Source organism: Moritella viscosa, assembly GCF_900120065.1.
In the GTDB taxonomy this organism is placed as follows: domain Bacteria; phylum Pseudomonadota; class Gammaproteobacteria; order Enterobacterales; family Moritellaceae; genus Moritella; species Moritella viscosa.
In genome coordinates this window covers 115,344-164,083 of the sequence record NZ_FPLG01000015.1, presented here as the reverse complement: position 1 = coordinate 164,083, position 48,740 = coordinate 115,344, and the positions used below count along the sequence as shown (strand labels likewise).

At 40.7% G+C, this 48,740-nt stretch carries 38 protein-coding genes, 1 other RNA gene and 1 pseudogene; 12 read left to right on the top strand and 28 right to left on the bottom strand.

The features are described from left to right. Window positions 1-342 precede the first annotated feature (342 nt). The 11 genes from BT797_RS02890 to BT797_RS02845 form a co-directional block, all read right to left on the bottom strand. Window positions 343-618 (bottom strand): hypothetical protein, encoded by a 276-nt coding sequence (locus BT797_RS02890; protein WP_075471024.1) that lies wholly within the window; start codon window positions 616-618, stop codon window positions 343-345. A 420-nt stretch (window positions 619-1,038) separates the two neighbouring features. Next, complete coding sequence (locus BT797_RS02885) at window positions 1,039-1,572, bottom strand: hypothetical protein (RefSeq protein WP_075471023.1); 534 nt, start codon at window positions 1,570-1,572, stop codon at window positions 1,039-1,041. A gap of 88 nt (window positions 1,573-1,660) precedes the next feature. Next, window positions 1,661-1,792 (bottom strand): hypothetical protein, encoded by a 132-nt coding sequence (locus BT797_RS24495; protein WP_280173700.1) that lies wholly within the window; start codon window positions 1,790-1,792, stop codon window positions 1,661-1,663. Between the two features lie 577 nt (window positions 1,793-2,369). Next, window positions 2,370-5,276 (bottom strand): aminomethyl-transferring glycine dehydrogenase, encoded by a 2,907-nt coding sequence (gene gcvP / locus BT797_RS02880; RefSeq protein ID WP_075471022.1) that lies wholly within the window; start codon window positions 5,274-5,276, stop codon window positions 2,370-2,372. A 139-nt stretch (window positions 5,277-5,415) separates the two neighbouring features. Further along, window positions 5,416-5,802: a glycine cleavage system protein GcvH gene (gene gcvH, locus BT797_RS02875; RefSeq protein WP_075471021.1), complete on the bottom strand. Its 387-nt coding sequence runs from the start codon at window positions 5,800-5,802 to the stop codon at window positions 5,416-5,418. A gap of 167 nt (window positions 5,803-5,969) precedes the next feature. After that, window positions 5,970-7,064 (bottom strand): glycine cleavage system aminomethyltransferase GcvT, encoded by a 1,095-nt coding sequence (gene gcvT, locus BT797_RS02870; protein WP_075471020.1) that lies wholly within the window; start codon window positions 7,062-7,064, stop codon window positions 5,970-5,972. A 451-nt stretch (window positions 7,065-7,515) separates the two neighbouring features. Further along, a complete protein-coding gene (locus BT797_RS02865) occupies window positions 7,516-8,733 on the bottom strand; it encodes an FAD-dependent 2-octaprenylphenol hydroxylase (protein ID WP_045109267.1) in 1,218 nt (405 codons plus the stop codon). A gap of 22 nt (window positions 8,734-8,755) precedes the next feature. Then, window positions 8,756-9,961, bottom strand: coding sequence for a 2-octaprenyl-6-methoxyphenyl hydroxylase (gene ubiH / locus BT797_RS02860; protein WP_075471019.1), 1,206 nt, complete (start codon window positions 9,959-9,961; stop codon window positions 8,756-8,758). A gap of 109 nt (window positions 9,962-10,070) precedes the next feature. Next, window positions 10,071-10,838, bottom strand: a complete 768-nt coding sequence (locus BT797_RS02855; protein WP_045109265.1) for a tetratricopeptide repeat protein — start codon at window positions 10,836-10,838, stop codon at window positions 10,071-10,073. Window positions 10,839-11,001: 163 nt separating this feature from the next. Continuing rightward, window positions 11,002-11,568: a UPF0149 family protein gene (locus tag BT797_RS02850; RefSeq protein ID WP_045109264.1), complete on the bottom strand. Its 567-nt coding sequence runs from the start codon at window positions 11,566-11,568 to the stop codon at window positions 11,002-11,004. A 144-nt stretch (window positions 11,569-11,712) separates the two neighbouring features. After that, a complete protein-coding gene (locus tag BT797_RS02845; RefSeq protein ID WP_045109263.1) occupies window positions 11,713-12,615 on the bottom strand; it encodes a LysR family transcriptional regulator in 903 nt (300 codons plus the stop codon). Window positions 12,616-12,783: 168 nt separating this feature from the next. Between BT797_RS02845 and BT797_RS02840 the strand changes: the two genes are divergently transcribed. From BT797_RS02840 to serA, 7 genes are all read left to right on the top strand, one after another. After that, window positions 12,784-13,665 (top strand): DMT family transporter, encoded by an 882-nt coding sequence (locus BT797_RS02840; protein WP_045109262.1) that lies wholly within the window; start codon window positions 12,784-12,786, stop codon window positions 13,663-13,665. A 55-nt stretch (window positions 13,666-13,720) separates the two neighbouring features. Continuing rightward, window positions 13,721-14,962 (top strand): MFS transporter, encoded by a 1,242-nt coding sequence (locus BT797_RS02835; RefSeq protein ID WP_045109261.1) that lies wholly within the window; start codon window positions 13,721-13,723, stop codon window positions 14,960-14,962. Window positions 14,963-15,307: 345 nt separating this feature from the next. Further along, a complete protein-coding gene (gene zapA / locus BT797_RS02830; protein ID WP_045109260.1) occupies window positions 15,308-15,628 on the top strand; it encodes a cell division protein ZapA in 321 nt (106 codons plus the stop codon). Window positions 15,629-15,632: 4 nt separating this feature from the next. Continuing rightward, a non-coding RNA gene (ssrS, locus tag BT797_RS02825) (6S RNA) lies at window positions 15,633-15,817 on the top strand. 70 nt (window positions 15,818-15,887) lie between these two features. Beyond that, entirely contained in the window at window positions 15,888-16,505 is a 618-nt protein-coding gene (locus BT797_RS02820) for a 5-formyltetrahydrofolate cyclo-ligase (protein ID WP_045109259.1), read from the top strand. Between the two features lie 98 nt (window positions 16,506-16,603). Beyond that, the gene (rpiA, locus tag BT797_RS02815) at window positions 16,604-17,260 is read left to right on the top strand and encodes a ribose-5-phosphate isomerase RpiA (RefSeq protein WP_045109258.1); all 657 of its coding nucleotides are present in this window, start codon (window positions 16,604-16,606) and stop codon (window positions 17,258-17,260) included. A 299-nt stretch (window positions 17,261-17,559) separates the two neighbouring features. Beyond that, the gene (serA, locus tag BT797_RS02810) at window positions 17,560-18,789 is read left to right on the top strand and encodes a phosphoglycerate dehydrogenase (protein ID WP_075471018.1); all 1,230 of its coding nucleotides are present in this window, start codon (window positions 17,560-17,562) and stop codon (window positions 18,787-18,789) included. Between the two features lie 85 nt (window positions 18,790-18,874). Here the strand turns inward: serA and BT797_RS02805 are convergent, their stop codons facing one another. Beyond that, complete coding sequence (locus BT797_RS02805) at window positions 18,875-19,771, bottom strand: LysR family transcriptional regulator (RefSeq protein ID WP_045109256.1); 897 nt, start codon at window positions 19,769-19,771, stop codon at window positions 18,875-18,877. Between the two features lie 89 nt (window positions 19,772-19,860). Between BT797_RS02805 and BT797_RS02800 the strand changes: the two genes are divergently transcribed. After that, a complete protein-coding gene (locus BT797_RS02800; protein ID WP_420271273.1) occupies window positions 19,861-20,988 on the top strand; it encodes an alkene reductase in 1,128 nt (375 codons plus the stop codon). A gap of 77 nt (window positions 20,989-21,065) precedes the next feature. Here BT797_RS02800 and BT797_RS02795 read toward each other — a convergent pair whose 3' ends face one another. The 8 genes from BT797_RS02795 to thrA all read right to left on the bottom strand — a co-directional run bounded on the left by BT797_RS02795 (window position 21,066) and on the right by thrA (window position 32,525). Then, the gene (locus BT797_RS02795; protein ID WP_075471016.1) at window positions 21,066-22,580 is read right to left on the bottom strand and encodes a Na+/H+ antiporter NhaC family protein; all 1,515 of its coding nucleotides are present in this window, start codon (window positions 22,578-22,580) and stop codon (window positions 21,066-21,068) included. A gap of 384 nt (window positions 22,581-22,964) precedes the next feature. Next, the gene (gene fbaA / locus BT797_RS02790) at window positions 22,965-24,041 is read right to left on the bottom strand and encodes a class II fructose-bisphosphate aldolase (protein ID WP_045109253.1); all 1,077 of its coding nucleotides are present in this window, start codon (window positions 24,039-24,041) and stop codon (window positions 22,965-22,967) included. Between the two features lie 146 nt (window positions 24,042-24,187). Then, window positions 24,188-25,354 (bottom strand): phosphoglycerate kinase, encoded by a 1,167-nt coding sequence (locus BT797_RS02785; RefSeq protein WP_075471015.1) that lies wholly within the window; start codon window positions 25,352-25,354, stop codon window positions 24,188-24,190. 34 nt (window positions 25,355-25,388) lie between these two features. Then, a complete protein-coding gene (gene epd / locus BT797_RS02780) occupies window positions 25,389-26,417 on the bottom strand; it encodes an erythrose-4-phosphate dehydrogenase (protein WP_045109251.1) in 1,029 nt (342 codons plus the stop codon). Window positions 26,418-26,609: 192 nt separating this feature from the next. Further along, entirely contained in the window at window positions 26,610-27,476 is an 867-nt protein-coding gene (gene tesB / locus BT797_RS02775) for an acyl-CoA thioesterase II (protein ID WP_045109250.1), read from the bottom strand. Between the two features lie 228 nt (window positions 27,477-27,704). Beyond that, window positions 27,705-28,979, bottom strand: coding sequence for a threonine synthase (gene thrC, locus BT797_RS02770; RefSeq protein ID WP_075471014.1), 1,275 nt, complete (start codon window positions 28,977-28,979; stop codon window positions 27,705-27,707). A 127-nt stretch (window positions 28,980-29,106) separates the two neighbouring features. Next, complete coding sequence (gene thrB / locus BT797_RS02765) at window positions 29,107-30,063, bottom strand: homoserine kinase (RefSeq protein WP_075471013.1); 957 nt, start codon at window positions 30,061-30,063, stop codon at window positions 29,107-29,109. 2 nt (window positions 30,064-30,065) lie between these two features. Then, window positions 30,066-32,525 carry a bifunctional aspartate kinase/homoserine dehydrogenase I gene (gene thrA / locus BT797_RS02760; RefSeq protein ID WP_075471012.1) on the bottom strand — a complete coding sequence of 820 codons (2,460 nt, stop codon included), beginning with the start codon at window positions 32,523-32,525 and terminating at the stop codon, window positions 30,066-30,068. A 330-nt stretch (window positions 32,526-32,855) separates the two neighbouring features. Between thrA and aceK the strand changes: the two genes are divergently transcribed. Continuing rightward, the gene (gene aceK / locus BT797_RS02755) at window positions 32,856-34,580 is read left to right on the top strand and encodes a bifunctional isocitrate dehydrogenase kinase/phosphatase (protein ID WP_045109247.1); all 1,725 of its coding nucleotides are present in this window, start codon (window positions 32,856-32,858) and stop codon (window positions 34,578-34,580) included. A gap of 82 nt (window positions 34,581-34,662) precedes the next feature. Here the strand turns inward: aceK and BT797_RS02750 are convergent, their stop codons facing one another. Then, on the bottom strand, window positions 34,663-35,142 hold the full coding sequence (locus BT797_RS02750) for a putative 4-hydroxy-4-methyl-2-oxoglutarate aldolase (RefSeq protein ID WP_045109246.1): 480 nt from the start codon (window positions 35,140-35,142) through the stop codon (window positions 34,663-34,665). Between the two features lie 837 nt (window positions 35,143-35,979). Here BT797_RS02750 and arcA point away from each other — a divergent pair. Further along, the gene (gene arcA, locus BT797_RS02745) at window positions 35,980-36,696 is read left to right on the top strand and encodes a two-component system response regulator ArcA (protein WP_045109245.1); all 717 of its coding nucleotides are present in this window, start codon (window positions 35,980-35,982) and stop codon (window positions 36,694-36,696) included. 96 nt (window positions 36,697-36,792) lie between these two features. Here arcA and BT797_RS02740 read toward each other — a convergent pair whose 3' ends face one another. Next, entirely contained in the window at window positions 36,793-37,674 is an 882-nt protein-coding gene (locus BT797_RS02740; RefSeq protein WP_045109244.1) for a chemotaxis protein, read from the bottom strand. A gap of 187 nt (window positions 37,675-37,861) precedes the next feature. After that, window positions 37,862-41,755 (bottom strand): phosphoribosylformylglycinamidine synthase, encoded by a 3,894-nt coding sequence (purL, locus tag BT797_RS02735; RefSeq protein WP_075471011.1) that lies wholly within the window; start codon window positions 41,753-41,755, stop codon window positions 37,862-37,864. A 255-nt stretch (window positions 41,756-42,010) separates the two neighbouring features. Between purL and mltF the strand changes: the two genes are divergently transcribed. After that, on the top strand, window positions 42,011-43,510 hold the full coding sequence (mltF, locus tag BT797_RS02730; protein ID WP_244534102.1) for a membrane-bound lytic murein transglycosylase MltF: 1,500 nt from the start codon (window positions 42,011-42,013) through the stop codon (window positions 43,508-43,510). 136 nt (window positions 43,511-43,646) lie between these two features. After that, the gene (locus BT797_RS23750) at window positions 43,647-43,802 is read left to right on the top strand and encodes a hypothetical protein (protein WP_170860703.1); all 156 of its coding nucleotides are present in this window, start codon (window positions 43,647-43,649) and stop codon (window positions 43,800-43,802) included. Here BT797_RS23750 and tadA read toward each other — a convergent pair. From tadA to BT797_RS02705, 5 genes and pseudogenes are all read right to left on the bottom strand, one after another. Further along, on the bottom strand, window positions 43,799-44,371 hold the full coding sequence (gene tadA, locus BT797_RS02725) for a tRNA adenosine(34) deaminase TadA (RefSeq protein WP_075471010.1): 573 nt from the start codon (window positions 44,369-44,371) through the stop codon (window positions 43,799-43,801). The genes BT797_RS23750 and tadA overlap by 4 nt on opposite strands. Before the next feature lie 118 nt (window positions 44,372-44,489). Beyond that, the gene (locus BT797_RS02720; protein WP_052678245.1) at window positions 44,490-44,723 is read right to left on the bottom strand and encodes a hypothetical protein; all 234 of its coding nucleotides are present in this window, start codon (window positions 44,721-44,723) and stop codon (window positions 44,490-44,492) included. 191 nt (window positions 44,724-44,914) lie between these two features. Beyond that, window positions 44,915-45,530 (bottom strand): annotated as a pseudogene (locus BT797_RS02715) (alcohol dehydrogenase catalytic domain-containing protein); the annotation flags it as partial. Window positions 45,531-45,682: 152 nt separating this feature from the next. Continuing rightward, window positions 45,683-47,371 carry an NAD-dependent malic enzyme gene (locus BT797_RS02710; protein ID WP_045109242.1) on the bottom strand — a complete coding sequence of 563 codons (1,689 nt, stop codon included), beginning with the start codon at window positions 47,369-47,371 and terminating at the stop codon, window positions 45,683-45,685. A gap of 185 nt (window positions 47,372-47,556) precedes the next feature. Then, window positions 47,557-48,411: a sigma-70 family RNA polymerase sigma factor gene (locus tag BT797_RS02705; RefSeq protein ID WP_045109241.1), complete on the bottom strand. Its 855-nt coding sequence runs from the start codon at window positions 48,409-48,411 to the stop codon at window positions 47,557-47,559. Window positions 48,412-48,740: the final 329 nt, after the last annotated feature.

Sequence of the window (48,740 nt, the reverse complement as noted above, 5' to 3'; positions counted from 1 at the left end):
TTTCTATCGGGGACCTACATGACCACTGCGCATAACGAATTTTATGTAAAACGACCTAAACTTTACCGATTAGAGCCCTATTTAACATATAGTATCTAACACGCATAAACCAAAAGCATACTCACTTAAGAACTGCAATCAAGAGGTTATTTATGTACATTAACTTAGCTATAACTTACTTAAAATGATGGGGTAATTTTGCACTAAATTGGGGAATCGATATTTCAGCTAAAATAACCCTGAAACATCATACTTATTAAGTAATGTCCCCAAATCTCTTCACTCTAGTCAATAACGACTAATAAAATACCGATTATGAGAAAGTTTACAGTCCTGTTATATTTAATCTCTAAACTTCTTAAACTCTTTTGATAATTTACTCATGGATTTAGTTTCTTTTATAAAAGTTACTTTCACGCCATGCTTACCACTTGAAACACTCTTTATTTTCCTACGAACCTCATCAGGCATAGCCTTAATATTTCTTACATAATATGACTTTCCGACCAATTTCAAAACACCCTGTTCAACTAACCCGTCAAGGTCAATTGGCTTTGATAATGCAAAAGAGTTATTTGCCAGAATTTTACATATTTCGTTTAATTCTTCATCATTCATACTTAATGCCCTTATTTTTTAAACATAATTTTTTATAGCAGGAAGTTTCGATTTCCAAACCGCCCCCTAGTCAGTAACCGCTAATCAAATGAAAATATACATTTATTCTGAATCAGAGCCTCACTAAAATAGTGCAAAATAATGTTGATGCCACACTTAAAAAATTAAATATTAAACATTAAACATTAAACATTAAACATTAAACATTAAACATTAAACATTAAACATTAAACATTAAACATTAAAAATCATAGCCTTACAGGGGTTTTAATCGTGTACGGTTTTAGCTGTGTATTAGAGTTATTATATTCAACAGGCCTATTAAGGGCGATTTTAATATAGAACACCTGCTTAATCAGAAAAATAGCTGGCTATAATTCCGGAGCATAACCAACTGTTCTTGTTTCATCTAAAGCTTTTTTAATTTTTACTGATTAATAAATTTGAAAATAACACCTTCGCAACATCTCTACCAAAATCTTCAATATTTTCAGGCCCCCTATAAGGGTACTCTTTATTCGACTGTTCCTTCAAATAGGCATGAAGAGCAACAGCACTATCATGAGCAATGCCGAAAAAAGGAACTACTGGATGTTGATAATTAGGATCGAAATGAACTACCCATTTATTCCTAAAATCAATAATTTCCTCATGATATTCAGAGAATTCTTGTTTTGTTTTCCCTATTGATTTAAAGAGATAAGTTCGAAAATGTTCATGGTCCTTTACTACATGTTTCCAATGACACTCTTCATTATAAGATCCAAATATTTTGCACCAGTTTATTACGGTGTCATATAAGAGCACATTATTTAAATGTGTGAATGGGTTTAAATCTTTATAAGAACGGTCTAGCTCAGCACACTTATCTTCAATAACTAAAAATGAATAATATGATCGAAAAAAGGCATTTAACCATTCAAATCTACTTTGTATTTCATTGAATTTTGACAAACATGACTCCTTAAAACTAACGCCGTCTCCACTGAGGCTGAAAAGCCAAAGTGCAGCGGCGTTTTTTTAGTCCCTTTGACTGGGCTTGTTAATCACCTTTCTTGTGTTTATGAGGCTTAAGTGATGGCGTATTCCCAGGAGTGTTTTTATTATCCCGTTGACGTCTATCTGGCTTTCCAGTTGATTCAGCAATTCTTTTTGGACCTGGTTTAATTCCCATAGTTTTCTCCTTTTGTCATGCTACCTAATTTTAAGTTTTAAATGCTAAGGCAGCGAATAGCACTTAATATTTGTATAACAAGGCGTCTCGATGGCTTAAACCTATTAACCGTAGTAAATAACCAAATAAAAATAAGATAAATATCAATCTGAAATTTAAATATATTTTGGAAATATTCATTCCTACGCTTTCTTTTTCAAGTCTTCTAAATCATTAAAAGTAGAGGCTATACACCTGATTCTATTTAAATATTAATTTAATACAAGAAGATGCTTTCCCTTTGTAAGTGATCCTTGATTAAGCTCAACAATATACAAATAACACACTATAAAATCATAACTGCTAATTAAAAACGGCGGCAGAGTGGCTGCGTTAAATAGACAAAATAAGTAGCTTGATGGATGATAATGACAGGTTATGAAACCAATAGCTGTACATAAACACAGTAACAAACTGGACTTCAACTCCCCCGCCCCTAAAGCTGTTTTCACCGGCCATAAAAAAGCGAGTCCTACTCTCGCAGGACTCGCTCTTATCACTTCATGTATTTAATGCTGTTACACGTTACACACCAAAATTAATCGTTATACGATTCAACTGGTGGGCATGAGCAAAATAAGTTACGGTCGCCATACACATCATCGATACGGTTTACAGTCGGCCAGAACTTGTCTTTCTTCACGTAAGGTGCAGGGTAAACTGCAGTTTCACGGTCATAAGCACGGTCCCAGTTAGCGTCAACAATATCGGCTAGTGTGTGTGGTGCGTGATGTAGTGGGCTTTGTTCTGCAGTCCACTCACCCGATTCAACTTTGGCAATTTCAGCACGGATGCTGGTCATTGCTTCGATGAAGCGATCTAATTCAGCTTTAGATTCTGATTCAGTCGGCTCAATCATTAGCGTACCCGCAACTGGGAAGCTCATTGTTGGCGAATGGAAACCATAATCCATTAAACGTTTAGCAACATCAGACTCGGTAATACCTGTTGTTTCTTTAAGTGGGCGTAAATCAACAATGCACTCGTGCGCTACGCGATCATTACGGCCTTTATAAAGCACTGGGAACAGTGGGTCTAAGTTTTGAGCCAGATAGTTAGCGTTTAAGATAGCTGTCTGTGTAGAGCGTTTCAGACCTGCTGTACCTAACATATTGATGTACATCCACGTAATCGGCAAGATGCTTGCGCTACCGAACTGTGCAGCAGATACCGCACCGTTGTTACGGCTTTCTTTACCTGTGTCAGCAACCGCGTGACCAGCAACAAATGGGGCAAGATGCGCTTTAACGCCGATTGGACCCATACCTGGACCACCGCCACCATGTGGGATAGCGAATGTTTTGTGTAAGTTAAGGTGAGAAACATCAGAACCCATAGAGCCCGGTGATGTTAATGCTACCTGTGCGTTCATGTTCGCGCCGTCCATATAAACTTGGCCGCCGTTGTCATGAATGATGCCACAGATTTCTTTAATCGTTTCTTCATATACACCGTGTGTCGATGGGTACGTGATCATGATGCAAGAAAGGTTGTCTTTTAGCTCTTCCGCTTTTTCACGTAAGTCTGCAACGTCAACGTTACCGTTTACGTCACACTTAGTAACGACAACTTTCAGACCCGCCATTTGCGCTGATGCAGGGTTAGTACCGTGCGCAGAGCTAGGGATCAGACAGATGTTACGATGTGATTCGCCACGTGACTCATGGTATTTGTGAATAGCTAATAGACCTGCGTATTCACCTTGAGCACCCGAGTTAGGCTGCATACAAATTGAATCGTAACCTGTGATGCTTACTAACCAGTCTTCTAACAGGTCAATCATCACTTTATAACCAACCGCTTGATCTGCTGGGCAGAACGGGTGCATGTTGCTGAATTCAGGCCATGTTACTGGGATCATCTCGGCAACTGCATTCAGTTTCATGGTACAAGAACCTAATGAAATCATTGAATGGTTAAGCGCCAAATCTTTATTTTCCAGTGATTTAATATAACGCAGCATTTCTGTTTCAGAATGGTGCGTATTAAATACTGGGTGTGTTAGGAATGCTGATTCACGCTCAAGTTCAGCTGGGATAGACGTGCTACCAGTTGCTGCTAGTTCAGCTTCTAGTGCATCAACCGAGATACCATGGTCATCGCCCAATAGTACGTCGAATAATGTTGCTAAGTCTGCTTGCGTGATTGTTTCATCTAAGCTGATACCAACTTGATGTTCAGCGTCAAGACGGAAGTTAATACCCGCTGCTAATGCACGAGTAACCACTTTCTCTTTATTATCTAACTGGTCGTTGTCTAACTGTACTGTGATTGTATCGAACCAGGTATTGTTAGTCAGGCTTAAACCGCCTTTAACAAGACCAGCTGCTAATAAATCAGTGAAACGGTGTACACGCTTAGCAATATCTTTAAGGCCTTCTGGACCGTGATACGTTGCGTAGAAGCCTGCCATGTTCGCAAGTAGTACCTGTGCAGTACAAATGTTTGAGTTGGCTTTTTCGCGGCGGATATGTTGCTCGCGCGTTTGCATCGCCATACGCAGTGCAGGTTTACCATGAGTGTCTTTAGAAACACCAATGATACGACCCGGCATAGAACGCTTATGTTTGTCACATGTTGCGAAGAATGCAGCGTGTGGACCACCATAACCCATAGGAACACCAAAGCGTTGTGAACTACCAAACGCCATGTCAGCACCTAACTCAGCAGGTGACTTAACGCGTGTCAGTGCAAGTAGATCTGACCCCACTGCAACAACACCTTTCTTAGCTTGGATAGCTGCAATAATATCGCTGATGTCAGTTACATCGCCATTTGTACCTGGGTACTGTAGTACCGCACCAAACAAGTCATGCTCAGGCGCAGTTTCTGCAGGACCTTGAATAACAGTGAAACCGAAGTGCTCCGCACGTTCGATCATCACGTCAGCGACTTGTGGGTGTACGCTGTCGGCAATAAAGAAGTTATCACATTTTTTATTTTTAGAAACACGCTTACACATTGCCATTGCTTCAGCGGCGGCAGTTGCTTCGTCAAGCAAAGATGCGCTTGCTAAATCCATGCCTGTTAGGTCACAAGTCATGGTTTGGAAGTTAAGAAGTGCTTCTAAACGACCTTGTGCAATCTCTGGTTGGTAAGGCGTATATGCCGTGTACCAGCCTGGATTTTCGAATACGTTACGTAAGATAACATTCGGCACATTAGTACCGTAATAGCCCATACCAATGTAGCTTTTATTTACTGTGTTCTTTGCTGCGATGGCTTTTAATTCTTGCAGTGCTGCAACTTCAGATAACTGATGACCAGCAACAATATCTTCTGCCAATAAGATCGAGCTTGGTACTGTTTGTTGAATAAGGTCTTCTAAAGAGTCTGCGCCAACTTTCGTTAACATGTCTTTAGTTTCTGTTTCGCAAGGACCTATGTGGCGACGGGCGAAATTATCAATCTGCTCTAACTGGGCAAGTGGGGTATGGGTTTTCATGCAATTCCCTGTATTTATACTTTTAACAAATAACAAAATTAAATTAGTGTTTAACAAACTTAAATTAGTACTTTTAAAAATAGCAATTTGCGTTTTAACACTAAAAAAAACCCCGAGGCTAGCTCAGGGTTTCAACAAATTAGTCTTCGATTGACTCAGCATAACCGGCAGCGTCTAACAGCGCTTCGAGTTCACTTTCATCAGAAGCTTTAACTCGGAACAACCAGCCTTCGCCGAATGCATCTGAGTTAACTAACTCTGGAGAATCTTCTAATTCTTCATTGATTGCGACAATTTCACCACTGATTGGTGCGTAGATATCTGATGCGGCTTTAACAGACTCGCCTACTGCGCAATCTTCGCCAGCTTCAACTTCATCGCCAACATCGGGTAAATCAATGAATACCATGTCACCAAGAAGGCCTTGAGCATGGTCTGAAATACCGACAGTATAAGTACCGTCACCTTCGTTACGAACCCATTCGTGTGAAGGTGCAAATTTTAATTCAGCTGGGATATTACTCATTGTTGAAACTTCCTTTTGTCTTTTACTTAAATGATTATGTTTTTATTTGGTAACGCTGTAGACACTGAATTGCGATTATTTATAAGCAGAATTATGACTATTCTTTCGAAATAAAAATCTGCAACTCAGCTGACGTCATACAATTTTCAGTTAAATCAAACGTAGCACTAAACTAGTTTTTTACCATTACGAACAAACGCTGGTTTAGTTACTGCAACTGTAACAAGCTTTTTACGCATTTCAACTTCAGCCGTTTCACCGATTGATGCTGGAACACGTGCAAATGCAATACTAAAACCAAGTGTTGGTGAGAAGCTACCACTGGTGATAACGCCTTCACATGCTTCGCCTGCTGCGTTAGTGAATACGACTTTTTGACCAGTACGTAATACACCTTTCGCTTCAAGTACTAAACCAACAAGTTTGTCAGTGCCTTCTGCTTTTTGAGCAGTTAGCGCTGCGCGACCGATAAAGTCACGTTCTTGTGGTTCCCAAGCAATCGTCCAGCCCATGTTAGCGGCTAGCGGTGATACAGTTTCATCCATATCTAAACCATAAAGGTTCATACCAGCTTCTAAACGTAGTGTGTCACGTGCGCCTAGACCAGCTGGTTGAACCCCTGCGTCCACAAGTTTCTGCCATAAATCGCAAGCTTCATCTTGTGGTACGACAATCTCATAGCCTGCTTCACCGGTATAACCCGTTGTAGCAATAAACAAACTACCCGCTTGTACACCAAAGAATGGCTTCATGCCTTCAACTGCAGCGTTTTGCTCAGCAGTAAATACAGTAGCGGCTTTTTCTTTGGCTTTCGGGCCCTGTACTGCAATCATAGACAGTTCAGGTAATTCAGTAACAGCTACAGAAAACTCTGCAGCTTGTTTGTTGATCCATGCTAAATCTTTAACACGAGTCGCTGAATTCACCACTAAACGGTAGTATTCATCATTGAAGAAGTAAACGATAAGGTCATCAATAACCCCACCATCTTGTTGTAACATTCCGGTATATAGAGCTTTACCAGAAACAGTTAATTTTGCCACGTCATTGGCAAGTAAATAACGTAAGAACGACTTAGCGTCGGCGCCTTTGATATCAACGATGGTCATGTGTGACACATCGAACATACCCGCATCTTCGCGTACAGCATTATGTTCAGCAATCTGGGAACCGTAATTGATTGGCATATCCCAACCATGAAAGTCCACCATTTTTGCCCCTGCTTCTACGTGCTTCGGGAACAGTACTGTTTGTTGAGCCATTCTATAATTCCTTTAATTGACAGTTATTAATCAAGACTTTGGGATCAAGTAAAATTGCTTTCTTGCTTTTATATTAAAGCGTCATGTAAAACCTATTACATGATAATTATTCGATTATACCCTTAGAAAGCATCTGTTAAAATTATTTAAGGGATAGAAAATCTAATGCTTAATCAAATGATAATGCACGCAAGGCTAACACTTTAATAGAGTAAAAAGTTATTACAGGATGGCAATGACGTCATAGATCACAAAAAAACTAACCAAGGCAGCTTGTTTTACCAAGTTCTAGCTATATTGACAATTATTAAACTGTTAGAATATGGAGTAGCAGCAGCCTTGGCATTAGCATAACTAATGAAAACAGGGTGTTTACATTAGTTATACTCATCGTTAACATCATAGTGCAAGGTTGATTAATTGCACTATTTAACGATTATGCCTGATTTACTTAGGAAGTACTGTTTAATTTAGCCAGCTCAGGTAACTCACCGTCCAACCCCATGGCACGTTTAATGAAGGTTTGCTTTAGCCCAGGTAATGTATTAGATAAAGTTAAGCCAATATCACGGAAAATACGCTTCGCTGGATGACCACCACTAAATAAACGCTTTAACCCTTCCATACTTGAGATCATCACCGCAGCTTCGGCTTTACGCCAGCGTTCGAATTTACGCAAGTTAGCATGAGTACCGAGATCTTTATTGGCATGGTGATTTTCTAATACACATTGCGCCAGACTTGCTGCATCTAACAAACCAAGGTTAACACCCTGCCCTGCTAATGGATGAATGGTATGAGCAGCGTCACCAATTAATGCGACTCGGTCAGCTGCAAAACTACGGGCATAACGCATTTTAAGTGGGAATGCCTGACGTTGACCTTCAACTTTACATAGCCCTAAACGGCCATCAAACGCCACGGTCAGTTGTTTATTGAATTCGGTTTCGTCCATTGCCAACAATTCTGTGGCACGCTCTGGCGGTAGTGACCAAACGATCGAACACAGATCCGGTTGCCATAACGGTAAAAACGCTAACGGTCCTTCTGGATTAAAGATCTGACGGGCGCAAGCTTGATGCGGTTCAACAGTGCGAATATTGGCAACGATAGCATGGTGATTATAATCCCATGTCGTCAGCGGAATATTCACTTGTGCACGCGTCCATGAGTTGGCACCATCGGCACCCACAATCAGCTTCGCGTATACAGGTTCTTGATCTTCTAAGGTTAACCAAGCTGCATCATTAGCACGACTTAATTTACGAATTCGAGTACCCGTTAATAAGGTAATGTTGCTGGCTTTTTCAATTTGCTCTAGCAGTGCTAATTGTATCACTTTGTTTTCAACTAAATGACCTAAGGTATCTGTCATTAGCGCATCACCGTCAAAATCGATCTGGCCAAAGCCGTTACGATCCCAGACTTGCATGGCGTTATACGCTTGATGCCGGCGACTTTCGATACCCGCCCATGCATCTAAATTTTGTAATATGTTTTGGCTTGCGCGGCTTAGCGCACTGACGCGTAATTCAGGAGATTCACCTAATTCGCGCTCAAGTTCATTACCTTCGATAACCACAACCTTAAGGGTGGTTTCCTTCAATGCTGCAGCAAAAGCAAGACCAACCATGCCACCGCCAACAACCGCAATATCATAAGATTGCATATAACATCCTAATCCTAATCTTTTAAAATAACTTGAACGCACCAAGTGCTTGACGTGCTAATGCGCGTTTATATTCTGGTTTATAACCCATGGTATGCAGGGCTAAATTACGACCTGCCACCAGCGGCCCATAATTATTAGCAAACAAGGTCGCTAATGAGGTTGTCATCCAGATCGTCTTTTGATGATCGCCTTGACGCTTGTGCCAGTAACCTTTGGTTACGGCTTGATCGCCCACGTCTTGATCGGCTAAAAATGCTTGTTCTATTTGATGATGTAACACAGCAACGTCACGTAACCCAAGGTTATAACCTTGACCCGCAATCGGGTGTAATGCATGTGCTGCGTTACCAACCACGATACTACGATGTTGGGTTGGCTCTAGCGCTTCAGTTAATAACAACGGGTATGAAAAACGTTGACCAGTTTTAGTAAACTTGCCTAAGCGATAGCCAAAACGCTGCTGTAAACGTAATAAAAATGCATCATCACTCAATGCCATTATCGCATCTACTTCGTCACTGCGCACTGACCAGACTAACGAACTGCGTTGTTCTGTCATAGGTAATAGTGCCAACGGTCCGGTGTCAGTAAAACGTTCGTAAGCTTTACCTTCATGAGGTTTACTCAGACTCACATTAGCAATAATCGCAGTTTGCTCAAAATCGGTCACTTCAACTGGCACATTGGTTAATTGACGAACCATTGAATTGTTACCATCGGCACCGACTAATAACTTACAGCGTATTTTCTGGCCGTCATCGAGGGTAAGAGCGGTATGACCTACTTGACGGTCAAGGCCAACTAACTGATTTGGACAATACCAATTGATGTTCTTAATCTCGGCAAGATCTTGTTGGAATATATGCCCTGCTGTTTGCAGTTCAATCACTTGCCCTAATGCAGGTAAATTGTATTCACTGTGATCAATGCGGGTGATCCCCCAGTGACCTCGATCAGACACATGAATGTGTTTAATCGCCGTGGCGGTCGGTGCGATCTTATCCCACAAGTTGAACTGGGTTAAGATCTTCTGTGAACCGTAAGATAATGCAATCACACGCGCATCAAACCCGGGATGATTACAGGTCGTTGGTGGATTAGCATCAATTAAGGCTATCGATAATTGACGGCCATCTTCGCGTTTTATTTGGCTTACGGCGTGTGCAAGTGTCGCACCGACCATACCGGCACCAACAATTGCAATATCATATTCAACCACTGACATTTTGATCCTAACAAGTTATTGAAATTAAAAAACGATAACACTATACAAAAGCCAACGACGACCAACAACACGAATGATAAAACTTAACTCTTTATGACAGCATTAGCAGCTATCCTTCGAATCTGGTTTCTATTGGTAAATAAGCTAAAAAGCCTTGTTGTAAGTGATCAAACTGCGCTTTGCCCACCAGTATTTCGGTTGAGTTTAACGCTTGTGTCATCTCTGGTTCTGCGGCGATCGCTTCTTCGACACCGGCTTTAGCCGCTAATAATGTCCACGCGTACGCCTTTAATTTATCGGGTTCAACACCTTCACCGCGATAATACATGACCGCAATGTTCTGCCATGCTTGGGTATAGCCTTGTTCAGCGGCTTTTTGATACCAATCAAATGCGGCGATATGATCTTTAAAACAACCCGAACCCTGATCCAGCATACTGGCCAAATTATATTGCGCTTGTACCAAGCCTAATTTTGCGGCTTGCTCAAAATAACTGAACGCCAGCACTGCATTCGGCTTACCCAGCTGGCCTTGTAATTGTAGCAATGCCAAATTAAACAGCGACTCAGGGTGCTGACAATCTGCAGCACGTTGATAACAGCTTACCGCTTGACGCAAATAAGTTTGTTGACCATCACCTTGTTCATATTGCAACGCCAATAAATACAAAGCTGTCACCACACCTTCATCGGCTTGTGCACGACAAAATTCAAACGCTTGTTGTGGATCCGTATAGGCATAATAAGTTTGACTAAACTGGGTATTACGTTGCGCATGCTGTTCGCGAGTAAAAGCCGCTTCTGGCCAAACGATAGACGCTGTAGAGGCGCTCGACTTACTACCTAACTTGGCTGTTAATTTGTTTATTAAAGACATAAAACATTCCTTGTCCTATCTATTTAGCTACAACGACAAACGGTAGCTAGCCTCGTTATAACCTTTGTTATAACAAATATCCTTTTAGGGTCGCTTGCGATAAATCATCTTTTGAATAGATAACGGGATAAACCATGCCGTTATCTATTCACGTATAGCAATATTAATGTAGCACAGGCGCTGCGTTAGTATCGCCGTCACTTAATTCGTTAAAACAATAATTTGCGCCCATACGTACGTATTCTACGATCTCATAAAATGCTTCTTCAGCTTCGTTGCTATCGTCTCCGCCATCAACGTCTAATTGCGCAATACTCGCAAAGTCAGCAATCAGTTCTTTCACGTCATCGCTGGCTTTTGTTGATGTTGAATGCACCATACCAAAACCACCAAGGAAACCTTGAAGCCATTCAGCTAATGCTTCCATGCGTGTTTCTAATGGTTGATCCATATCTGGGATCAACAATTCAAAACCTAACGTCATGTCTTTTAATGCTGCTGCACTAGCGTTATAAACCTCAGTTAATACTGGCTCCAGTGAATCTGGAATACCGAGGCCTTCGTTGATTAACTCATCAAACGGTGCTAACCATGCTTTGTTGTCTAGCTTGATGCCACCACATAACAAACCACAAATCACACCGTGCACATCGGCAGGGTTCACTAATAAATCACTTTGTTGTAGCTGCGCGTTTACGTCAGCAAAAAGAGGAAGTTTAACTTTATCCATGCGAGGACCTTACCAATAGATTAATGTATTTAGAATAATGAGGGCTATATTAACCCAGATCAAGACCATAACCAAACGAATGCCTCTCTCGCATTGCCCAGTCCTTAACCACTTTTAACCTACTGCAACTGCGTAATCTTAGTTCTACTGTTCTTGATCATAGCATTGCAGTTCTAGCCAGCGGCCTAGTTTCAAAATATCAGTTTGTTTCGCCCGCGATTTTTTATACACAAAATAGAAGTTATCACCAGTAAGAATATCGTGCATGGGGATCCGTACAAGATTATGTAGCCGGTCCTGATCATTCATTAAGTAGTGATTAAGCAAGGTAATCCCTTGGTCATAACGTGCAGCCTCCGCCGCCATTAACATATGACTAAAATAGTTCATTTTAGCCTCTGCAGGCAGGGTAAAACCACCTAATTCACACCAACGCTGCCAGTCTTCGCCGTGTTCATCATCGGGATATACTGATTGCACCGACAACAATGGATATTGCCACAAGGCTTCAGGTAAGGGTTGATCTTGGATCTGTTGCCATAGTTTTTTACCACACACCGGATACAAACGCTCAGCATATAAAAACTGACTGACAAAATTACGCTTCGGTGGGTTCACGGTAATAAAACAATCAGCCACTTGATCACTACAATCAGGCTCATCTGCCACCATATTTAATGACAGCTCAATCTCGGGATATTGCTGGCGTAAGTTATCTAACCTTGGGATCAACCACTTTACCGCCAACGAGCTGTATAAGGCTAACCGGATCTTACCTGACTTACCTTCTCGGATCTGTTGACTGGCAGTAGAGATATTCGCCAATGATTGACTGACTTCTTCGTAATAACGCTCCCCCATATCAGTCAATGACAAGGTCCGTCCTTTACGGTTAAACATCGACTCACCGAGGTACTCTTCTAACAGACGTACCTGATGACTGACCGCGCTTTGAGTAATATTAAGTTGATCGGCCGCTTTGGAAAAACTGTTAAAACGGGCTACCGCTTCAAAACATTGTAACGCACGTAACGGGGGAAGTTTCACTATTAGCTGAGCTCATACTAAAAATATATTTATCATTATACTTCATCTCAGGTTTTGGAATATGCTAGCTACATCACACTTTTATCTTTCAACTAACCAGCCATGTTTGCTGCTTATGTTGCTATTTATGCTTTTTATTACTTTATATTTGTATAGTTGGAATTCACCATGCCTAAAATGTCTGTCGGTTTAGCAATGACCTTGCTCATTATTGGTAACATTGTTGCCGTTTTTTCTGATGCCTTAATTAAGACGTTATCAGAAGATACGGCCGTGTATCAATTTGTGTTTTTCCGACAACTGACAGCCGTACTGCTACTTATCCCATTTTGTTTAAAAAGCAGCAGAGAGAGTCTAATTGATGGGCTTAAGTGGCATGCTGTACGTGGTCATATTTGGTTGCTTGGTGCGATCTTTATGGTTTACGCCATCAGTGCAATGCCATTAGCCACCGCAAATGCGATCTTTTATGCCGCGCCACTAATCATGTTGCCAATGGCGATGTTATGGTTTCAAGAAAAATTATCCATGCATTCTATTGCTGCGGCTGTTTTGGGCTTTATTGGTGTGTTAATTGTTATCCGCCCAACAGAAATTGATTGGGCTGCAACAGCGGCAATCGTGGTGGCATTTACCCTCGCAGCAAATAATTTATTGATCCGTAAACTACCAAAACATCAGACTGTGTTTCAAACCCTGTTACTGACTAATTTAGTGGGGATGCCAGCATCATTAGGATTAGCTGTATGGGAAGGCAAACCGTGGGATTTTACCCCATTACTAACGGCTGCAGGTTCCACCTCATTTATCCTTATCTACGCAGGTTTTTGTGTAGTGGCTTATCGTTCTGGCGATGCAAGCAAAATTGCCAGTGCCGAATACAGTGGTTTAATCGGAGCAGTAGTTGTAGGCCTAATCTGGTTTGATGAAATTCCAGATATCGGTATGGCGATTGGGACAGCCTTTATTATTTTACCTTTATTGTGGCTAGCAAAAGTCGAAGCGAAAAATAAACGCTTAGAAAAACAACCAGAATCTCAATGTACATAATACCAATCAACATAAATAGATGATCATATAGAGAATAATTTAAGGAGGACTTAAAATGTCACACAATAAGGCACACCAGATTACTCATCCAGCTCTGATTATTGTCGGTATTTTACTTATTGCCAGTAACCTTCGAGGCCCAATAACAGGTATTGGACCAATTTTAACATATATCTCTGACAACCTTTCTCTATCTGCTACACAAGCAGGCATGCTTACTACATTACCTCTACTTGCTTTTGCTATTTTTTCACCTCTGTCATCTGTATTAGCACGCAAGATTGGACTTGAACAATCGCTCATGTTTGCATTACTCGCCATCACTATCGGTATTTTTATTCGCTCTGTCGGATCAATATACTCCCTATACTTAGGCACTTGTATCATAGGTATAGGTATTGCAATTGGGAACGTACTTTTACCCAGCTTGCTAAAACGTGATTTTCCCAGCAAAGTTCCCACATTGACCGCTATTTATGTATTAATGATGGGCATTGGTGCAACCCTCACTGCTAGTACCACGATTCCAATGTTTAACCTAGCCCATACACTTAATATTACACTGATTCCAAATTGGGCATTCGCATTAGGGACCACACTCATTCTACCCATTATCACCATGCTAATTTGGCTACCACAAATTAGCCTTCACACAAGACCGACTTCGGACATACCCGAAATCGATAGTCATAGTTATGTGTGGCAATCTGTCGCGGCTTGGCAAGTCTCTGGATTCTTGGCACTAAATTCATTTATTATGTACACCTTTATTGCTTGGTTACCGAGTATTTTGACTGATAATGGTTACTCAGAACACCAAGCAGGCTACATTCACGGTATCTTACAACTTGCATCAGCAGCACCAGCTATCGTATTAATTCCACTAATGGCAAAAGTAAAAGATAAACGGACACTTAGCTTAATGATGACAGTACTGGCATTCATTGGTATTACAGGATTATTCATGGTACCGGAACATGCTGCAATCTGTGCAACATTACTTGGTTTTAGCTGCGGGGGTGGTTTTATTCTTGGATTGTCCTTTATCAGTCTACGAACTAACACCCCACATCAAGCGGCTGCATTGTCGGGGATGGCACAATGTATTGGTTATCTATTTGCAGCAACTGGGCCAGTTATTTTTGGTTCACTGCATGAAGCAACGAGTAGTTGGGATATGCCATTAATCATCACCGCAGGAATGAGTATTATATGGGCATGCTTGGCATTACTGGCCGGTAAATCAGAGATCATCTCTCAACCATCAGGCAATCACATAGTAAGTCTCAGTGAATAGCTTGACCTTTTAATTTAATATCCACTATAGTTAATTATTTACGACCGCAACACAATGCTGTGATAGCGGTCAAATTACCGCGTAAATTAGAGTAAAATAGTTAACTGCCTTGTCCACTTTTGACCTCTAAATCCCCGTATTTTATAGCGATTAATTCAAACCAATACATAAAACCAAGACTAAGCTGTTGGATTTATGGGCAACTTGATTAATCTCGATCCGGAACTTAAAATTTCAATCCGATAACCTCTTGCAATGCTTACTATTGCGAGATATAGTCAGTTCAGACGTATCAGCCAAGGCGCTTGATATAGCCCTTGTAGCCAGATAACTTAGAGTATAGCCATGAGTATAACTGCGGTTGACATTGCAATTTTGGGTCGCCACTTTAAAGTTGGTAGTCCGAGTGAAGAAGTAGATGAACTTCATAAAACAGCGGCAGTACTTAATAATAAGTTAGAAGAGATACAAGCGAAGACGAATATCAAAAATTTAGAGCATTTAGCTGTAATGGCTGCATTAAATTTTTGTCATGAACTTCGCCAAGAACGTCTGAAAACGACAGAATATACAAATACCGTAGATGATCGCATTCAACTGTTACAAGACACAATTGAACGCGCATTAATCGACAACAACGTTGATGATACACCGTCTGCAGTATAACCAAATAACCCTGGGGTGATTGGTATGCGGGTTATGTCCCTGAGCCGATAATCACACTTTATAGGCTTTCATTCCTGTTGCCATTGTGCAAGCTCAGCTCGTACTGAGAAGCCTGACGCAGCAGCTTGAATAGCCAACCTGAACCTTCTGGTTCAGGACTAAACCTTGTAGCCGCACCCTGGGGCCCTTTTCTTGTGTTAACAGCAATCTATTACCGAAACTATCCATTACCGATTTTAACCAGTATGGAATCTTGTTTATGTCTGATTTAACGCCACCGATTGCCACCACCCGAACTGAAATAAGACAACAAATACGCCAGCGCCGTCAGCAGCTTTCAACGCAGCAACAACAACAAGCCGGTACTGATCTACTTACTCAGTTTTGTCAGCACCCACATATTCAACACGCTCAGCATATTGCGATCTATTTACATAATGATGGTGAACTCGATACCCAAGCCGTGATCAACTGGTGTTGGCAACAAGGAAAACAGGTATACATCCCTATTTTACATCCGTTTAGCCACAAACAATTACTATTTACACAACTAACTGCTAGTACCCCATTAATCCAAAATAAATACGGCATTCACGAACCCCAGCTGGATGTCAGCCAAGTGATTCCTTATCTCGATTTAGATCTGGTGTGTAGTCCGTTAGTGGCTTTTGATCTAGCAGGTAACCGTTTGGGCATGGGCGGCGGTTATTACGACCGTACTTTTTCTCAACATCAGTTTGTACGTCAAGGCCAGAAACCTCCCTACGTATTGGGTTTAGCACACGATTGCCAACAACATGACAATTTACCTATCGCCCCTTGGGATATGCCAATTAAAGAAATCATTACACCTTCAAGAACCTTAGTGTTTTCTTAATCGTACGTCATTGGCATATTAGGGGAATTTAAGTATATAATCAGAGCGCAATACAAGTCGAACACAGTATCAAGCCACTCAATCATAATGGATATAACATGACTCAAGATGAATTAAAGAAAGCAGCAGGCTGGGCAGCATTAGAATATGTTGAAAAGGATAGCATCGTTGGTGTAGGTACCGGTTCAACCGTTAATCATTTTATTGATGCATTAGGTACTATTCGCGAAGACATTAAAGGGGCAGTTTCAAGTTCTATTGCCTCAACTCAGCGCTTAGAAGCACTGGGTATTGAAGTATTAGATCTAAACTCTGTCGCGCAACTTGATATTTATGTTGATGGTGCAGACGAAATTGATAGCAATAACAACATGATCAAAGGCGGTGGCGCTGCGCTAACACGTGAAAAGATCGTTGCTGCAGTAGCAAAAACATTCGTATGTATTATTGATGATACCAAAAATGTTGATGTGCTCGGCGACTTCCCACTGCCTGTTGAAGTTATCCCAATGGCGCGCTCTTACGTGGGACGTGAATTAGTGAAACTCGGCGGAGATCCAGTTTACCGTGAAGGTGTTGTGACTGATAACGGCAATATTATTCTGGATGTATATAATATGCAGATCACTGATCCGAAAGCATTAGAACTGGCAATCAATGGTTTAGTGGGCGTAGTAACAAATGGTCTATTCGCAGCTCGTGGCGCAGATGTTGTGCTAGCTGGTACGCAAGATGGCGTTAAAGTAACTAAATAATAATATGAAGCTGGTGTTACCTAACAACACCAGTTTATCTCCCCCCCCTGAAAAAACAAACCACATTATATAAGTATAACAATTAGTTATATTAAACTTTATTTTAAAAAAAAACATTTTCATAGTTCCTAAAGTATTTTTCTAAGCAAATCAAACAGCCATAAATCATAAATTAACTATTTTCTTTGATTTTCGTCACAAACATTCACTAATGAAATAAAACCTGTTACTTTAGCAATTAGTTCGATTTACAAAACAAAATTAGTGCGATTTGCGAAATATGTGATAAAGGAATTTACATGACCAACCTCTCTCTTCAGAAAGATAAGATCAAGATATTGCTTCTTGAAGGACTACATCAAAGTGCAGTCGATACGTTCACCAATGCTGGTTACACGAATATCGAATCGATTAAGACAGCATTAAGTGAAGAAGAACTGTGTGAAAAAATTAAAGATGTCCATTTTGTTGGTATTCGCTCCCGTACACATTTAAATGCAAACGTCATTGCTGCTGCAGAAAAATTAGTTGGTATTGGTTGTTTTTGTATTGGCACTAATCAGGTTGATCTTGCTGCGGCTCAAAAAGCGGCGATCCCTGTTTTTAACGCCCCATTCTCGAACACCCGTAGTGTGGCAGAATTAGTACTTGGCGAGATCCTGTTATTATTACGCGGTATCCCAGAGAAGAATGCCAAAGCACACCGTGGCGAATGGCAGAAATCAGCATCAGGCTCTTACGAAGCACGTGGCAAGCAACTGGGTATTATTGGTTATGGCCATATTGGTATTCAATTAAGTATTTTGGCCGAAAACTTAGGTCTACGTGTGAAGTATTATGACGTAGAAACCAAGCTTTCGCTGGGTAATGCCGAGCAGATAATGAGCATGGAAGACTTATTAGCGACGTCTGACATTATCTCGTTACACGTACCAGAAACACCACAAACGAAATTGATGATGGGCGAAGCTGAATTTGCACAAATGAAAGATGGTGCAATCTTCATTAATGCTTCACGCGGTACTGTGGTTGATATTGATGCACTTGCATCAGCATTAGCAAGCAAAAAAATTGCTGGCGCAGCGATCGATGTATTCCCTACCGAACCAGCATCAAATAACGATGAATTTATCTCACCGTTACGTGAATTTGATAATGTGATCCTAACACCACACGTGGGTGGTAGTACGCAGGAAGCACAAGAAAATATCGGTTATGAAGTGGCTGGTAAACTGACTAAATATTCGGATAATGGTTCAACACTGTCTGCAGTTAACTTCCCTGAAGTATCATTACCGACACATGGTGGTTCAAGCCGCCTGATGCACATTCACCATAACCAACCGGGTATCTTAAACCAGATCACCCAAGCATTTGCTGAAGAAGGTGTGAACATTTCCGGTCAATACCTACAAACTGCAGGCGATATTGGTTATGTGGTTATTGATGTTGAAAGTGACCATGCTGAACGTGGTTTAACAAAACTTAAATCAATTAGCGGTACTATCCGTTCGCGTTTATTACGCTAGATAGACCCCGCTTAACCTTCCCCTTGAAAAAGGGGGGGATTAAAAAAGCCTGTCACTTCATTACGCTGACAGGCTTTTTTTTGGGTTATTTTTGTGGATATAGCTCACCCAGTAAACCCGTGATCCATTGATGAGTCTGAGTTTGGCTTGAACGTTGATGCCATGCAGCCACCACCTCGAAACTGGGTAATGGCTCGGGTAATGCAATCTCAACTAATTTGTCATTGGGTAACATACGTGAGGGTAAAAATGCCAACACCCCCATCGCTTCAATACAATCTGGGGCTGCCGAAAAACTGGGTAGTGACATAATAATATTACGCTGAAAACCCTTTGCCGCGAACCATTCGTCAGCAGATCCTTTTAGACTTGCCCGTGAAGGTGAAATAACCAATTGTGGCGCTGCTGCAATCTCTTTTAAACTCAGTCCCTGATATTCACTCGCCACAGCCTTAGCGGCAACACAAACATGACGCTCTTCATACAGTAGCATCGAAGGACAAGTGATCGGGATAAATGCAGGAAAGGTCAACGCTAAATCAATCTCGCCAGTGGCCATTAACTGCGTTAAATTGTCCGATTCAAAGCGGCGAATGATTATTTTTAAATGCGGAGCCTGCTGCCTAATTTGCACTAATAAAGAAGGTAAAATAACGCGCATCGCATAATCTGAGGCACTGATTTTATATACCCCATTTAATCGTTGCGGGTCGAACTCTGCTAATTCAGTTAATTCACCAATGGCCATTAAAATCTGCTGGATCTTGGGTGATAACTCCTGTGCTTTTGGAGTTGGTATAACACCGTGACTGCCACGAATAAAGAGACGATCTTGGAATATATCCCGCAGTTTTTTCAGTTGCTCACTGACCGCTTGCTGAGTGATACCGAGCTTAGCGGCAGCTTTCGTTAAGCTATGTAACTGTAATAATGCAGCAAGCACCCTTAATTGTTTTATTTCCAGCTTACTGATATCAGCCATATTTGTTTCTCATACATACTTCACTTGATTTTCATTGTACCTAAGCGGCGATATAGTTCAACTCATTAGCCACTCACGAGATAAAGACCATGATGAAAAATGACGTATTATTCACGCCGACCAAATTAGGCTCACACATTTTAAAAAACCGTATTGTAATGCCACCATTAACACGTTCGCGCAGTACACAGCCGGACAATATCCCGAATGAATTAATGGCTAAGTATTACACTCAGCGCGCTTCCGCGGGGTTTATGATCACCGAAGGTACTCAGATAGAACCTCGTGGTCAAGGTTACGCATGGACACCAGGGATCTACTCTGATGCACAGGTTGAAGGTTGGAAAAAAGTAACCAAATCAGTGCATGATGCAGGCGGTATTATCTTTGCTCAGCTGTGGCACGTAGGCCGCGTTTCACATACAAGTTTACAACCCGATGGCGCAGCTCCCGTCGCACCATCTGCCATTCTAGCGGATACCGTGAAAGTATTTATTGAGACTGCACCAGGTGAAGGTGCATTGGCAGACCCAAGTATGCCACGTGAGCTATCAACCGCAGAAGTAAAAGAACTTGTCACCCTGTATGCGCAAGCTGCGAATAATGCCATGAAAGCAGGTTTTGATGGTGTTGAATTACATTGTGCTAACGGTTATTTAGTAAATCAATTTATCTCAGAACACAGTAATCAACGGTCCGACGAGTACGGTGGTAGTTTAGAAAACCGTTTACGCTTCTTAAAAGAAATCACTCAGGCAGTAGCCGATGAAGTTGGGAAAGAAAATGTCGGCGTTCGATTTGCACCACTGTTTGCAACCACTGACGATGTACGCGTTTATCTAGGTTTAGTTGAAGATAATCCACATGAGACATATATTGAAGCAGTTAAAACAATCGAAAATATCGGGATTGGTTACCTGTCATTAGCAGAAGCAGATTGGGATAATGCACCTGATTTACCTGATGCTTTCTATCAAAATGTACGTGAGACTTTCTCTGGCACTATCATGTATGCGGGTAAATACTCGGTAGAAAAAGCCAAGCATATTCTTAATTTAGGCTACGGTGATATATTTGGTTTTGGTCGTCCGTTTATTGCCAATCCAGATTTGCCCGCTCGTATTAAGAATAATTGGGCATTCAATGACGTTGATCCTGCAACGATGTACGGTGGTACAGAAGTGGGCTACGCGGATTACACTGAATACTTAGGTTAATCAGAGTTCCTGAAATAAGTTGACACTTATTTTATCTAAAACGCCCGGTGTATCACATCGGGTGCTTTAGAAAGAACTTAAGTTTGGCTTAGCTGCTCGATAACATCTTGCTGATGTTGATGCCATTGCGATAACAAATACATCGAACAAATTTGCAGTACTAGCGCACCAGGTAATACCAACACTGTTTCGAAGATACCAGCTATAACAAAGCTCACTAATGCGATAGCGCCGTTTAACAACGCATACGGTAATTGTGTACGGAAATGCTCAAACTGATCACAACCAGCCCCAGTTGATGACAGAATGGTTGTCTCAGAAACTGGTGAGCAATGGTCACCAAACAAACCACCAGATAATACCGCGCCAATACTGATATATAACGGCGCATCAATTGCTACCGCAGTCGGGATCACTAGCGGCATCATGATCGCAAATGTCCCCCACGATGAACCCGTTGCAAACGAAATAATAGCCGCTAATAAAAAGGTAACGGCAGGAAGTAGCCAACTAGGAAAACCACCCAAAGCCTGCTCTGCAATATATGCCGCTGTGCCTAAATCTTTACCAATGCCACTCAATGCCCACGCTAAGACAAGAATAATGGCAACTTGCATCATATTACCCATACCTTTTAAATATACGGCAATACCATCTGTTAAATTACGCACGCCGTATACAGCCATTAAGATTAGTAATGTGATCGCAGCAAAAAAGTACGAACTTGATAACGCAGCACGGAATGCAGAACCCGATACTTTTTCAAATGGGAAACCTAATGGACCTAGCATGCTAATCAAGACAACCGCCATGACTAATAGCGGAGCCCATACAAATGAAGGCTTAGCATTTTTATGGGTAAAGGCTTCCAATGTATCTTGGCTTTTCCCTGTAAATAAGCCTTTTTTGGCTTGTGCTTCCGCTTCTGCCATTGGGCCAAAATCAAGATTTTTAATCGCCACTAATGGCACAATGAAAATAGCTAAAAATGCATAGAACTGAAATGGAATGGCGTTAATAAATGCTTGCCAATCAGAAGTCTCTAACGAGAGAGCCGTGAATTCCTTTTGGATCAGCCCCATGATATACACCCCCCATCCGATAAATGGGATCAGAATAGCCACGGGCGATGACGTTGAATCAATAATGAATGCTAATTTTTGACGCGACAGTTTTAATTTATCAAACATAGGACGAAACACAGGACCAACAATAAGCGGCGTCCCCAGATCAGAGAAAAAGATAAAAATACCACCGAACCAAGCAGAGAGCTGTGCTTTACACTTTGTACTGATCCAGTGCGTGACCTTTTGAGCAAAAGCTTGCCCACCACCCGACTGCTCCATCAAGGCAACAAAACCACCGATGAAAACTAATAGCACTAACACACCGGCATTATAGCCATCTGTTAACTGTGGGACTAAATGATCTTTGACCAAAATGCCAAGCGAGTCTAATGGCTGCAATCCATTAAGCATAAACACACCAGTTAGCACACCCGCAAATAATCCAATCACGACATTACGCGTAGAGAGCGATAATACTAATGTAATGATAATAGGCAGCAGTGAGCTAATATCTGTTTGTTCCATTTCGTTATCCTTCCTTAAACACGCGGTCACACGGCACACGATTAAATTAATTATTCACATATACCGAATATACATTCACGATCACATTTTTCATAGTCAAACACAAAATTTAATAATTAAAAATAAAAAAAATAAAAAATAATTATAAACGATTGGAATTCATATCTAAAAATTGAATAAGTAAAGAATATAATGTTATGCACATTGCTAATAACAACTGACAATATTGATATAAGTGCATAATAAGTCAGGGATTGCATTAAATAAGATGAAGGCAAGAATTACAGATAAAAAAATACCGCTCACCTTGTGAGCGGTATTTTCAATAACAGCTATTAGCTACGTTAATCGTAATCGATTACAGCATGCTAGCGCTATTTAGGTCTATAGAACGTCTACACTGTTTAGATCTTTGTGTGCTTGTTCTAAACGAGCAACTAGACTTGTTTGACCAGCGCGTAACCATACGCGTGGATCATAGTGTTTTTTGTTTGGAGCATCTGCGCCAGTTGGGTTACCAATTTGACCTTGAAGGAATTCTTTTTTACCTTCGTAATAGTTCTTGATACCGTCCCAAGTTGCCCACTGTGTATCAGTATCGATGTTCATTTTGATAACACCGTAACCGATTGACTCTTGGATTTCAGCTTCACTTGAACCAGAACCACCGTGGAATACGAAGTTTAGAGAGTTAGCAGGAAGGCCGAATTTCTCTGAACAGTATGCTTGTGAATCACGTAGGATCGTTGGCGTAAGTACAACGTTACCAGGCTTGTATACACCGTGTACGTTACCGAAAGATGCTGCGATAGTAAAACGTGGGCTAATTGCCGTTAGTTTTTCATAAGCGTATGCAACGTCTTCAGGTGAAGTATAAAGTTCAGATGCGTCCATATCAGAGTTATCTACGCCATCTTCTTCACCACCAGTACAACCGAGTTCAATTTCGATAGTCATGTCCATTTTAGACATACGTGCTAGGTATTCACCACATGTAGCGATGTTTTCTTCTAGTGATTCTTCAGAAAGATCTAACATGTGTGAGCTAAATAGTGGCTTACCAGTTTGTGCGAAGAACTCTTCACCCGCGTCTAGTAGTCCATCGATCCAAGGTAATAGTTTTTTCGCTGCGTGATCGGTATGGATAATAACTGGAACACCATAAGATTCAGCCATTACGTGTACGTATTTAGCACCGGCGATTGCGCCCATGATAGATGCGCCGTGACCTTCAAGACCAATACCTTTACCAGCGAAGAATGCAGCGCCACCGTGTGAGAACTGGATGATCACAGGAGATTTAGATTTTGCAGCAGCTTCTAATGTACCGTTGATTGAATCAGTGTTTACCATGTTTACAGCAGGTAGCGCGAAGTTGTTTTCTTTAGCAATCGCAAAGATTTTTTGCACGTCATCGCCTGTTACAACACCTGGTTTTACAACATCAAAGATCTTAGACATAATATTAGCCTTATTGTTTACATATTTAAGTACTGAATTATTCAGCACAAATTTTTAAAATACTTTCACCGCTACAGTTAATCTATAGCGATAGCCGTAGCAACAAAACAACGATTAGTTATTCATCATTCGTTGCTAATTGTTAGTTATGCGTTTTTCGCACGTTCTTCTAACATAGCGACTGCTGGTAGTACTTTACCTTCTACAAATTCAAGGAACGCGCCGCCACCAGTAGAGATATAAGAAATACCATCAGCCAGACCGAATTGATCAATAGCTGCGAGTGTGTCACCGCCACCAGCGATAGAGAATGCATCGCTTTCTGCAATCGCACGACCGATGATTTCAGTACCTTTAGCGAAGTTAGCAAATTCAAATACGCCAACTGGACCATTCCAAATAATTGTTTTCGCCGACTTGATCATCTCAGCAAGTTGATTTGCAGAATCAGGACCTAGATCGAAGATCATATCGTCATCACTGACTTCTGATGCTGGTTTCAATGTTGCTTCAGCCGTTTCAGAGAACTCGCTAGCAACTAATACGTCAGTTGCTACTGGAATCTCACATTTCGCCATTAATGCTTTTGCTGTATCAATTAGATCATGCTCACATAGTGATTTACCTACGTTGTGACCTTGCGCTGCGATAAATGTATTCGCAATACCGCCACCAACAACAAGCTGATCAGCAATTGTTGATAATGAATCAAGTACCGTTAATTTAGTTGATACTTTAGAACCACCGACAATAGCGAGGAATGGACGCGCTGGTTTGTCCATTGCTTTACCCAGTGCTTCAAGTTCTGCAGAAAGTAGCGGACCAGAACAAGCGATTGGTGCAAACATACCAACACCGTGTGTTGATGCTTGTGCACGATGAGCAGTACCAAATGCGTCCATTACGAATACGTCACATAGATTTGCGTATGCTTTTGATAATACGTCTTCGTTTTTCTTTTCGCCTTTATTAAAACGAACGTTTTCTAGTACAACTAATTCACCTGCGTTTAATTCTAAACCGTCTAGGTAATCACGTGCTAGAACAACGTTATTTTCTAGTGCTTCTTTAAGGTAGTCCACAACAGGTTCTAATGAAAACTCTTGAGAGAATTCACCTTCCGTTGGACGACCAAGGTGTGATGTAACCATCACTTTTGCGCCAGCTGCTAATGCAAGTTTGATTGTTGGTAATGAGGCACGGATACGCGCGTCAGATGTTACTTTGCCATTTTTAACTGGTACGTTTAAATCTGCACGAATTAATACACGTTGACCTGCAAGATCAAGATCTGTCATTTTAATAATATTCATCGTTCAATCCTTAAAGCTATCAATTTTATAAAATTTATTTCAATCTATTTTTCGCTAGCGTAGCGATGTAATAAGTCGTATCAAGTAGACGGTTAGCAAAGCCCCATTCGTTGTCACACCAGGCTAATAATTTCACCAAATGTCCATCGCTGACCCGTGTTTGGGTACCATCAATAATGCTAGAGCGCGGGTCATGGTTAAAGTCTATTGATACCAGCGGAGCCTCGGTATAACCCAAGATCCCTTTTAGTTCAGTTTCTGCGGCAGCGTGTAAACAATTGTTAATATCTTCAATTGTGACTTCTTTGCTCACCGTGATACTTAAGTCCATTGCAGTGACGTTTAAGGTAGGAACCCGAACGGCAATGGCTTCAAATTTATTCGCGAACTTAGGTAAAATACGTTCAATCCCTGCTGCTAATTTTGTGTCAACCGGAATAATAGAATGACTTGCAGCACGTGTGCGACGTAAATCCGAATGATAAGAATCGATTACAGGTTGATCATTCATTGCTGAGTGAATAGTAGTGATCGTGCCGCATTTAATATCAAATGCACTATCAAGAGCATTGATCACTGGCACCATACAGTTAGTGGTACAAGACGCACCAGAAATAAATGTCTCAGCACCCGTTAGCTGCTCATGGTTAACGCCAAACACAACCGTGGCATCAACATCCGAACTCGCAGGATGGGAAAAAATAACTTTTTTAGCGCCGGCAGCAATATGTGCTTCAGCATCCGCTTTAGTGCCATATATACCCGTACAATCAAGCACGATATCAATGTCATGTTCCAGCCAAGGTAAATCAACCAGTTCTGGGTGACGCACTAAATGAATACAATCATTTTCAATTTGTAATAGGTTATCGCCCAGTTGTACTGAGAATGGAAAACGGCCATGTGTTGAGTCATATTGAGTTAAATGTACTATCGCTTCAGGAGCCGCGAGTTCGTTAATCACAACGATCTTAATTTCGTCCTGACGGTTACTTTCATACAACGCTCGGACAACACTACGTCCAATTCGTCCATAACCATTAATGGCAACTCTAACAGACATAATAGGGGGGAATACCTAGTAACAAAAAACGATCTTCATTGTAGATTAAAATGAGGCAGAAGCGAATAAGCAGGAGTAGGAAATGTTTATAAATTTCAGGAAAGCATGATCCCGACCACAAATTTTCGTAATAAAACAACATTTCGACGTTTTCATCCGAAATGTTGCATTATTTCGTAATTAAGTACGTAATTAAGCGATCTCTCGGTTTCGAATTAACCCTTCTTGCATTGTGGTTGCGACCATTTTTCCATCGCGAGTAAAGAAACGTCCACGAACTAGACCACGAGAACCTGACGCGGTTGAACTGTCTACCGCATATAATAACCAGTCATCCATACGAAAGTCGCGGTGAAACCACATTGAATGATCAATAGTCACCACCTGCATATTCGGACTCATAAAGCCCTTACCGTGTGGTTGTAATGCGGTTGGCAAAAAACAGAAATCAGATGCGTAAGCAAGTAAATATTTATGAATACGTGCATCGTCTGGCATTTGCCCATTGGCTTTAAACCAAATATACCGCTCTGGTGCAGACTTCTCTTCATTAAGTGGATCAAGATAATTAACTGGACGCATTTCAATTGGCCTTTCACAAACAAACTTGGCACAAATATCATCAGGCAATTCATCACGTAGCGATAATACATGGTCTTGTTCTGAAAGCAGGTCTTCCGGTGGCGGCACATCCGGCATAACATCTTGATGATCGTAACCTTCACGTTCAATCTGATAAGACGCCGTCATGTAGAATATAGCTTGGCCATTTTGGATCGCTCGAATACGGCGTGTGGTAATGGAGCCGCCATCACGAATATTTTCTACTTCATAAACAATCGGCTTTTTAACATCGCCAGCACGCAGGAAATAAGAGTGGAAGGAGTGCACTTTACGATCAGCTGAAACGGTTTCTTTTGCTGCCGATAATGCTTGACCCATTACTTGACCACCAAATACAGCGCCAAATCCTAAATCTTGGCTCTGACCACGGTAAATCCCTTCTTCAATGGTTTCTAACGTTAGCTGTCCAAGCAGATCTTTTAATACCTTACCCATAAATACCTTTTTTGAATTCAGGTTGTTATTTTAGAACGAAAGAGCAAAGCTACCCCTGTTATAGAAGATATTCAAGTGATAATTACAGTTATTGCAGGGGCAGAATTAGAGATTCTGTTATTAAATAGGCGCTTACAGCCAAAAAAAATACCTTGCTCCGATGCCATTAACAACAACATCAAAACAAGGTATCTTCACAAATGTGAGAATGCGTGATTTAAGGCTAGACTACGCCATCAAAAATGCACGTAATGCCACAAAGTCATTTGCCATATCAACAGATAAGTTTGGCTTATCTGCACAATCAGCAAGTTCTTGTGGCAAGCCAATATCGCGACCTAGAATCTCTTCAACTGATTCTTTGAACTTCGCAGGGTGCGCTGTACATAGGAATAAACCGAATTCATCTTCGCTCAGCTGTGCACTTAAACGGTCATATGCAATCGCACCATGCGGTTCACATAGATAACTTTGTTCATCTAACGCCACAACAGCTTGTTTAGTATCTTCGTCAGATAAGAAATCAGATGCGAGTTCAGACAAGTCCCAACCTTTAACACGAGCCAGTTCTTCGATACGTGGCCAGTTACTTGGTACACTCACATCCATCGCATTGGATAAGGTTGCTTGCGTTGCTTTTGGATCCCACTTACCGCTTTCTAAATAACGCGGTACAGTGTCATTAATATTCGTTGCTGCAATAAAACGCTTAACTGGTAAGCCTAATGTTTTTGCTAATAAGCCAGCAGTCAGGTTACCAAAGTTACCACTTGGTACAGACACCACCGTTTGTGCACGCTGCGCTTTTGGTAGTTGTGCGAATGCTTCGAAGTAATAACAGATTTGTGCCATTAGACGACTAATATTAATTGAGTTAGCTGAGTTAAGACCGATTGCCTGACGCAGCTCTGCATCATCAAAAGAACGCTTCATTAATGCCTGACATGCATCAAAGTCACCATCAATCGCAATAGTGCGGATATTACCACCGAGCGTACAGAACATCTGTTCTTGCAAGAAGCTGATCTTACCTTTTGGATACATGACTACAACTTCGATATTTTCAATACCGTAGAAAGCATGTGCAACGGCAGCACCAGTATCGCCTGATGTTGCTGTTAAAATCGTAATTTTTTCACCTGTAGTCAGGCGTGATAGACACTGCGCCATGAAACGGCCGCCAAAGTCTTTAAACGCAAGAGTTGGACCGTGAAATAATTCTAATGCACTGATCTTATCGCTAATTTTTGTGACTGGCGCAGGAAAGTTAAACGCACTTGCAATAATGTCATGTAATTCTTGCTCGCTAAATTCATCACCGATCAGTGATTGTAAAATAACGCGACTACGATCAACTAGGTTCATCTCTAGTAAAGCATCAATATCGTCTATCGGATTAATTTCGCTCGGAAAGAACAAACCTTGGTTTTTACCCATACCTTGTTTTACTGCTTGTGCAAAGCTAACTGTCTCTGCGTGATCTTTAATACTGTATAATTTCATTGTTGTTCATTCCCTAAAACATTATTTGTGCACCTGCGTGATAACTATGACCTTAACATAATAAGAACATATAACCCTAGTGCCTAGGGTTCAACAATCACCACGCAGTATTTTTATATTTCTATAATTACAATTCTGTACCCACAACACGTGCGCCTTGTTTATCCAGTTTACAGATATGGCTGAAACCATCTCCGTTTTGGATAAAGTTAGCGTCTAACCAAGATTTTAGTTTTTCAGCTTGTGCTAAGTCCGTCATCACGTTAAATACCGTAGGGCCTGAGCCTGAGATACCCGTTGCTAATGCGCCTAGTTCTTTAGCGTAGTCACGCACTTCGTCAAATTTAGGAATAAGCTGTGAACGATATGGTTCTGCAATCACATCTTTCAACATCGCAGCTGCCAAGTCTTGTTGCTTGCTGTAACAAGCATGGATAAATCCAGCTAAGTGACGACCATAAGTTAAACAATCACTACGGCTGTACTCTGTTGGTAAGATGTCACGCGCAGCAGCTGTTGAAATGCTAATGCCCGGATAAGCTACCACCCAGTACCATTCATCGAAACAAGGCACAGATTGACTCACGACCCCATTTTCGCCCAGCATTAATTGCATACCACCTAATGCACAAGGCGCGACATTATCATAATGTACGCTACCACTAATTTTACCTTCAAGTTCACCCATTAATAACACCATTTCGTGTTCATCAAGGGTGTTATCATGAAATTCATTCAGTGCTTCTAGTCCTGCGACAATTGACGCCGCACTTGATCCTAGACCACTACCAATCGGTAAGTTTTTTTCTAATTCCATGGCAATATTTTTGATCTTAAAACCACGTTTTTCTAACGCGGCGGCATAACCAAGATAACAATCATAGATGATATTTTCACGGTAATCATCAGGTAATTTATGCTTAAAACGACCACTAGAGGCTAGGCTAAATGCCGAATCTGCATCGGTAATAAATACTTTATCGCCGATGAGCGAACCATCAATCGGAGCAATCGGGAAACCTAATGCATCAAAACCTGCACTTACATTAGCTACCGATGCCGGTGCGAATACAACTATACTCATGGTTAAACCTCTTGCTTCCAATTAAGGGTACGTAATACATCGGCAAATACGCCTGCTGCAGTCACTTCTGAACCAGCACCATAACCACGTAACACCATTGGGATTGGCTGATAATAACGGCTATAAAATGCCAATGCATTCTCACCATCTTTTACTTTATTCAACGGATCTGATTCTGGTACTGCCGCAATAGATACTTTACATTTACCGTCTTCAATCTGACCGATATAACGTAAAACTTTACCCTCTTCAGCAGCCGTAGCTTGTAAATCAGCAAAGTACGCATCTGCTTTTGGTAGGTTAGCCATAAATTCTTCATTAGTGCCCGTTGCGTCAAAATCAGCAGGTATTGCTTCTTCAACTTCAACTTGGTCTAAGGTTAAATCCATGCCTGCTTCACGTGCAATAATCAATAATTTACGTGCGATATCCATGCCGCTTAAATCTTCACGTGGGTCCGGTTCTGTAAAGCCATTGTCACGTGCTTGTGCCGTTGCTTTCGAGAAGCTCATACCTTCATCTAATTTACCAAAGATGTATGACATAGAACCAGACAGAATACCGTTGAAGCGTACGAGTTCATCACCCGCGCTTAATAGATTCTGCAGATTTTCAATCACAGGTAGACCAGCACCTACATTAGTATCGTATAAGAAACGACGGCGGGTTTTTAATGCCGTTAAACGCAGTTCATGGTAATAATCCATACTCATGGTATTGGCTTTTTTGTTCGCCGCAACAACGTGGAAACCACTCCCCAAAAAGTCAACATATTGACTAGCAAGATTATCATTACTTGTACAATCAACAATCACCGGGTTAATGATATGGCTGTTTTTAACCAAATCTTCCAGTGCTGCTAGTGAGAACTCTGTATCACTGACAGCAAGATCATCAGCCCAATGTGTTAATGATAACCCTTCTGAGTCGAGTAACATTTGGCGGCTGTTAGCAATACCGCAGACACGGAGCTCAATATGACGTTCTGCTAAAAACTCTTTTTGACGTTTGATTTGTTCGACTAATGCCGCGCCCACACCACCGCACCCTAATAAGAAAAGGTCGATGTATTGTTGTTTACCAAAGAAAATATTGTGTGATGCTTTAATCGCTTCATTGGCTTTGCTTTCATCAATAACCGCAGAAATAGAACGTTCTGATGAACCTTGTGCAATGGCAACAAGATTCACTGATGCTTGTGCTAATGCCATAAAGAAACGTGCAGCAATACCGTTGGCTTTACGCATGCCATCACCAACCAGCGATACAATCGCTAAACCATCACGCATTTCGATAGGTTCGAGTAACTGATTACTGATCTCTAAAGTAAATTCGTTATTCAGTGCCAGTTTCGCTTTACCTGCATCATAACTGTGGATACAGAAGCTAACACTGTATTCTGATGATGATTGCGTGATAAGGGCAATGGATACACCAGCGCGTGATACTGTTTCAAAAATACGACCAGCCATGCCAACCATACCTTTCATACCCGGACCGGAAACGTTAATCATGGTCATGCCACTAAGCTCTGATAATGATTTAACTTCGGCTTGGGTTTTTGACATTAATCCGCCGATTAAAGTGCCTTCACCTTCTGGATTTTTAGTATTCTTAATCAAACAAGGAATGTGGTGCAGAGCAATCGGTGCAATCGTTTTTGGATGTAGTACTTTCGCGCCAAAATAAGACAATTCCATTGCTTCTGGGTAGCTTAATGTTTTAAGTAATTTAGCGTCTTTTACTAAGCGTGGGTCACAAGCGTAAACACCGTCTACGTCAGTCCATATTTCACAGCAGTCAGCATACAGACACGCCGCTAATACCGCAGCAGAATAATCAGAACCATTACGGCCAAGTACAACTGTATTGCCCTGTTCATCACCCGCTGTGAAGCCAGGCATTAAATAGATATGGTCAGTCTTAATTGGATTTTGTTCAAAACGAGCACGAGAAGCCTCAATATCCACAGTGGCTTCTAGTACACTGCCCTTTCCTACTAGCTTGTCTTGCGGAATAATCACTTCAACTTTAAATCCGCGGGCTAATAACAGTTGCTCCATACAAACAATGCTAAGCTTTTCACCGGTACTTAAGATCTTTGCTTCAATGTTTTCTGGGCATTGCGATAATAATTTAACACCATATAAGTATTCTCTTAATGTCGCTAATGATGTTGTTACCTGCGTTAATGCAACTACATCATTAAAATTAGGGTATTGAACTTTTAGACCTTCAACAAGCGCCTTAAAGATCCCTTCGATTTCTTCCAGTGATGACTCCGCATCAAGGCCACGAACTGTTTGTTGCACAGCTGCAACCAAATTATTGGTCACTTTTGCTGGCGCAGATAACACCAATGCTACCTGTGATTGCTCAATCTTACTCACAGAGATATCTGCTGCACAGGAAAATCGCTCGGCGTTTGCCAATGATGTTCCACCAAATTTTAAAACTCGCATCCTTTGCTCCTTGTAGATACAAAAAAGCCCGTTCCAAATGGTAACGGGCTTTTTTATCATTTCTGTCTTAGCCCTACGTATCATCCCACCGTTGTAATAACAGTGTTAATAATCGTGGTGGTAATGAACGCTAAGCAATAAGTCATAATAATATTTAATAAATCTGTTAATAATTTCAATACCTATAGCAATATCAAAAAATGAGAACCAAATCAAGTTTAATATAAATTTAGTTGTTTCACTCCACATCGATAAAAGCATTTAAACATGTTGAAATAATGTTTAAAGATTGCGATATTTAAGCCTGTCTTAAGTCCAAGGGTTTGTTGTATGGAAAAAGTTTTAGAAGCACAAATAGCGGGTTCGTTATTAGAATCATTTGATGCTTTTTATAGCCGATTTTTAGAAGTCACGCGTGGTGCCAAATTACGTTTTGAAAACGCGGATTGGCATGGTGTGCAAATAGCCGCTAAAAAACGTATTAGCCTTTATGATTACCATGTCGGTAAGACAGCTCAGAAAATGCAAGATCTTGCGGCTGAAACAGAAGCGAATAAAGTATTCCTGCAAGGGATTAAGCGGGAGTACGAAGCGCTATTACAGCATTACCCAAATTTTGAAATTGCCGAAAGTTTCTTTAACTCTGTTTATCGCCGTGTCTTTAAACATACCAATATATATAAAGAACAACTATTCATAACGAATGCTAATCGCGTTCGAGATCCTGCGTACCCGAATAATTTTTATCGTAGCTATACCCGAGGTGGAAACTTTTCGGTGATCTTACGTAAGATCATTGGTGGTTATACGTTTACGGCTCGATGGGAGAACTTGGACAGGGACCTTGCTAATGTCGTGGATTACCTTAACCAACATGCACCAAAACAACTCACCGAAGCAGAACACATTGAAGTACATATGCTTAACGAGGTGTTTTATCGCAACAAAGGGGCTTACCTTATGGGTAAGATCTTTGCAGATGGACAAATGTACCCGTTGGTATTTCCGATTTTAAATAACGAAGAAAACGAAATTTATTTAGATACAGTTATTTTTGAAAAAGAAGAAACCAGTATTTTATTTGGCTTTGCCCGTGCTTATTTCTTTGTTTATGCGCCAGAGCCTGGAGCCATAGTACAATTTTTAAAACCGATGATCCCACATAAAACTAACTTTGAGATCTACTCTGCTATTGGTTGCCAAAAACATGCAAAAACAGAGCTGTTCCGCCACTACATAAAGCACTTAGATAACTCTGATGATAAGTTCATTATTGCCCCGGGTATTAAAGGTATGGTGATGAGCGTATTCACCCTGCCTTCTTATGACGTGGTATTTAAGCTCATTAAAGATGAATTTGCACCACCTAAACAAATCGATCACGCGACAGTAAAAGAAAAATATAAGATCGTAAAATCTCATGATCGTGTCGGCCGTATGGCTGATACCCAACAATTTAAGAACTTTGCTTTCCCCAAAGATCGTTTCAGTCAAGAACTGCTCGATGAATTGTTAGCTGTCGCCCCTTCAATTATTAAAATCACCAACAGTAAAGTGGTGATCAAACATCTTTATATTGAACGTAAGATGATCCCGCTAAACATGTATCTCGAACAAGCAAATGTAGAAGAACTTGATAACGCGATTGATGAATACGGTAATGCCATCAAACAACTTGCGGCTGCAGATATTTTTCCTGGTGATATGCTGTTTAAAAACTTTGGTGTGACCCGACATAATCGCGTGGTCTTTTACGATTATGATGAAATCTCATATATGCATGAAATTAACTTCCGCTACATTCCGCCACTACGTTATCCAGAAGACATAATGCTGGCAGAACCTTGGTACGCCGTCGCGCCCAATGATGTATTCCCAGAAGAGTTTGAGACCTTCTTATTATCTCGACCTGAAATTAACAAGCTCTTTAAAAAATATCATTCAGATCTGCTTGACGCCGATTATTGGAAAGGACTGCAAGACAATATTAATCGCGGTAAATACAGCGATGTATTCCCTTATCGTCGAGCACGACGTTTTAACCGAGATGAATAAGTAAATAGAATAGGTAAACAAAAAAGGGATGAGATTAATAATCAATTAACCTCATCCCTATCTTCACATCGAATTAATACTATTAAAGAAGCGGTTCTTTAGCCACCACGACACCGTTTAAATCGGCATAGATATAATCGCCTTCAGCAATATTCACACCAGCAAAGTGCAAATTGATACCTGCATCACCTAGACCACGCTTTTCTGTTTTAACAGGGCAAGCGGTTATTGCTTTAACCCCTAATTCAAGCGTATTAATCGTCGCGACATCACGAATGGCACCATAAATAACAAAACCCGCCCAACCATTTTTAACGGCGTTTTCAGCGATCATATCACCGAGTAATGCACGTCGTGTAGAACCACCGCCGTCAACAACGAGGATACGCCCTTCACCCGGCGTGCCAGCCAGTTCTTTAACCAGAGAGTTATCTTCAAAACATTTAACAGTTACCGCTTGCCCACTAAAAATAGTCGCTTTACCGTAACTTTGAAAAATAGGATCCATTACAGACAGTTGATTAAAATGCCGATCACAAAGATCAGGTAACAGGTCTAACATAGTCCATCCTTAGAGTCGTTATTGTTTATCACTAATAATCCAGTAGCTATGTTACGTGAAACGACAATTACTACAACTGCTAACATATTAGCGCAAATCAATCATTTCAATCTATAATTGATTAACAAAGTAAATACATTGGTCATTAATTATAGATAAAACTTACCAGTTTGTAATTTGATTACACTTTACTGGCAAAGAACCGCTTCAATAGTAGAGCGGTGTAGTAACCCAAAATAATTCACCTAAGCAACTGACATATTGCTAAATTAAAACTAAAACGTCGCGCCAACATCAAATATAAGTGCAATAAACCATGACAGATCTGTTTATTTAGTACTGAAATTTATGAAAAAAGAATAATAATAAAAATAATTTTCATTATTATTCTTTAATATAAATAGGTTAATTCGAAGGGGGTGAGCTAAATCTGGTCTGATAAACTCAAGCTTTAAATAATATTAAGCATACAAGGAAAAAACACAACCAATTGATTACAATGGATTTAATGGTTTTTTCATTCATAATCATATCAATAATATTTATTTAATTCATCGTTAAAAGCATTAATTTCAGCTAAAAATAACCAATGAGGGTTATTTGATAAATATCAAATCGCGTTGAGTTATTACGTAACATAATTACATTAGGTTGTTATACTGCTGTTAATAACATATAATCCTATAGTTAAGGAAGCCATAAAACTAGATATCCTGCCGCAATCAGCTGTTTTAGATAAATAGTCTTATATTTCATGGATGTATTACTCTTACTCCCCGATTCATTGATATCAATAATCTGGGCACTATTTGATCCAAAGCGAAACTAGGTACGTTTATGCAAACCCCAAACATTCTTATCGTAGAAGATGAACTCGTTACACGTAACACCCTAAAAAGCATCTTCGAAGCTGAAGGCTATTCAGTACATGAAGCAAGTAACGGCGATGAAATGTATGAGATCATTACCAATAATCCGATCAGCTTGGTAATCATGGATATTAACCTTCCAGGTAAAAATGGCTTATTGTTAGCACGTGAACTACGTGACAAACATAATTTAGCTCTCATGTTTTTAACTGGTCGCGACAATGAAGTTGACAAGATTTTAGGTCTAGAAATTGGTGCTGATGACTACATTACTAAACCATTTAATCCACGTGAATTAACGATTCGTGCACGTAACCTACTCGGCCGTACTTTTACTAAAATCCCAGTAGCAGACGAAGAAAAAACGATTATAGAAGAATATGAATTTAATGGCTGGCGTTTAAATATCAACAGCCGTTCTTTGATTAGTCCACTGGATGATTCATTCAAACTGCCACGTAGTGAATTCCGTGCGATGCTACACTTTGTAGAGAATCCAGGTAAAATTCAAACACGTGCAATGTTATTGAAAAAAATGACAGGCCGTGAATTAAAACCACACGATCGTACTGTTGATGTAACTATTCGTCGTATCCGTAAGCATTTCGAAAGCATTGCTGATACACCAGAAATAATCGCAACAATCCATGGTGAAGGTTACCGTTTTTGTGGTGAGTTAAGCTAAGCATTACATTGCTAGCGAGACCGTGAAAATACTATAAATAATAAAAAAGCGCTAAATAGCGCTTTTTTTGTCTCTAAAATTCAGTCAAGAATCTAATTAATCTACCTTATCCCGACCTTTTACACCGCGTAGAATAGCTTGTAATAGCTCACTTGCATCAAATTTAGTCAATGCTTCATCGGCACCAATTTGCTGTGCTCGCTCAGTGCTAATCGCACTCGATAACGAAGTATGAAGAATAATGTAAGTCGCAGATACGTTAGGTGTACTACGTACTTCAAATGCAACTTCATAACCATCTAATCCCGGCATTTCAATATCACTAACTAACACATCAATGGGGTTACCAGCTTCAACTGCTGATTGCATCACAGCTAACGCATCTTGACCATTTTTAGACACTTGATAATGAATACCAGCTGCATCGAGAGCACTACCAAGTTGATTACGCGCGACCATTGAATCATCCACAACCAAGATTTCTTTAGTGCGAAGTTCTTCAAGTTCTAGGTTTGTAAACTGGGGTAACTCAATATCGTCATCAGGATAAATATCAGCTAACAAGCGTTCAACATCCATCAGTTGCACCAGTTGCTCATCAAGCTGCATTACCCCTGTGGTATATATATTACAGCCAAGTGATGAATCTGGAGCCGAAATATCTTTCCAACTGCAATCCATGATCTTATCAATATGACGTACCAAAAAGCCGACGATCTGACGGCTACAATCCGTGATAATAATATTGCACGAGTCATATTCTTCTTTACTAACTGGGCGATAGCCCACAGCGGCTGCCATATCAATAATAGGAATTGTCCGACCACGTAGTGTCGCAGCGCCCATCACCATAGGGTGAGAACCGGGTAAAGAATACAAACGTGTTGAGGGTACAATTTCCTGCACTTTCAACGTGCCGATTGCAAATTTTTGCTGTAGATTCAACTTAAATAATAATAAACCTTGTGACTGACTCATTACCCTTCCTAATTATTAATTGATACATTCACTAAACCCTTAAGACTATAGCATAATTAAGTATTTATATTGTTTTATATAATCAATATAGCACGAGTAAAAGCAAAAAAAGGCCGCAATAATTGCGACCTTTCATGCATTTACAATCAACCTAGTGACGGGTGACTTAAAATTAACCTAAGTACGGTTAACCTAAGTTCACTCGCGCATTACGGAACATACGCATCCAAGGGCTATCTTCACCCCATTCTTCTGGATGCCATGAGTTGCTCACAGTACGGAATACACGTTCCGGATGTGGCATCATGATAGTGACACGACCATCAGTCGTTGTTAAACCAGTAATACCTAATGGCGAACCATTTGGGTTTAATGGGTATTGCGTCGTAGGTTGACCGTAGTTATCAACGAAGTTAAGTGCCACTGTGCCACTGTTTTGTAGTGCTTGCAGATGCGCATCGTCACGTAATTCAATACGACCTTCACCGTGAGATACAGCAATAGGCATTCTTGAACCAACCATGTCACCTAAGAATATTGACGGATTTTTCGGTACTTCAACCAAGCTGAAACGTGCTTCAAAACGTTCTGATTGGTTAGTAACGAAACGTGGCCATAATTCTGAACCAGGGATAAGTTCACCCAAGTTAGATAACATCTGACAACCATTACATACACCCAGTGAGAAGCTATCTTCACGTTCGAAGAAAGCCGCAAACTGATCACGTGCTTGTGGGTTAAATAAGATTGACTTAGCCCAACCTTCACCCGCACCCAGAACGTCACCGTAAGAGAAACCACCGCAAGCAACCAAGCCTGCGAAGTCTTCTAGGTTAACGCGACCGGCAAGAATATCACTCATGTGAATATCTTGAGCTGCGAAGCCAGCACGATCAAAGGCAGCAGCCATTTCCGTTTGCGAGTTTACCCCCTGCTCACGAAGGATTGCCATTTTTGGTTGTACACCAGTAGCAATGTAAGGTGCAGCAATATCGTCTTTAACATCAAAACTTAAGTTAACGTTTAGACCAGGGTCTTTCACGTCAAGTTTAAGGTCGAATTCTTCTTGTGCACAACTTGGGTTATCACGCAGCGCTTGCATTTTAAGCGTTGTTTCGGCCCACATAGCACGGTAGTAGGTACGACTTTCAGCTAATACGTTTTCACCGTTACGTGTGAAGCGAATCATGTCATCTTCATTTGTAGAACCAATCACATGACAACATGCAGCTAGACCGTGACCCGCTAATGTTGTAAGTACTTGCTCTTTCATTGCAGAAGACACTTGAATCACCGCACCTAACTCTTCAGAGTAAAGAGCAGCAAGATCATCGGTACCTAACATATCAAGTTCAACGTCAACACCACAGTGACCAGCAAATGCCATCTCTGTTACTGTTGAAAATAAACCACCGTCACTGCGGTCATGATAAGCCAGTAATGATTGCTCTTTCACTAACACTTGCATTGCATCGAAGAAGCCTTTCAGCTGCTCTGAGCTATCCACATCTGGCGTCTGTTGACCCAATTGCTTGTATACTTGCGCTAATGATGAAGCTCCGAGACGGTTCTTACCATTACCTAAATCGATAAGGATAATGTCTGTTGCGCCTTTGTCAGTACGTAGCTGTGGTGTTACTGTTTTACGTACGTCAGTCACACGACCAAACGCAGTAATAATCAGTGATAATGGCGATGTAACTTCTTTATTTTCACCGTTATCTTCCCAGCGTGTCTTCATTGACATTGAATCTTTACCTACTGGAATAGTAAGGTTCAATTCAGGACAAAGTTCTTCACCTACCGCTTTAACCGCTGCATATAAACCAGCATCTTCACCAGGGTGACCCGCTGCAGACATCCAGTTAGCAGAAAGGTTAATACGTGTTAAATCACCAATTTCCGTTGCTGCGATATTTGTTAATGCTTCGGCAACCGCCATACGGCTAGATGCAGGGAAGTTTAACAGTGCGAGTGGCGTACGTTCACCGATAGCCATTGCTTCACCAGCGTAAGTATCAAAACTTGCCGCGGTTACAGCACAATCGGCAACAGGAACCTGCCAAGGACCAACCATTTGATCACGTGCAACCAGACCCGTTACCGAGCGGTCACCAATCGTGATTAAGAACGTCTTTTCAGCAATCGCAGGTAAGCGTAATAGACGTTCGGCAGCATCTTTAACGGTAACACCAGTAAAGTCTAATGCTTCACCTTCAGTCACTAGCGTTGTTGCTTCACGGTGCATCTTAGGTGCTTTACCTAATAATACTTCCATTGGCATATCAATTGGCTGTTCGTCTAATAACGAATCCGTTACAGACAAATGCAACTCTTCAGTCGCGACACCAACTACAGAGAATGGAGCACGTTCACGCTTACAAATAGCTTCGAATGTTGCTAGGTTCTCAGGTGCAACAGCCATTACGTAGCGTTCTTGAGATTCATTACACCAAATTTCAAGCGGTGACATGCCAGGTTCATCATTGTTGATATCACGCAATTCAAACTGAGCACCACGACCACCGTCATGCACAAGTTCAGGGAATGCGTTTGATAAACCACCCGCGCCCACATCGTGAATGAAGGCAATTGGATTGTCTTCACCAAGCTGCCAGCAGCGGTCGATAACTTCTTGACAACGACGCTCCATTTCTGGGTTTTCACGTTGCACAGAAGCAAAATCTAAATCTTCGTGTGATTGACCAGAGTCCATCGATGAAGCAGCACTGCCACCTAAACCAATGTTCATTGCAGGACCACCCAGTGCGATAAGTTTCGCGCCTACTGGGATATCACCCTTTTTAATGTGTTGGTCACGGATATTACCCAAACCACCAGCCAGCATAATCGGCTTGTGGTAACCACGTACTTCCACACCATTATGGCTGTTAACTTCAGCTTCATAAGTACGGAAATAACCTAATAGGTTAGGACGACCAAATTCGTTATTAAATGCTGCGCCACCCAAAGGACCTTCTAGCATAATGTCTAATGCACTAACAATACGACCAGGCTTACCAAAGTCGGTTTCCCATGGCTGCTCAAATTCTGGAATTCGTAAATTAGATACCGTAAAGCCAACTAAACCTGCTTTTGGTTTCGAACCACGACCCGTTGCGCCTTCATCACGGATTTCACCACCTGAACCCGTCGCGGCACCTGGCCAAGGCGAAATTGCAGTTGGGTGATTGTGCGTCTCAACTTTCATCAGAATTTGGATATCTTCTTGGTGATATTCATACTGGTGAGTTTGTGGGTCAGGGAAGAAACGGCCGGCTTTTGAACCTTCCATCACAGAAGCATTATCTTTATATGCAGATAAAACATGATCACCTGTTTGTTCAAAGGTGTTCTTGATCATCTTGAATAATGATTTTTCTTGCTCTTGGCCATCAATAGTCCAATCCGCATTAAAAATCTTATGACGACAATGCTCTGAGTTTGCTTGAGCAAACATCATTAATTCGATGTCATTTGGATTACGGTTTAATTGAGTAAAACTCGCAATCAAATAATCGATTTCATCTTCAGCCAGTGCTAAACCTAATTTAACATTCGCATCAACAAGTGCCTCACGGCCACCCTCTAAGATATCAACCGACTTTAACGGACGCGCTTGTGCCTGAACAAATAATTGTTCTGCTGCATCTAAACAATCAAATACAACTTCCATCATACGATCGTGCACAAGACTTGCTGCAGTTTGTAATTGAGTTGGTGTAAGTGGGGTAGATGAAGATATGTAGTAGGCGATGCCACGCTCAAGACGTTTTATTTTAGAAAGGCTGCAGTTGATTGCGATGTCGGTAGATTTAGAAGACCAAGGAGAGATAGTGCCGGGACGAGGAGTGACGAGAAGGAGAGTTCCTTCGGGAGCGTGCTCTGCAATTCTTGGCCCGTAGGTCAACAACTTTTCCAGGACACTCCGTTCATTGTCACTGAGCGGAGCCGTTACATCAGCAAAATGGATGTACTCCGCGTAAATTGTTATATCCGATAATCCTACATCATTACAACGTTCGACTAATTTATTAGTACGAAACTCAGAAAGCGCTGGCGCCCCTCGCATTATATGCATTAACTTTTTCTCACTAAAAGGGTTACTGGGGAAAAATCCCGGCCATTATATGCAAATAATTACAATAACGATAGCGTTACATGAACAACAAGTTAATTTACTAATATTTTTTTTCAATCCTTAGTCGATAACATCGTTAACAGTATTGATAACATTGTCATTTCACTACCAGATATCAACACTGTTTTTTTATACAGCTAATTGTGATTAACGGTTGTGTAATGGCAATGAAAACGCTATAAAGATAGATCCAATATGTATATTTATACTTTCATGCAAAAAGGCGCTTACTTGCAGGTATTTTTCACTCGCTTACAACTCTTTTTAAAATCCAGCTTACTCATTATTTTGAGTCTAGTTGTTTCCGGCTGCATTCAAGAAAAGGATGAGCGCACTCAGTTAGAAAAGATCCAAGACGCGGGAGAATTACATATCAATACAATTTATGGTCCTGCCAACTATTACCTAGAAGGCAACAAACCAGCAGGTCTTGAATATGAGTTATTAAAAAAATTTAGTGATTATATCGGTGTTAAATTAGTAATTCATCCACACCATTCACTGAAAAATATGCTAGAAAACAAAAATACGAAAGTTAAGCCTATCGCTTTATCTGCAGGAGGTTTAACACGTACCGAAAAACGCTTAGCTGAATATCGAATGGGACCAAGTTACTACCAAGTAAAACAACTTCTCATTTATCGTAAAGGCAGCCTGAAACCACGTAGCTTACAACAGATAAACGATCCGATTTATGTAGTAAAAAGTTCAAGCCATGAAGAATATATACAGAAACTACAGCGTGATTATCCCGAGCTAAACCTGACTTATAAAACCTTCCCCGATGAAGATATTTTATTCAGTAATTTAGAAGAAGGTACTATCAAATTGGCGATTGCAGATGATACCTCCTTATCTCAACATCAATACTATTACCCACACCTTAATAAAGCCTTCGTTCTAGAAGACGATCTCGATGTTGTTTGGTTAATGGAAAAAAATATCGATGATAGCTTAGCTAATGCTGTACTGGCCTTTTTCACCTTACAGCAAGCCAGCAGCGCAATGGAACAACTACAAGAAAAGTACTTTGGTCACATTGATACCTTTGATTTTGTCGATACACGTACTTTCTTACGCCGCGTCGATTCACAATTACCGAAATACGAAGAACTGTTTCGTCAATATGCAGGAGAGCTAGATTGGCGCTTACTCGCAGCAGTCAGCTACCAAGAATCCCACTGGAACCCAAAAGCACGCTCACCAACGGGCGTACGTGGCATGATGATGCTTACTTGGCCAACTGCGAGAGAGTTTGGTGTAACCTCACGCATTGATGCCGAACAAAGTGTGCGAGCTGGCTCAGCCTATTTAGCAAAGTTGATCAAACGTTTGCCGGATACAATCCCTGAACATGAAAAACCTTGGTTTGCATTAGCCGCATATAACATTGGCTATAGTCACCTTATAGATGCAAGAAAGATTACCCAAAAACTGGGCGGAAATGAAAATAGCTGGGCGGAAGTAAAAGCGATTATTCCACTATTGCAACAGCCTAAATGGTATAAATATACGCGTTTTGGCTATGCTAGAGGTAACGAAGCCATCAAATACGTGAGTAATATCCGTAAATATTACGATAGCTTACGTTGGTTTGATGAACAGATTAATATGACCGAGCAAGTCGCCCGCGATGTAGGCTTTGAATTATCAACCAATACAGAACAGGCATGGGTTACAACAGAGCCCGAGTAACACTACCAGCTGTCACACTATGCACATAAAACTGACATAAAAGTTTCATGTGCATATTATTTGTATTACTGTATGTTAATACACATAAAGATAAGAAAACGCCTAGGACTAGGCAGAAAAATAAAAGGAAAACAAGATGCTAAAGAAAAGAGCAAAATTAAAAATTAAAACACCAAGACGCCAAATATCACGCTCAAGAATAAACCGTTCACTCCTGAATCGTCAGCGTTCATTCTTTTTACAAAATGAATTATCGATTGATTTAGACGGTCAGCCAATTGTACTGGATTAACTTTTCTGCAATAACTTCAGGGCTTTTTTCTCTTTCCGGCGACGTTTAAAAAATTCACTCAATAATGCGCCAGTCTCACTCGCAAAAACCCCTGAACGAACTTCAATCTGATGATTCAGCTTTGGATGTTCAACTAGATTAAATCCCGCCCCTGCCGCACCCGTTTTCAAATCTACCGCACCATACACTAAACGCTTCACTCGACTATGCACCATCGCACCAGCACACATAGAACATGGTTCTAACGTGACATACAGAGTGGCATCAATGAGTCGGTAATTTTCGACTATTTTACCCGCTTCACGTAATGCCATCATTTCGGCATGGGCCGTCGCATCATGTAAATTAATCGATTGATTCCAACCTTCCCCAATGATCTTATCATCGAGTACAATGACGGCGCCCACAGGGACTTCATCAATAGCTTCAGCCTTACCTGCTAACATAATTGCGTGTTGCATCCAGCGCTCATCAGTTTGACGCTGTTCAAGAGTAAGGGCTAAATTAGGATTTAAATCGGATAAAGGGCCACTTTCTTCAGTAATAGCTTTGGTAATTTCTTCAGTCATGACTATCTACAATACGTGTAATTTATAAAGATAATACCATACATTGCACAGCATCAATCGCATCATGTTTCCAATGCTCGTCATAATATGCATATGGCATAAGAATTAATGCACTAATTTATTCACAGTCCACCTCAGAGTCATCCTGATAACTAATAGAAATATCGGAATCGTTAATTAATAACGAAAGACGGTTAGCATGGTAAATCGTGACATCCTTAAATATGGTTTCGGTTTCAGTTGATGGGTCGGTAAAAACACATTTAGCGAACTGTTCTATATAGTAATGCTCTGCCGAGGCCCATGATGATGAATGATGATGCCAAAGCGTAAATAATAAACCAGCTACCATCAGGTACACCAAGATGTAACGCCAAAAGGACTGGAAAAAAGAAGGCTCTAATGAAGAGGGAAGGATCATCATTTGTAATTACTATTCACTATAAAAGAAACAACTTGTTATACTATAACACTTTCATAATGTAACGATAAAGTAGTATAAAGATAAAGTAGTATAAAGATAAAAATGCAGCGCATAAAAAAGGGTAAACCTGACATAATCAGACTTATCCTTTCAAGGCCAACATCGAAGCCTTCAGTCATTTTAAGATCATCCATCACATCTTTTAGCGATTCTGTTGCTACGTTTACAGCGCGAGTAACACCCATCTTGCGCTAGGTCTAAACGAAATTCATTCACATCCGAGATCACAACATTACGAGCACCAACGTGCTTACATACTGCTGCTGCCATGATACCGATAGGACCAGCACCGGTAATTAATACATCTTCACCAACCACATCAAATGATAAAGCAGTGTGTACAGCGTTACCAAACGGGTCAAAGATCGCTGCCATATCATCAGAAATATCGTCTGGTAGCTTGAATGCGTTAAATGCAGGAATAACTAAGTATTCAGCAAATGCGCCTTCACGGTTAACACCAACACCTGTTGTATTTCGACATAAATGTGTGCGCCCTGCACGGCAGTTACGACAGTGACCACACGTAATGTAGCCTTCACCAGAAACACGATCACCTAATGCGAAACCACGAACTTCTTGGCCGATACCAACAACTTCACCTACATACTCGTGGCCCACAACCATAGGTACAGGGATCGTTTTTTATGACCATTCATCCCAGTTATAAATATGGTAAATACACAAGTATTTTTTGCAACATTGTTACGCAGCACGACTTATTGCAACATATGACCAATAGATACAATAAAAAAACCAGCTAAAGTAGCTGGTTTTTTTAATATCAGAATATAACGCCTGTATATATTACATATTCAGGGTATTAACTAGTTAGCAACACGCTTATACTCACGATATTCTGGTAACCAGAAGTTCTTTTCAATATTATTACGGATCGCTTCATCAGATGTTTGCAATGCAACACCTTGCAGTTGTGCTGTTTTAGCCACCCAGAAAGCAATCTCTTTACTTACCGCATGAATGTCCGTTAAAGGTGGTAATAATGGACCCTGTCCATCACGACCTAACGGCGAGCAATCCGCTAATGCACGACTTGCTGCCATTAACATCGCATTCGTTACACGTGTAGCTTCTGCTGCGAGTACACCTAAACCAATACCTGGGAAAATATAGCTATTATTACATTGTGGAATAGTGATCAATTCATCACCGTAACTTACAGCAGGGAATGGACTACCGGTTGCCACTAATGCACGGCCTTCTGTCCAACGGATCAGATCTTGTGGTGTAGCTTCAACTCGTGATGTCGGGTTACTTAACGGAAATATAATCGGATGTTCCGTGTTAGCGGCCATGGTTTTAATGACTTGTTCAGTGAACAGACCAGGCTGGCCTGATACACCAATTAGAATCGATGGTTTAGCATGTTTCATCACGTCAAGTAGTGAGATCACATCACTGTCAATTCCCCACTCGTCACGTAATCCTTGATGCTGTACAAGTTTCTGTTGGAAATCGAGTAGGTTTGGCATTTTATCTGTGAGTACACCAAAACGGTCAACCATGAATACACGCGCACGCGCTTGGCTATCAGAGAGCCCCTCTGACTTCATTTGCGCAACGATTTGTTCGGCAATACCACAACCTGCAGAACCCGCACCTAAGAAAGTAACTTTCTGTTCGCTTAGTTTGGTTTTCGCAGCACGACAAGCAGCCATTAGGCTACCTAATGTAACGGCAGCAGTACCTTGAATATCATCGTTGAAACAACAGATCTTATCTTTATAACGTTCTAATAATGGCATTGCATTTTGTTGTGCAAAGTCTTCAAATTGCAATAACACATTTGGCCAACGACGTTTTACAGCATCAATGAACAGATCTAAAAATTCATTATACTTATCTTGGTCGATACGCGGTTTACGCCAACCCATGTACATCGGATCTTGTAAACGATTTTCATTATTAGTACCCACATCTAACACGATAGGTAAGCAGTTAGCCGGGCTAATACCACCACACGAGGTATAAAGTGACAATTTACCAATTGGAATACCCATACCACCGATACCTTGATCACCTAAACCAAGAATACGCTCACCATCCGTTACTACGATCACTTTTACATTTTGCTTATTTACATTATGTAAAATATCATCGATGTTTTCACGTTCAGGGTAAGAGATAAATAAACCACGAGCACGGCGGTAAATATCTGAGAACTGTTGACACGCAGCACCAACGGTTGGGGTATAAATAATTGGCATCATCTCTTCCAGATGATTATCAACTAAACGGTAAAATAATGTTTCATTAGTATCTTGGATATTACGTAAATAAACGTGTTTATCCATCGCACTCTCAAAACCTGAAAACTGCTTATAAGCACGTTCAGATTGTTCTTGAATAGACTCAACCATCGGGGGAATTAAGCCCGTAAGATTGAAACTTTGGCGCTCAGTTGTACTAAAACCACTGCCTTTATTTAATAAAGGTGTTTCTAATAGTGCAGAGCCAGCGTAGGGTAAATACAGAGGACGATTTGTTGTGCTCATTGATATCTCATATGTATGAAAGAGTGCAGTATGCTACCAGTCATAACTACTGACGGGCTAAAATGACGAAGGAATATACTCGGCTAAGCTATCATAATCTCAAGAAAAAAACTAAAGATAACGATAATAGCTGAAAATATATTCCTTTTTATACACAGAAAATTAGTGAGCACCAAGGCGATTATTTAATTGAGATAATCTTGTTTTTGTACTGTATTTTGCAGTAACTCAGGCTGAATTTTCTGTAAGCTGAAATTAATAATTTGGCGAATTCGTTCTCTCGACATAGATAAACGTTCGCCGATAACATGTAGAGTCAGTGGATCTTCTTCACCTAATCCGAATCTCAATTCAATGATTTTTCTATCACGTTCAGATAAATGGCCTAACACTTCATCCAAATAACATAAAGTATCTGCATCTTCGAGTTCATCATTCGGTTTGCAAATAGAATAATCTTCTAGCATATCAACCAAAGCGGTACTTGAATCACGATCCGTCACGATCGTTTTATCTAAACTTGCTTCATTAAAATAATAGGATAACACTTCAGTAACTTGTGTGTGTTGCATTTCCAGTAATTCTGCCAATGCCATCACATCATGATTACATTGCAAGTCTAATTCTTGTTCACGTGCAGTTTTTAAAATGCGTTTATATACTTTACCAATATGAATTGGTACACGGATAGTCCGTGATTGATTCATAATAAAACGCTCAATATTATTCTTTATCCACCAAACCGCATAAGTAGAAAAACGAAAGCCTTTAGTCGCATCAAATTTTTCGACCGCGTGAATCAACCCAGTGTTCCCTTCTTGGATAATATCAACTAACGGCAGTGAAGTATGTTGGTAACGTTTGGCTATATTTATTACTAAGCGTAGATTTGATTGGATCATGCGTTGTCTGGCTTTTACATCACCTTCATGAGAAGCAACCGCTGTTTCATATTCTTCTTCTTTAGTTAATAATTTACTGCTTTGGTTTACTTGATACATGTATACGTCTAGTGCATTCGACTCGTTAGATAATTCCATTTTTCTATCTCCCCAGCGAGTCTCTCCACATGAAACCACGCTAACAAATTAAACATACCTAGCAACAACTATAAAACTAACTAGAAACAAATTTTTATTACAAAATAATTCAGTAGAAATAAGGTTAGTCTGGAATTCAATTTTAGAAAGGCCATTATAATAAAAAAAACAGTAACATTCTTAGGGTAGTAATAAAATACGATAACACCAACTAAGGTCAGACCAGATAGTGGATTATTTACTCGATGAATCAATTCTAAATATCATGCAGAATCGAATGCCTTTAATTTAGCAATGAGGTAGGAAACAGCGGAATACTTATCAATAAA

Coding starts and splice junctions, on each gene's coding strand:
- BT797_RS02890 (WP_075471024.1), bottom strand. CDS start 618: ATGAATGATGAAGAATTAAACGAAATATGTAAAATTCTGGCAAATAAC.
- BT797_RS24495 (WP_280173700.1), bottom strand. CDS start 1,792: ATGGGAATTAAACCAGGTCCAAAAAGAATTGCTGAATCAACTGGAAAG.
- gcvP (WP_075471022.1), bottom strand. CDS start 5,276: ATGAAAACCCATACCCCACTTGCCCAGTTAGAGCAGATTGATAATTTC.
- gcvH (WP_075471021.1), bottom strand. CDS start 5,802: ATGAGTAATATCCCAGCTGAATTAAAATTTGCACCTTCACACGAATGG.
- gcvT (WP_075471020.1), bottom strand. CDS start 7,064: ATGGCTCAACAAACAGTACTGTTCCCGAAGCACGTAGAAGCAGGGGCA.
- BT797_RS02865 (WP_045109267.1), bottom strand. CDS start 8,733: ATGCAATCTTATGATATTGCGGTTGTTGGCGGTGGCATGGTTGGTCTT.
- ubiH (WP_075471019.1), bottom strand. CDS start 9,961: ATGTCAGTGGTTGAATATGATATTGCAATTGTTGGTGCCGGTATGGTC.
- BT797_RS02855 (WP_045109265.1), bottom strand. CDS start 10,838: ATGTCTTTAATAAACAAATTAACAGCCAAGTTAGGTAGTAAGTCGAGC.
- BT797_RS02850 (WP_045109264.1), bottom strand. CDS start 11,568: ATGGATAAAGTTAAACTTCCTCTTTTTGCTGACGTAAACGCGCAGCTA.
- BT797_RS02840 (WP_045109262.1), top strand. CDS start 12,784: ATGCCTAAAATGTCTGTCGGTTTAGCAATGACCTTGCTCATTATTGGT.
- BT797_RS02835 (WP_045109261.1), top strand. CDS start 13,721: ATGTCACACAATAAGGCACACCAGATTACTCATCCAGCTCTGATTATT.
- zapA (WP_045109260.1), top strand. CDS start 15,308: ATGAGTATAACTGCGGTTGACATTGCAATTTTGGGTCGCCACTTTAAA.
- BT797_RS02820 (WP_045109259.1), top strand. CDS start 15,888: ATGTCTGATTTAACGCCACCGATTGCCACCACCCGAACTGAAATAAGA.
- rpiA (WP_045109258.1), top strand. CDS start 16,604: ATGACTCAAGATGAATTAAAGAAAGCAGCAGGCTGGGCAGCATTAGAA.
- serA (WP_075471018.1), top strand. CDS start 17,560: ATGACCAACCTCTCTCTTCAGAAAGATAAGATCAAGATATTGCTTCTT.
- BT797_RS02805 (WP_045109256.1), bottom strand. CDS start 19,771: ATGGCTGATATCAGTAAGCTGGAAATAAAACAATTAAGGGTGCTTGCT.
- BT797_RS02800 (WP_420271273.1), top strand. CDS start 19,861: ATGATGAAAAATGACGTATTATTCACGCCGACCAAATTAGGCTCACAC.
- BT797_RS02795 (WP_075471016.1), bottom strand. CDS start 22,580: ATGGAACAAACAGATATTAGCTCACTGCTGCCTATTATCATTACATTA.
- fbaA (WP_045109253.1), bottom strand. CDS start 24,041: ATGTCTAAGATCTTTGATGTTGTAAAACCAGGTGTTGTAACAGGCGAT.
- BT797_RS02785 (WP_075471015.1), bottom strand. CDS start 25,354: ATGAATATTATTAAAATGACAGATCTTGATCTTGCAGGTCAACGTGTA.
- epd (WP_045109251.1), bottom strand. CDS start 26,417: ATGTCTGTTAGAGTTGCCATTAATGGTTATGGACGAATTGGACGTAGT.
- tesB (WP_045109250.1), bottom strand. CDS start 27,476: ATGGGTAAGGTATTAAAAGATCTGCTTGGACAGCTAACGTTAGAAACC.
- thrC (WP_075471014.1), bottom strand. CDS start 28,979: ATGAAATTATACAGTATTAAAGATCACGCAGAGACAGTTAGCTTTGCA.
- thrB (WP_075471013.1), bottom strand. CDS start 30,063: ATGAGTATAGTTGTATTCGCACCGGCATCGGTAGCTAATGTAAGTGCA.
- thrA (WP_075471012.1), bottom strand. CDS start 32,525: ATGCGAGTTTTAAAATTTGGTGGAACATCATTGGCAAACGCCGAGCGA.
- aceK (WP_045109247.1), top strand. CDS start 32,856: ATGGAAAAAGTTTTAGAAGCACAAATAGCGGGTTCGTTATTAGAATCA.
- BT797_RS02750 (WP_045109246.1), bottom strand. CDS start 35,142: ATGTTAGACCTGTTACCTGATCTTTGTGATCGGCATTTTAATCAACTG.
- arcA (WP_045109245.1), top strand. CDS start 35,980: ATGCAAACCCCAAACATTCTTATCGTAGAAGATGAACTCGTTACACGT.
- BT797_RS02740 (WP_045109244.1), bottom strand. CDS start 37,674: ATGAGTCAGTCACAAGGTTTATTATTATTTAAGTTGAATCTACAGCAA.
- purL (WP_075471011.1), bottom strand. CDS start 41,755: ATGCATATAATGCGAGGGGCGCCAGCGCTTTCTGAGTTTCGTACTAAT.
- mltF (WP_244534102.1), top strand. CDS start 42,011: ATGTATATTTATACTTTCATGCAAAAAGGCGCTTACTTGCAGGTATTT.
- BT797_RS23750 (WP_170860703.1), top strand. CDS start 43,647: ATGCTAAAGAAAAGAGCAAAATTAAAAATTAAAACACCAAGACGCCAA.
- tadA (WP_075471010.1), bottom strand. CDS start 44,371: ATGACTGAAGAAATTACCAAAGCTATTACTGAAGAAAGTGGCCCTTTA.
- BT797_RS02720 (WP_052678245.1), bottom strand. CDS start 44,723: ATGGTAGCTGGTTTATTATTTACGCTTTGGCATCATCATTCATCATCA.
- BT797_RS02710 (WP_045109242.1), bottom strand. CDS start 47,371: ATGAGCACAACAAATCGTCCTCTGTATTTACCCTACGCTGGCTCTGCA.
- BT797_RS02705 (WP_045109241.1), bottom strand. CDS start 48,411: ATGGAATTATCTAACGAGTCGAATGCACTAGACGTATACATGTATCAA.